This window comes from Streptomyces sp. NPDC047042 (assembly GCF_040644035.1).
In the GTDB taxonomy this organism is placed as follows: Bacteria; Actinomycetota; Actinomycetes; order Streptomycetales; family Streptomycetaceae; genus Streptomyces.
Genome location: NZ_JBEYVP010000025.1, coordinates 56,135 through 113,805, shown reverse-complemented (window position 1 = coordinate 113,805; position 57,671 = coordinate 56,135). Strand labels below are relative to the sequence as shown.

Below are 57,671 nucleotides of genomic sequence, written 5' to 3'. Positions count from 1 at the left end.
CCGACCTGGTGGGCCGGTACGTGGGCCACACGGCGCAGCTCACCAAGGACGCGTTCGAACAGGCGCTGGGCGGTGTGCTGTTCATCGACGAGGCGTACACCCTCACGCCGGAGGGCGCCACCTCCGACTTCGGCCGCGAAGCCGTCGACACCCTGCTGAAGCTGATGGAGGACCACCGGGACGAGGTCGTCGTCATCGCCGCGGGCTACACCCACGAGATGACCCGCTTCCTGGCCTCGAACCCGGGCCTGGCCTCCCGCTTCTCCAGGACCGTGGAGTTCGAGAACTACACCACCGACGAACTCCTCGACATCCTCGCCCGCACGGCCACCGGCTACGGCTACGACTGCACCCCCGAAGCCCTCACTGAACTCCGCACCTACGTGGACGCCCTACCCCGAGACCGCTCCTTCGGCAACGCCCGCACGGCCCGCCAGATCCTGGAAACGATGATGACCCGCCAGGCGGGCCGCATAGGCGCCCTCCAGGCCCCGGGCCTGGACGACCTCCGCATGCTCCTCCCGGAGGACCTGCCGAACGCCCCGGCCGCCCGGTAGTCAAGCGCCCCCATTGGGGTTTGCCGCCTCGCAGGCCGGGTGCCGCGCCCCTGGGTCAGCAGCCCGACGCGTACACGAAAAGGCACACCAGGCGCCGGGTGTCACGGCGAAGGGGCGGCGATGCCCTGCATGGTGAGCAGGCCGAGAGGAGTTCGGCCCGAGAGCCTGCCCGCTCAGCTCCTCGGGCGTCAGCGACACCAGGCGTTCCTGGAGCAGCGGGCTCGCCGAGCAGCCGACCGAGCGAGTGCGACGGCGGCCACCGCGACCGGCAGCGACGGGTGCGGGGGCTGGTAGCCCTGAGGCCGGGCCCTCGGCGCGGCCGGTCGCCACCTCGAGGTCCTGCTCGGCGTCCCCTGATCACCCGGCTCCGCGCCGGACACCGTCGCACGGACGCCGCCCGACACGCTGTCGCCGCCCAGCGCCAGGACCGACCGGCGGGCCCCGACCCGCACCGACCGGTGGCGAGCGCGGCCGAAGGCGCGATCCCGGTCAGCCCCGGTGACGACCGCGCTACGCGGTGATGTCCGCGGTGATGAGGGCCTTGACCTTCGACGGCAGGTCCTTCGAGTTGTCGGACGCCGTGATGGACGCGATGCCGGGGTGGCTCGAGGCGGCGCCCACGAGGGCGAACCGCTGGTGCGGATTGGCGGCGGCCGCGGCCTCGGTGGCGGGCTTCATGCCGCTGCCGACGGCGATGATCACCCCGCAGCGCTGCTGCACGGCGCCGTTGATGTACGGGAGCGCCGCCTTGGCGTCGATGGTGGGCGTCGGAAACCGCTGGGCGTTGACGTGGCCGGTCCCGGCCGCCTCCTGCATGCCCTGCCAGGTGCTCCGGGAGAGTTGGGCGTCGGTCGCGCCGGCGGGTGAGACGAGCAGGCAGGCTCGGAAGTTGCGCGAGACGTTGTCGGCCCGGGGGCGGGGCGTTCCGTTGTCCGTCACCAGGAACACAGTGAGCGTCACAGCGAGGGCGGCGGCGACGGCGATGGCGCCACCGGCGAGAGCCGGGTGTCTGCGGGCACCGCCGAGGAGGCTTTCGATGGTCGGTACCTGCATGGCGATCCTCGCTGCGGGTCGGTGGCGGCTGGTGGGCGGCGGGTCTGGTTGGTGAAGGAGCTGGTCGGTGACGGAGCTGGTCGGTGCGATGTCAGGACGCGGAGCGGCGGCGTCGCCGGAACACCGCGAAGCCTCCCGTGGCGACCGCGGCGGTTCCGGCCGCGATACCGCCGGCGGCCCAGGGCGTGGCCCCGCTCCGGGTGGCGGGCTTCGCCGCCGGGGGGCCGGCGGTGAGGAGCGGGTTGGTCCGGGCGGGCGGTGCCGACGCCCGCAGGGCCTTCAGCGGGTTGATGAGGCCGTAGCCGAGGCGGTCGTCGTGGCCGTGTGCGCCGGGCGCGCCCGGCGGCCGGTCCGCGGTGCCGATGAGCCGGGCGATGATCTGGCCCGCGCTCTCCGAGGGAAACGCGGCGCGCAGCAGTGCCGCGGTGGCGGAAACGTAAGGAGCGGAATAGCTGGTTCCGTCGGCGGTGAGGTAGCCGCCGCTGTTCTTCGTGGAATAGATGCCGTCGGCGGGAGCGGCCACGGAAATGTAGGAGCCTGATTCGCTGAGCGGCCAGAATGAGCCGTCCCGGGTCGTGCCGGATACGGCGACAACTCCGGGAAACCCGGCCGGATAGGTGATCTGGTTCCCGGCCCGGCCGTTGTTGCCCGCGGCGGCCACTACGACGATGTCGTGCGCGACGGCGTAGGCGACGGCGTCGCGGAGTTGCGGGTCGGCCACCTGGGTCGTCATCGAGATGTTGATGACCCCGGCCCCGTGCCGGGCGGCGTAGACGATGCCCTGGGCCAGGGCGAGGGGGTCCGAGGTGCCGTCACCGCTGATCCGGACGGGCAGGATGACCGATGCGGGGGCCAGCCCGACCATGCCGTGGGGGGCGGTGCCGGTCGCCGCGACGACTCCGGCGACCGAGGTGCCGTGCGAGTCGGCGGCGATGTCGATCCGGCCGTCGGCCGCCTGGTGGGTGATGTCCGTACCGGGCAGGACCCGGCCCGCGAGGTCGGGGTGACGGGCGCTGACGCCGCTGTCGACCACCGCCACGGTGACACCGGCTCCACGGCTGAGCCGCCAGACCTTCACGGCGTCGAAGTGCTGTGCGTCCAGCGGCCATTCGGTGCCGAGTGGCACCGGACCGGTTACCGGCGCGGCGGCGGCGCTGGTGACGGACAGGGCGAGCAGCGCCGGCGGTGTGAGCAGCGCGGACAGTGCGAGCAGCAGCGTGGGCAGGGCGGCGCGGGTCAACGCCCGTAGGACACCGGCCCGTTGAGGTCCCGTACGTACCCGTCGTGGTCCCATGCGCGCCGACCGCCCCCGTTCGATGTGCCACCCCGGTCTCCCCGCCGGGGCACACAGCTTCTCCTGTGAACGGTCCGCTGCTTCCGATGCACCGGCAAAGAGATGCTCGCCGACTGGTCAATTCCGCGCGGGAGTTGAGGAAATTCGCAGGAAATGGCAGGAAATGAATGGCTGTCTGAATTCGACTCACGGCTGATACAAGAACCCAACTAGCCCGGCATGCACGGGACTTGTGGTTCTTCTGGGGGGTAGAACGACGGTGGGTCACTTCTGGATCTCCGCCCGGCGTACACCGGGCTCCCTACGGGCGGCGGCGCTGCTCGCGGTCACCGCGCTGGTCGTCACCTGTGGCGGGCAGTCCGCCGTCGCACTGCCGGTAACGGCGGCGGCCCCCGCCACCCCCGGGCAGCAGAGCGGCACCGCGGCCGGTAAGAAGCACACCGTCCCCGCGTCGGCCACGGCGAGCAGGGCGCAGTCGAGGGCGGCGGCATCGGTGGCCGGCCACGCCAAGGGTGCGGTAGCGGCGTACAGGACTCACGCCAGGCACGGCGAGCCGGTCAGCTCGGGCAGCCGCGTCCACAAGGCGCCCGAACCGGCCGCCGCCGCACCCGCGCACAGACGCCCCCAGGGATTCAGCGCCGCCACCAGCGTCGAACAGCCCGAACTGGACACCGCCACCACGACGGTCTTCAAGAACGCCGACGGCACCTACACCGCCCAGATCCACACCCGTCCCGTCAACAAGCGCCGCTCCGACGGCAGTTGGGCACACATCGCGCCGACCACGACCACGACCACGACCGGGACCGGGACCGCGGCCCACGCCGCCTCCGACGCCTCGTACCGGACGGCGCTCACGGCCGCCGCCAATCCGACCGGCCAGGGCGCGACGTCGGCCACCACCTATGTCGAGTCCGGCGTCACGCAGAACTTCAACGGCAACGGGCAGCTCTACGTCGGCCAGTACCTCAGCCACAACTACAACTCGTACCTGCAGTTCAGCGGCTTCAAGACGCAGTTCGCGAACGACTACATCGTCAACTCGACGCTCTGGCTGGACACCGAGTACTCCGGCCAGGACACCAGTGCCACCTGTTCCGCCCAGCCGGTGAACGTCGCCGCGGTCAGCGGCTCATGGGACCCGACGAAGATCAACACCTACCCCGGCCCGGCCGCGGGCGCCCAGATCGGCAGCGCCAGTTTCGCCGCCGGCACCGACTGCGCCAACGGCCGTCAGTGGGAGGGCATCAGCCTCGACACGAAGACCGCGATGAACTGGGCCCACGGCTGGGCGCCCAACTACGGCCTCCAGCTCACCGCCCCCAACACCGCGGCCGCCGCCAAGGAGTTCTACGCCGACGACGCCTACCTCGCCGTCGAGTACACCCCGAACGGCGCCGGAGCCTCGTACTCCGAGGTCAGCTACGCCTCGCCGTGGAACAACCAGCCCGGCTGGGGCAAGGTCACCGTGCAGAACAGGGGAACCGCCACCTGGACCCCGACCAACGGCTACAAGCTCTCGTACCAGCTGTACACCGTCTCCGGGACCACCCGCACGCTGCTCACCACCCCCGCCTCGACCCCGGCCGTGATGCCGTCGACCGTCGCGCCCAACCAGCCGGTCACCGTCACCGCCGCCATCCCCGCGCTCACGGCGAACACGACGTATCTGATCTGCTGGGACATGGCGTACAACGGTGTGCTGTTCTCCACCTACGGTGTCCCGCAGACCTGTTACTCGCTGCCGGTGGTCAACAACCCCCCGATCATCGACACCTTCACCCCGGGCAACAACGGCGCGGTCTTCAGCCTCACCCCGACGCTCGGCGTCACCGCCCACGATCCCGACAACTACCCGGGTACCGCGCTCAGTTATTCCTTCGCGGTCTACGCCAACGGCTCGACCACCGCGCTGGCCACCTCGGGCGCCATCGCCACCTCCACCTGGACGGTCCCGGCCGCCAAACTGGCCTGGGGCGGCACCTACTACTGGACAGCGCTGGTCAGTGACGGCAACGCCACCTCCCTGTGGTCGGCGCCCGACTACTTCAACGTCCCGTCCGCGCCGCAGCCGCTGGTGACATCGCACCTCGGCGTCGCCCCGTACGACGCGACGGTCAAGGGCGTGGACCCGCAGATGGGCGACTACTCGACGCAGGCCACCGACGCCTCGATCGGCGGGCTCGCGGACGGCCCGGCGCTCAAACTGGTGCGCACCTACAACAGCCTCGACCCGGGTGTCTTCAAGGCGTTCGGCGCGGGCTGGTCGTCCATGCTGGACATGCGGGCGACCCCGGACTCGGACGGTTCCGGCAGCGTCGTGGTCACCCTCGCCGACGGCCGGCAGGAACGCTTCGGCGCCAACGGCGACGGCACGTACAGCCCTCCGGCGGGCGACTACGCGGTCCTGTCGGCCCCACCGGCCGGCTACGGCACCACGGGCCTGATGCTGACCGAGAAGTCGGGCATGCGGTACCTCTTCACCATCTCGGCCACCGACCCGGTCACCGGCCAGCCCTACTTCGGCCTGACCGAATTCGGCAACCGCAACGGCCACGGCCTGGACATCACCTGGAAGCCGGTCACCCTCACCCTCCCGGACGGGACGACGGTCACCCCCAAGGAACCGGTCGACGTCGGCTACTCCATCGACCAGGACAACGGGTACAACGACGGCGCCACCAACAGCCTCCCCGACCAGACCGTGCTCCTCGAACTGACCTGGGGCGTCCAGCAGGTGACCGCCTCGGACGGCACGACGAAGAAGGTCCCGCACATCGGCTCGGTCACCGACCGCACGGTCGCCGGGGTCACCCACCCGTGGGCGTACACCTACGACGCCGCCGGCCACCTCACCACCGTCTGCCCGCCGGCCACCAGCACCACCACGTCCACCTCCTGCACCGGATACACCTACACCTCGGGCACCGGCTCCGGATCGCACTTCGCCTCGATGGTCCTGGACTCCAACCCGACGGACTACTGGCGGCTCGGCGACGCCACGGGATCCACCACGGCGGCGGACAGTGTCGTCGTCAACCGGGGCACCACCAACGCCACGGCGGCCAATGTCACCTTCGGTCAGTCCGGCCCGCTGGCCGGATCGCCCGCCACCGCCGCCTCGTTCAACGGCACCTCCTCGTACCTGGCGCTGCCCGACAGCCTGGTGGCCGCCAGCAGCAACCTCGCGGTCGGCATGTGGTTCAGGACCACGCAGGCCGGCGGCACCCTCTTCTCGTACCAGAGCGCCAAACCCAGTACCGCCGTCACGGCCAACTACACACCGTCGATCTACATCGGCACGGACGGGAAGATCCACGCCGAGTTCTGGGACGGCGCCGCCGCCCCGATGGCCTCGCCGAGCGCCGTCAACGACGGCAAATGGCACTACGTGGTGCTCTCCGGCGCCCGTACCGCGCAGACGCTGTTCCTCGACGGGTCGCAGGTCGCCACCCGGACCAGCACCGGCACCCACACCATCGCCGTCAGCGGCCAGCCCTACACCACCGTCGGCGCCGGTGAACTCACCGCGTCCTGGCCGTCCACCCCGTCCACCGCCAACGCCCGGGGCTTCTTCAACGGCCAGATCCAGGACATCTCCTTCCTCCAGCACCCGCTCGGCCTCCCCGCGGTGCAGCAGGAGTACGCCTCGGGAACCCTCGCCGCCGCCGAACTCACCGGCAGCACACTGCCGTCGGGCAAGACCGCGCTCGGCGTGACCTACGACGCCCTGACCGACCGCGCCGCCACCGTCACCGACAGCGACGGCGGCACCTACCAGCTCGCCAACCCGGTCACCACCGGCAGCAACGCCTCCTACTACGGCGTCGCCCGCGGCACCCGGCCGTCCTTCGACTACCCGCTGACCGAGTCCGCCGGCCTCACCGCGGTCAATCAGTACGGCGTCGACGCCCCGCCCGGCGGCGCCTCCGACGGCATCTACAACGACGTCATGCTCGGTGAGCCCGGCATCTTCGGGCCCGGCGGGGACACGGCCGCCGGATTCAACGGCACATCCTCCTACCTCTCGCTGCCCTCCGGCGCCCTGGACGACACGACGGGGAACGCCACCGTCGCCCTGTGGTTCAACACCAAGCAGGCCGGCGGAGTGCTCTTCTCGTACCAGAACGGCCAGATCGGCACCGTACTGACCGGCAACTACACGCCGGCCCTCTACATCGGCACCGACGGTCTGCTGCGCGGCCAGTTCTGGGACGGCGCCCTGTCCCCGATGGCCTCCAAGGCCGCCGTCAACGACGGCAACTGGCACCTGGTCGAGCTGACCGCCACCGGCACCACCCAGACTCTCTGGCTCGACGGGCAGAGCCAGGCCACCCGGGCCGGCAAGTCCATCGCGGGCCAGGCGGCGACCTGGGGGGAGACGACCGTGACCGTCGGCGCCGGTTACATCTCCGGCTCCTGGCCCAAGCTCCCCACCACCAACGTCCAGGGGTACTTCAACGGCGAGATCGGCCAGGTCGGCGTCTACCGCACCGACCTCGACCAGACCAGCACCGAAGCCGCGCTCGGCCTCTACCGGGCCAGGGGATCCGCCACCGCGCTGATGCCCTCGACCACCGTCACCGTCACCGACCCCGCGCAGGGCACCGAGAAGTACACCTTCGACCCGGCCAACGGCAACCGCAGCACCGCCGTCACCGACGCACTCGGCGGCAGCACCACCTACGCCTACGACTCCCTCGGCTTCCAGGACGCGAGCACCGACCCCGACGGCCACACCGTCACCCGCCAGCACGACGCGTACGGCAACGTCCTGACCACCACCACCTGCCGCCAGGCCAACTCCTGCCAGACCTCGTACTTCAGCTACCACACCAACGCCGCCGATCCGATGGACCCGCTCAACGGCAAGGTGCTCTACGCCGCCGACGCCCGGTCCGGACCCACCGGCACCGCCAACCCGGCCTACCGCACCGCGTACACCTACACACCGTTCGGCGCCCTCGCGTCGGTGACCACGCCTCCGACGCCGGACTACCCGAGCGGACGGACCGTCAGATACACGTACTACAACAACAACCAGAAGTTCACCGACACCAACGGCGTCGTCTACACCGAGCCCTACGGCATGCTCGCCACGATCACCGACGCCAGGGGCCAGGTCAGCAGGTTCCACTACTGCGACACCACCGGCATCGGACAGGTCTGCAGCCAGACCGCCCCCTCCGGCCAGGTCACCTACTACGAGATCAACGTGTTCGGGCGCCTCACCGACCAGGCGGTCAGCTCCGACACCTACCCGGTGACCTTCACCTACTACGGGGCTCCCGTCGGCGGCGTACAGACCACGTACACCTACGACGCCCTAGACCGGGTCGCCACCAGGACCGATCCCGCCACCACCAACGCGGTCACCGGCACCACCGTCCACACCCCGCGGACCACGTACACCTACGACGCCGACAGCGACGTGATCACCAAGGCCGTCGCCGACACCACCGGCGGCGACGCCACCCGCACCACGCACTACACCTACGACGCCGGTGACCGCGTCAAGACCGTCACCGACCCGGCGAACGCGGTGACCCAGTACACGTACGACGCCTTCGGCCGGCAGGCGACCTGGACCGACCCGGCCGGAACCACCTACCGCTACGGCTACTCGGCGACCGGGCAGCTGGTCACCACCACCATGGCCGGCTGGACCGGCGATCCGACCGCGCCGTCCGCCGCGCGGGACCTGGTCCTGGAGTCCAGGGCCTACGACCCGGCGGGCCGGCTGGCCTCCGTCACCGACTCCATGGGACGGACCACCGCCTACAGCTACTTCGACGACGACCACATGCAGTCCGAGACCATCGGCTACGGCACCTCGATCGCCGTCACCGACAAGGCCTACGACTACGACGCGGCCGGCAACCGCACCTGGGAGTGCGACGTCTGGGCGGGCACCACCTGCACCCGCCAGACCAAGTACACCGTCGACGCCGCGAACCGCACCATCAGCACCGCCGTCGACCCCTCCGGTGCGAACCGGGTCACCGCCAACACCTTCGACCCGGACAACAACGTCCTGTCCCAGATCCTCACCGGGGACGGCAGGGCGCGCCAGACCGGCTACTCCTACGACGCCTCCGGCAACGTCACCTCGCGGTCCGTCCGGACCGACACCACAGGGCCGACCGGCTACTGGCCGCTGACCGACGGCGCGGTGAACGCCGCCGACTCCAGCGGCAACGGCTTCGCCGGAGTACCCGGCACCGGCGCCACCTGGGCACCGCCCGGCGGCAACTACGCCCAGTTCAACGGCACTTCGGGTGCCATCCTGACCAGCGGCACCCCTGTCGTGGACACCTCCCAGGCCTTCACCGTCTCCGCGTGGGCCTATCTGACCGCCACCAGCACCACCAAGGACTTCACGGTCGTCAGCCAGCAGGGCGACCAGAACAGCGCCTTCCAGCTCCAGTACAACCACACCACCAAGTCCTGGGCCTTCGTCCGCGCGGCCGCCGACACCGCCACCACGACCACGTACACCGCCGCCGCGACCGCCGCCGCCACGGCCGGTGTCTGGACCCATCTGGTGGGAGTCTCCGACGCCCTCGGAAATATGAGCCTCTACGTCAACGGGACCGAGGTCAGCGGAGTCTGCACCGGCTGCGGCACCCCCGTCCAGGACCTCACCCCGATGGCCAGCACCAAGGGCGTCGCGATCGGCCGCGGCAAGGCGGCGACCGCGTCCGTCAACTTCTTCGCCGGCCGGATCCGTGACGTCCAGCTCTACGCTCGTGACCTCACCGGCGACGAGATCAGCCAGCTCTACACCTCCGCGACCACCACCGGCGAATCGCCCGTCTCGCTCGGTGCCGCGGGCTGGTGGAAGCTCGACGACGGCGAGAGCCCGACCGCCGCCGACTACTCCGGCACCGGCAAGGCCGGCACCCTCAACACCTCCACCAGCTGGTCGGGCGAAAACGGCGGCTCGGCGGTCTTCGCCGGAGCCGGCCAGATCGCCACCGGCGGCCCCGCCACCGACACCACCAAGAGCTTCTCGGTGGCGGCCTGGGCGAAGATCACCAGCACGCCGGCCGGCACCTGGCAGACCGTCATGACCCAACAGGGTTCGCAGACCGGCGGATTCTCCCTCGACTACAACCCGACCGCCGGACGCTGGGCCTTCGACCGCTCCACCACCGACGTCGCCGCGCCCACCGTGGTGGGGGCCACCTCCACGGCGGCCCCCACCCTCGCCACCTGGACCCACCTCGTCGGCACCTACGACGCGGCCACCGGCAGGATGACGCTGTACGTCAACGGCGTAGCCCAGAACACCGCGACCGACACCACCCCGATCGCGAGCACCGGACCGCTGGTCATCGGCCGCGGCTACGCCGCGGGCGCCGCCGCCAACTACTTCAACGGCTCGGTCAGCAAGGCGCAGGTGTACAGCCGTACCCTGACCGCCGCCGAGGCCACCGCCCTCTACACCGCAGGCGGCACCGCCGGTTCCGCGCCGCTGACCACCACGTACACCTACGACCAGCGCGGCCTGCCGACCACGACGACCGACCCGCGCGGCAACGCCGCCGGGGCCACCGCGGGGGCGTACACCACCACCTACACCTACGACGAAGCCGGCCGCCCGACCACCACCACCTCACCGCCGATCGCCGTCGAACACGACGGCGCCGCGTCCCAGCAGGCCGTGGCCACCGTGCGCGCCGGGTACGACACCTTCGGCGACCAGGTGGAGTCCGACGACGCGACCGGCAGGATCATCACCACCACCTACGACGCGGACAGCCGCCCCCTGGCCGTCTCCCAGCCCGCGTACACCGCACCCGGCGGCTCCGCCACGGTCACCCCGACCACGACATACACGTACGACGCGCTCGGCCACGTCCTCACCGCGACCGACCCCCTGCAGCACACGGCCTCGTACACCTACGACCAACTCGGCGACCAGGTGCGGCAGACCCTGCCCGGCAGCCGCACCACCCACACTGCCTACGACACCGACGGCGAGGTGCTGAACACCACCGACCCGACCGGCGCGCAGACCCAGGCCACCTACGACCCGCTCGGCCGGCAGATCACCTCCACCCAGGTGGAACGCACCCCCACCGCCGCGGCGTACACCACCAATTACGGCTACGACGCCCTCGGTGACGTCGTCAGCGTCCAGGACCCTTCGCAGGCCGCCGCCAACACCGCCACCACCGCGAGCTACGACGCCCTCGGCGAGCCGATCACCGTCAAGGACGCGCTGGGCAACACCACTGGCTACACCTACGACGCGACCGGCCAGGTCGTGAAGACGACGGCCGCCGACGGCACCGCCACCACCCAGGGCTACGACCTCGCCGGGCGGCTCACCTCCGCCGCCCAACTCGACGCCCTGGGCGCCACCCTCAGCTCCACGTCCTACGGGTACGACGCGGCGGGCAACCAGACCTCGGCGACCGACGCCCGGCTCAACACCTCGACTGCCGTCTTCGACGCGCTCAACCGCACGGTGAGCCAGACCCAGCCGGTCGACGCCACCACCGCGATCACCACCTCGTTCGGCTACGACGCGGCGGGCGAGCAGACCCGCTACACCGACCCCGACAAGAACATCACCCTCTACACCTACAACTCGCTGGGCCTGCCCGAGAGCAGCATCGCCCCCAGCGTCACCGGCCTCACCTCGGCGGCCGACCGGACCACGACCTACGCCTACGACGCGGGCGGCAACCAGGCCCAGGTCACCCGTCCGGGAGGCGTGACGCTCACCAACACCTATGACGCCAACAACGAGTTGACGTCCCAGGCCGGCAGCGGCGCCGAGGCGGCCACCACCACCCGCACCTTCGGCTACGACGCCGACGGCCGTACCACGTCGGTGTCCGCCCCCGGCGGCACCGACACCTTCGGCTACGACGACCGCGGGCTCGTCGTCTCCATGGCGGGGCCCTCCGGCACCGCCGGATACACCTACAACAGCAACGGCCAGATCGCCTCACGCACCGACGCCACCGGTACCGCGACCTTCGGCTACGACGCCGACGAGCGGATCAGCAGCGACAGCGACCCGCTGACCGGAACCACCGCCACCACCACCTACAACTCCGTCAACCAGATCAAGGGCATCAGCTACGGCACCGGCTCCGCCGCCCGCGCCTACACCTACAACTCCGCGCACCAGCTGACGTCCGACGTCCTGACCAACCCGTCGGGGACGACCGAGGCATCGGTCGCGTACACCTACAACCCGGACGGCCAGATCGCCTCCGAGACGACCACCGGCACCGCGGGCGCCGGTACCAGCACCTACACCTACGACTTCGCCGGCCGCCTGAAGTCCGCCGCCGCCGGGTCCGCCACGACCAACTACGGCTACGACGCCAACGGCAACCGCACCAGCGCGGGTACCTCCACCGCCACCTTCAACGCCCGCAACCAGCTGACCTCGGTCTCCACCGGGTCCACCTCGACCACCTACAGCTACACAGCCCGAGGCACCACCGCGAGCGCGACAACCGCCAGTGCCACCACGACGTACACCTCCGACGCCTTCGACGACCTGACCGGCTCCAGCGCCGCCACCAGCTACACCTACGACGGTCTCGGCAGGCTCGCCACGGCGTCCTCCGGCGGCAAGAACGCCGCCTTCACCTACGACGACGCCGGCAACACCCCCGTCTCCGACGGCACTCAGAAGTTCGGCCGGGGCCCGGGCGGCGGCCTGGTCTCCTTCGCCGCGGCCGACGGTACCGGCGCCCAGCTCGCCCTCTCCAACGCGCACGGCGACATCACCGGATCCTTCACCGCGACCGGCTCGGCCCTCACCGGTTCCACCGCCTACGACGCCTACGGCCGTACGACCGCCACCAGCGGCGCCGGCACCAACCGCGCCGCCCTCGGCTACCAGGGCGGCTGGACCGACCCCGGCACCGGTCAGGTCAACGCCGCGGCCCGCTGGTACGACCCCGCCAACGGCGCCTTCACCAGCGCGGACTCCGTCAGCAACGCGCCCACCCCGGCGGTCAACGCCAACCCTTATGCCTACGCCAACGACGACCCCCTGGACAAGGCCGACCCCTCCGGCCACGACGCCTGCGCCAGCGACGACATCAAGGCCGAGGAAGAGGCCTACGAGCAGATGCAGGCCAACCTCAAGGCCTGGCAGGCGGGCGCGGCGGGCCGGCTCCTCGACTGGTCGCAGGGCCAGTGGGCGATAGGCAAGAAGAAGGCGGACGCCCAACGCCGCCAGAACGCCGCCGACGAGCGCGCCCTGAAGGAGGAACAGGACGCCTGGGAAGACCAGTTCAACAAGGACTTCAACGACGCCTTCAACTACGACTCGACGGCCCACGGACACGGTTCGCCGTCCCCTGCCGACACCTCCCCGTCCTACTCCTACTCCCCGAACACCCCCTCCTACTCCTTCGGCTCCAGCGGCGGCGGCAGTTCCTCGTACTACTACTACGGCGCGGGCGCCGTGGCCGTCGGCGGCGGCATGGCCTGGGGCTATGGCTCGGCGGGCGCGGGCCTGGCCGAGGTACTCCCCGAGGTCGGCGGAGCGATCTGGACCGAGATCGCCGGCGCGGGCGCCGAGGAGCTCCTCTTCGGCCTGGTCCTGGCCGCCTCGGTCTCCGACGACTGCGGTGCCAACGGCATCCCCACCCACGCCAAGAACCAGAACCTCGGCGGCACCAACTCCACCCCCATCCTCGGCACCACCCCGGCCGAGGACGCCGCAGCGGCGGCGGGGCATGACGCCACTAGCTCGTCGGCGGGCACGGACCCGAGCACGGCGACGTCCGGAAGCGGGGGGCTGGGCGGTGGCGGCGGTACCAAGGTCGCGGTCGGCGCCGAAGGATGTGAGCCGGATGAAATCCTCACCTCGGTAGGGTGCGAGGACCCGGACGACACGATGAGACGGGCGGTGAAGGAGACGTACGAGTGGTTGAGAAATGATCCTGGCGCCTCAAACGAATTCCTCAGCGAGTCCGAACTCAACTACCTGCGTGAGAACCCTGGGATGGGTCAGGCGAACTTCGGAAAGGCGCTGGAGCGGGCCGTCGCCGAGCATCCGGACGTCAAGCCCTATTTCATGCAGGTGGGAGGTGCTTCCATGCCGGACTTCGTAGGAACAACCAATCTCGAAATGTACGAAGTGACGACGAATACTCTTGAGCAGCTTGTGAAGCACTTCGCCAGGTCCTACGTCAATCCGATGACGTATATTACCTACCCCAGTGTTCCGTACGGATTCGGAGTGTTCTAATGGCTCAGCCATCCGGGTACAAGAAGCTGCCGGGCAGTAGCGGCGGTTTGAGGTCGGCGGCGGGTACCCTCGTCGAAGGCTTGGACCTGGCCGGATACGAGATCTTCGGTGGCAATGTCCGCGCGGTGGAGGATCCCCGGCTGCGGCCGACCTTCCGGGACATCATTCTGCGTGACTCCAAGATCCGCGATTGCGTATTCGAGAGCGCGTTGCTGGAAAGGGTCACCGTCGACGGCCTCGTCGTGGACGACGGAGATTTCTTCCGGGTGGTGGCGTGTGCGTTCCGGCGGGTCGAGCTGCGGGGGAGGATCGACAACGTTCTGATCGTCCCCCGCCTGCCGCCATATCCGGTGAACTTCCGGGAGATCTACAACCGGGCCAACGGTGAGCACTGGGTGGACCTGCTGAGCGACGATGACTGGGCACTCGACATATCCGAGGTCTCCGGAAGCCTGGACCTCAGGGCGGGAATTCCGGCTCGCTTGATCCGACGGGACCCCCGTACCCAGGTCGTCATGACATCACAACAGGCGGCGGACGGTGGGTGGCGAACGGTCCAAGGAATCGAACGAAGCGGACTCGGTACGCAGATCGAGCTCTTCTCGCAGTCGGGTTTCCGGGATTTTGTTCTCATCGCCAAAAAAGGGTTGCCATATTTCTCGGAACAGGTTGACATGATCCGGAAATTGCAGAGTATCGGTGCGGCGATGCCGGACTAGCGGGGGTCGAAAGATGGTCGTTAACGTTGAGACTTTTTGATCTCGAGAATGGACTCCGAAGACTGCGGGCGCTACGTCACAATTCGACTCGCGGGGTCGACTGGCCCGCGCTGAAATTATTGCTGGGTGTTGATCTCCCGACGGACTACAAAGAATTTGCCGATGCGTATCCGGCTCTGGAGATCGGCGGGTTCCTTCGGGTCTGGAGCCCCGCCTGCGGGCGGGAGGAAGAATTCATTGAGGGAGTTCATTATGAACTTGAAATCCTGAGGGAACTCCAGGAGGACGACGCGGCGGAGGGCTGTCTCGCCTACCCGGAGCACGGCGGGCTGCTCCCATGGGGTGGTTCGGTCGAGGGTGACGTGTTCTACTGGCGGACATCGCACGGTAATCCCGACCACTGGCCTGTGGTAGCCGGCGGCCGTGATGGTTCCTGGTGGGAGTGCGAAGCGGGCGTGCTCGGATTCCTGGTGGGAATGATCGATGGCACCGCGGACAGAGGGGAACTCGCGGCCGGAATCCTCGGGCCTGACTCTCCGGTGGTGACGCTCGGCTCGTGACCGGCTTTTCCTGGCGGATTGCGGGACTGCGGGGTAAGGCGTCCAGATTCGCGGAACCGTGAGTGGTGCGTTCGACGTCGTGTCAAGCCGTGGACATAGCCAAGTCGAGACCCGACTCATGCCTCCCCTGGGCAGCCTCCGCATTGTTCGGAGCTGCTGTCGGCTGCGTAGCCTGGTCTCTGACCGTCTGGGCGCGCGCCTACTGCGACGCGGGTTACGACGCCGGCGGACGCTTCGAACTCACCTTCCTGCTCCCTGTCGTAGTCGGCGTCGAAGCACTCGTCGGGCTCGCGGCGTGGGCCATCGGCCAACGCCTGCTGCTCCGCCCCCGGACGGCGGTTCGGGTCTCGCTGTCGACGTTGCTGGTGGTTGTAGCCACGGTGGGGCCGGCATGGTGGTTCTTCGCGAGCCGAGGGACGCTGGACGGCTATCCGGGCGACTCCGGCCTCTGCCCCGCGAACAACGTCCCTCCACAGTGGCCTGGCTGGATTCCGGCGTGATCGCGAAAACCCGCTGCCTTGCTGTCGACTCCCAGATGTTGTGGATGGTTGTCGTCCGTCGGTGTCAACGCCCATCGTGAACTCCACCGGCGGCCGCGGCTGCCTGCTCGATGGTCGCCTCGGTCAGTGAGGGCTAACCGGCCGGAGCACGATCTTGCCGTGGGTGTGGCGCCGCTCCAGCTCGCGGAACGCGTCGCGCACCTGCTCCAGCGGGTAGCTGCGGGCGATCGGTACCTCCAGCTCCCCGCGAGCGGCAAGCCGGGCCAGCTCGCCGAGGACTACCGCGCTCGCCGCCGAGCCTTCTCCGTAGGTTCGCGCACCGATCCTGGCCGCGGCCTGCCAGTCGCAGATCGTGTTGATCCGCTCGGGGCGCACGCCCAACTCCACCGCCAGGTCCACGTAGCCGTCGCCGAACGTGTCGATGAACGCGTCGATGCTCCCGCCGGAAACCTGCCGAATCCGTTCGGCCACGCCCTCCCCGTACGTGACCGGGACGATACCGCGCTCCTTCAGCCAGGCGTGGTTTCGCTCACTCGCCAACCCGATCACCGTTGCCCCGCGTCGCCGCGCGAGCTGCACGGCAAGGGATCCGACACCACCCGCCGCCCCGGACACCACGACCGTTTCGGCCGGTCGGGGGTCCACCGCGAACACGGTGGCGTACGCGGTCGTGCCGGCCACGTACAGCGAACCGGCCACGTCCCAGTCAAGCCCCGCCGGACGCGACACCAGATTCACGTCATCGACCACGACCAACTCGGCGTGGCTCGCCCGATTGTGGGTGAAGCCCAGGACCTCATCGCCCACACCGAAACCGCGTACGTGCGGTCCGACCTCCACCACGACTCCGGCAAGGTCGCTGCCCTGCCCGGAGGGGAACGTCGCCGGCCAGCGATCGTGCCGAGCGCCCTCGCGGATCATCACCTCGCCCGGTTGGATCCCGGCCGCGCGGACCTCGACCAGTACTTGCCCAGGGCCGGGCGCGGGCCGCGTCACCTCCTCCACCCGCAATACATCGATCCCGCCGTACGTATGGAGCCGCACCGCCTTCATCGCGTGATCACCGCACTTCCTCGCTCGGAAAGGGCTCGGGCGGCCACGCGCCGGCTGGCTGCACAACGACCGCGCCGCGGAATTCAATGGCCCAAGGGCGGATCGGTATTCCCAAGCACACCGCCACCGACGACATCACCCACCCCGACAAGGCGTCTGCATTACGGGGCTGACACCTGCTTCTGGCGTCCTGCTGAAGAAGACGTAGGCGGGGTGCTCGGGGTCTCAACTCGGCCGGGCCGCCGCCGTCCCGTGTCCGAGGGCGGGTCATGACTGTCTCCCGCCCGACCACGCAATCCCGTAACGGCTCACAGGGGCTCGGCGGCCAGAACCCGGGCGGGATGGCGCGGGCCGAGGAAGACGACGATGCCCTTGCCGTCGGGGGAGGGGTGGGTGGCCTGGGTCCAGCCCTGGTTGCGGTAGTAGGTGACCGCACGCGGTGACCGGCAGCGGTCGGTGGGGAAGGGGGCGAGGGTCGTCCAGGCGGTGGCGAAGCCGATGACCTCCGGGCCGATGACCTCCGCGCCGGCTTGTGTACCCGATCGGGGAAGCGCGGGTCGCCGCCCAGTAGGGCCGTCGCCGTCACCTCAGGGTCGGTGTCGCCGATCGATCCCATCGGAACCGCCGACACCTGGCGGGTGCGGGGCGGCGTCCCGCCCGACGGCGTTCGTTCAGTGGACGCCGCCTCGCACCCTCTGGCCTCCCTCGGCTCGCCGGCCGGGCCCCCTGCTCACGCCATGCCGCCTACCGCGTGCGAACCCGCTCCCGCCGCGACGCGGCGAAAGTCCTAGGTCCAATGCCTGATCCACAAGAGGCCTCTCCTGCTGCTAGCGTGCAGTTGCATACCAATCGCAATAACGTCGGAGGACGTCGGACATGGCGGTTTACACGCTCCCGGAGCTCCCGTACGACTACGCGGCGCTCGAACCGGTCATCAACCCGCAGATCGTCGAACTGCACCACGACAAGCACCACGCCGCATACGTCAAGGGCGCGAACGACACCCTGGAGCAGCTCGCGGAGGCCCGTGACAAGGAGCAGTGGGGCTCCATCAACGGCCTGGAGAAGAACCTCGCCTTTCACCTCTCCGGGCACATCCTGCACAGCATTTACTGGCACAACATGACCGGCGACGGCGGCGGCGAGCCGCTGGAGAAGGACGGGGTCGGTGAGCTCGCGGACGCGATCGCCGAGTCGTTCGGCTCGTTCGCCGGCTTCAAGGCACAGCTGACCAAGGCGTCCGCGACGACGCAGGGTTCGGGCTGGGGCGTCCTCGCCTACGAGCCGCTCTCCGGCCGGCTGATCGTCGAGCAGGTCTACGACCACCAGGGCAACGTCGGCCAGGGCTCCACCCCGATCCTGGTCTTCGACGCCTGGGAGCACGCCTTCTACCTCCAGTACAAGAACCAGAAGGTCGACTTCATCGACGCCATGTGGGCCGTCGTCAACTGGCAGGACGTGGCCCGGCGTTACGCCGCCGCCAAGGAGCGCGGCGACAGTCTGCTGCTGACTCCCTGACCGCATGAGAACGTCCTGCTCGTGATCGTCTTCTCAACCTTCACCGGGCAGGCGGCATGACGAAGGGCTCCCCCAAGGACGTGACTTGTGGGAGCCCTTCTGTTTTGGGCGATCTCAATTGCAAGTAATGTGCAAGAACATATTTACTGCAACAGGGAGCGGCTCATGACGACCCGTTGGATACGAGGCGCCGCCGTCACCGCGGCGATGGTCAGCGGGGTAGCCGCGTGCTCGGCGCCCGGAGGCGGCTCCGGCGGTGGCTCCGGCGGTGGCTCCGGCGGTGGTTCCGGGGACGGCACGTCCGCCGACTCGGTGGTGATCGGCGTGGCCTCGGAGCCCGACACGCTCAGCCCGCTGCTCGGCTACGGCAAGGACGGCAACTCCAAGCTCTTCGACGGTCTCCTCGCCCGGGACGCCGACCTGAAGCTCACCCCCGCCCTCGCGAAGGCGCTGCCCGAGGTCGGCGCCGACGGCCTGACCTACACGTACACCCTGCGCGACGGGGTCGAGTTCAGCGACGGCGAGCCGCTCACGGCCGCCGACGTGGTCTTCACCTACGAGACCGTCCTCGACGAGAAGACCAACAACACCTCCCGCAGCGAACTCGACGCCGTCAAGGAGGTGCGGGCGGACGGCGACGGCAAGGTCGTCTTCACCCTCAAGTACCCGTACGCGCCCTTCGCCGGCCGCACGATCCTGCCGATCGTCCCCGAGCACGTGGCAGGCGACCAGGACCCCAACACCGGCTCCTTCAACACCGAGCCGATCGGCACCGGTCCGTACGTCCTGTCCGCCTGGAGCAAGGGCGAGAAGCTCACCTTCAAGGCCAACCCGCACTACTGGGGCGGCGCGCCGCAGGTGAAGACGGTCACCATGGCGATCATCGAGGACGACGACGTACGCGCCACCCGGCTGCGCTCCGGCGACCTGGACGGCGCGATACTCCCGCCCAACCTCGCCGCCACCTTCAAGAACGACAGCGGCAGGAAGACGTACGACGCCAAGTCCTACGACTTCCGCACCGTCACCCTCCCCACCGAGAACAAGGTCGCCGGCGACCGGGCGATCCGACAGGCCCTGGACGCCGCAGTGGACCGTGAGGCCATGGCGGCCAAGATCCTCGACGGCGCGGGCCGCCCGGCGTACGGGCCGCTGCCGGTCGACGACCCGTGGTTCGCAAAGGGCATCGAACGCCCCCAGGACCTGGACAAGGCCAAGCAGATCCTGGACCGGGCGGGCTGGAAGGCCGGCGCCGACGGCGTCCGTGCCAAGAGCGGCCGGCGAGCCGCTTTCACCCTCCTCTACCCCTCGGGCGACAAGGTCCGCCAGGACCACGCCCTCGCCTACGCCTCCGACGCCAAGAAGGCCGGCATCGACGTGAAGGTGGAGAGCGCCACCTGGGAGGTCATCGAGCCGAGGATGAAGGACGACGCGGTCTTGGCCGGCGGCGGCAGCACCGGAGACCCCGACTTCGGCCTCTACACGCTGCTGCACTCCTCCCTCGCGGGCGACGGTTTCAACAACATGGGCCGCTACGACAACCCGGCCGTCGACCAGGCCCTCGACACCGGCCGCCGCAGCCAGGACGAGGCGACACGCAGGGCCGCGTACGACACGCTGCAGCGGGAGCTGGTGGCGAACCCCGGCTACACCTTCCTCACCCACATCGACCACCTCTACGTCCTCGCCGACCGGTGGACCGGCCTGACCACCCAACTGGAGCCGCACGAGCACGGATTCGCCAGCGGCCCCTGGTGGAACCTCGAGGACTGGCAGCCCAAGCAGTGAGCCCCCTGCCCTGGGGGCCGATGGCCCGACTGGCCGGGCGGCGGACCCTGTTCGCCGCCCCGGTCCTGCTCGTCGTCACCTTCGGCATGTTCGCGATCGCCGCCGCCTCCCCCTTCGACCCGGTACGCGCGTACGCCGGCACAGCCGCCCTCGGCGCCGACCGGGCCACCCTGGACCGGCTGCGCGTCAACCTCGGCGTGGACCAGCCCTTCGCCGAGCGCTGGTGGCACTGGCTGACCTCGGCGCTCAGCGGAGACCTCGGCCAGTCCAGCGTGATGCGCCAGCCGGTGGCCGAGGTGATCGGTGAACGCCTCGTCTGGTCCGCGCTGTTGTGCGCCGTCGCGTTCGTGGCGGCTGTGCTGACGGGCACGGCGCTCGGTGTGCTGGCCGCCCGCCGACAGGGCGGCTGGCTCGACCGTACGATCACCTCGCTCGCCTACACGCTCTCGGCCGCCCCGGTGTTCTGGACCGCCCTGCTCGTCATCTGGCTGTTCGCCCTCCGCCTGGACCTCCTCCCGGCGGGCGGCCTCACCGACACCGCCAGCGAACAGGTCACCCCCGGCCAGGTGACAAGCCACCTGGTCCTGCCCGCCGGAGTCCTCGCCGTCTCCCAACTTCCCTGGTTCACCCTGTACGTCCGCCAAGGCGTCGCCGACGCCCTGGCCGAGGACCCGGTACGGGGCGCCCGCGCCCGCGGCCTGAGCGAAACCACCGTCCTGCTCGGCCACGCCCTGCGCTCCGGCCTGCTCCCGGTCCTCACCCTGATCGGCTCCCGCGTGCCCGAACTCATCACCGGCGCCCTGCTGGTGGAGAGCGTCTTCAGCTGGCCCGGCATCGCCGCGGCCACCGTGGAGGCGGCCACCGCCGTCGACTTCCCGCTGCTGGCCGCCCTCACCGCGCTGGCCACCGTCGCCGTCCTGGCAGGCAACCTGCTCGCGGACCTGCTCTACGGCCTCTTCGACCCGAGGGTGAAGCTCAGTGAAATGTGACTCCCATGGCTGAGACCGCAGTCGCAGTCGATGCCGATGCCGATGCCGATGTCGAACCGAAGTGGCGCTCGTACGGCACCCGCCGCCGCTCCACCCGCACCGTCCGGGTGCGCACCTCCGTAACTCTGGTCGCCCTGACGGTCGTAGCGGTCCTGCTCGTCCCGCCGCTCGTCCAACTCGACCAACAGGCCGTCGACTTGGCCGCCAAGCTCCAACCACCCTCCTGGGCCCACCCGTTCGGCACCGACGACGTCGGCCGCGACCTGCTGCTGCGCTGCGTCTACGGCCTGCGCGTCTCCCTGTTCGTCGGGGTCGTGGCGGCGCTGACGGCGACAGTGATCGGTACGGCCCTCGGCGCCACGGCCGGAGCACTCGGCGGCTGGGCCGACCGGGGCATCATGCGGCTGGTCGACACCTTCTCCTCCGTCCCGCATCTGCTCCTTGGCATCTTCATCGTCGCCATGTTCCGCCCCGGCGTCTGGCCGGTGGTGGTCTCGGTCGGGCTCACCCACTGGCTGTCGACCGCCCGGATCGTCCGCGCCGAGGTGCTGTCCCTGCGCTCCCGCCCGTACATCGACGCCGCCATCTCCGGAGGCGCGTCGAGGTGGCGGGTGACCGTACGGCATCTGCTGCCCGCCGTACTGCCCCAGGCCGCGCTGGCCGCCGTACTGATGGTGCCGCACGCCATGTGGCACGAGTCGGCTCTCTCCTTCCTCGGCCTGGGCCTGCCCGCCCACATGGCGAGCCTCGGCAACCTCATCCAGAACGCCCGCGGTTCGCTGCTCGCCGGGCAGTGGTGGCCCACCCTCTTCCCCGGCCTGTTCCTCATCGTCCCGACCCTCGCCATCGCCGGCCTCGCCGGGGCCTGGCGGGAGCGGATCAACCCCCGGCGTCGATCGGAGCTGATGCTGTGAAAGCCGCTGTCCTGTCCGTACGCGGACTGTCGGTGCGCTTCCTCATGTCCGGCGGGCGCAGCGTCGCCGCCGTCACCGACGCGCACTTCGACGTGGCGGCGGGGGAGTGCCTGGCCCTGATCGGCGAGAGCGGCTGCGGCAAGTCCGTCCTCGTCTCCGCCCTCCTCGGCCTGCTCCCCGCCAACGCCCAGACCGCCGGAGAGGCCCGCCTCGGCGACCTCGACCTGCTCGCCGCCGACGAGCGCACCCTGGCCCGCACGGTTCGTGGCCGCCGTATCGGCCTCGTCCCGCAGAGCCCGGCCGCACACCTGACCCCCGTCCGCACCATCCGCTCCCAACTGGAGGAGACAGTCGCCGCGTTGACCGGCGTACGAGGCCGGGCGGCCGTCCGTACCGCCGCCGAGGCGGCAGCCGAACGGGCGGCGTTTCCCGCCGACCACCTCGACCGCCACCCCCACGAACTCTCCGGTGGCCTCGCCCAACGCGCCGCCACCGCCCTCGCCCTCGTCGGCGACGCACCCCTCCTCCTCGCCGACGAACCGACCACCGGACTCGACCGCGACCTCGTGGACCACACGGTCGACGAACTGAGACGGCATGTGGACGATGCCGCCCGGGCCCTGCTGATGATCACCCACGACCTGGCGGCAGCCGAGCGCATCGCCGACCGCGTGGCGGTCATGTACGCGGGCCGCATCGTCGAACTCACCGACGCGGACACCTTCTTCGGCATCCCCGGCCCCCGCCACCCCTACAGCCGCGGCCTCCTGCACGCCCTGCCCGACCGCGCCTTCACCCCCATCCCCGGCATGCCCCCAGAGCTCGGCGACCTCCCCGACGGCTGCGCCTTCACCGCCCGCTGCCACCTGGCCACCGCGGCCTGCACCGCCGTACCGCAGCTGACGGACACGGTCGCCTGCCACCACCCGTACCTGCCGGAGGACACCCGTGCGGAGGACATCCGTGCTTGAACTGCGCGCCATCACCGCCGGATACGACCGACACGCCCCCGTCGTCCGGGACGCCTCCCTCACCATCGAGACCGGCGAGTCCGTCGGGCTCCTCGGCCCCAGCGGCTGCGGCAAATCCACCCTCGCCCGCGTCGCGGCCCTCCTCCACCGCCCCGACGCCGGAACCCTGCTCCTCGACGGCGAACCCGTACACCGCTGGCGCCACCGAGCCCCCCGCACCCAACGCACCGCCATCGGCGTCGTCTTCCAGCAGCCCAGACTCTCCGCCGACCCCCGACTGCCACTCACCGACCTCATCGCGGAACCCCTGCGCGCGAACGGCCGCCGCGACGAAGTGCCCGACCGGGTCGCCGAACTCGCCCCCACCGTGGGCCTGACCCCCGACCTGCTGACCCGACGCCCCCACGAGGTCAGCGACGGTCAACTCCAACGCGCCTGCCTGGCCCGAGCCCTCGCCCTGCGCCCCCGCTGGCTGATCTGCGACGAGATGACCGCCATGCTCGACGCCTCCACCAGCGCCGCGCTCGTCACGGCAGTCGAGGAATACCGCACCGCGACCGGCGCCGGCCTGCTCGCCGTGAGCCACGACCAGCTACTCCTCAGCCGCTGGTGCGGACGGACGGTGCACTGGGATGCGTTGACGCGGTCTGGTTGAGGGCCACGGGGAGGGCCGGCAGGCCGGGATCAGGAGGCGCTTGTGCGGCTGCGGAACTGACTGCCGTCCGGTGTCGTTCCGGCCGCTCGTCGAGTTCCCTGGCCCACCGTGTGACATGAGTCATCGTCTCTTCGGTGAGGTGGTGGCCCGGTCCCTTCGCGTACCTCCTGACGACGATCGGACGCCGGGTGCGAGGATGGGCGCGCTATGACAGTCGGAGGGTGGTGCCGCGCGCTGCGGGCCGGTGTGTTCGCCGTCGTCTGTGTGTTGCTGGCCGCTCTCGGTCACGTCACCATGTCCGGCACTCCCGTCCGCTGGTGGATGATGGCCGCCGGTGCCATGGCAGTTGGCGGGGTGGGCTGGTTCCTGGCCGGTCGTGAGCGTGGGCCCGCGTTGATCGTCACGGTCGTCGTCGCGGCCCAGACGGTGCTCCACGAGATGTTCTCCCTGGGCCACACCGTGGTGCTCGGGACAGCGCCCGCCTCCGGTGCCACAGCGGCCGCCATGGGCGGTATGGGCGGCATGGACATGGGTTCCTCGGCCGCCATGGACATGAGCGGCATGACGCACATGTCGCACGGCTGGGGCGGCGGCACGGTACACACGCACGGTATGGCCGACATGGGTGGCAACGCCTCGTTCGGCATGCTCGCCGCCCACCTGCTGGCCGCCGTCCTGTGCGGGCTGTGGCTCGCGTACGGCGAGCGCGCCGTCTTCCGTGTCCTGCGGGCCGCGGCGGCCCGGCTGGTCGCGCCGCTGCGGATGCTGCTGGCGTTGCCTGTCGCGGCCCGTGGCCCCTCCGTCCCCAGGCACCGGGGCGACGCGCACCGCTCGTCACTGGCCCGCTTCCTTCTCTGTTACTCCGTCACTTCGCGGGGACCGCCCACAGGCGCCGCTGTCATCTGAGGCAGCCGGATCCACCGGGGGCCCACCCGCCCTTCGCCATGCCGTGTTCCCGTGCGTTCCCTTCCTGGGCCGCACGTCTCCCGGCGTGGGCCGACGAGCGCGACGGGCCCCGGGCATCGCCGTACCCATCCGCCTATCCGTACGGCCCCAACCCCTCTGCCGGAGAGCCGTGCCCCGTTATGGGACGTCGGATCCGGACGACCCGCGAAGGACACCACGTGATCACCTCTGCCCCACCCGTTCCCCGCCTTCCCCGCCACGCGGATCGCGCCACGGCGGACGCCGCCGCCACCGCCTGGGCGTCGGCCGCCCGAAACGGCGACCCCCACGCGGCCGAGCACCTCGTCCGCGCCCTCGAGAGCGTCCAGGCGGCGTGAGATGAAAGGTGGCCGTCCCAGTGGTGTGATGAGCTGTTCCGAGGATGCCGGTACCGGTGTCGCCGAGGTGAGAACCCAGACGGTCCTGGTCGTGCTGTTCGACGGCGTGCAGCCCCTTGACCTGGCGGGGCCCGTGGACGTGTTCACGGCGGCGGCGCGCTTCACCGGAAGCGAGAGCACGCCTCCTTACGTCGTTCGCACGGCATCCCTCGGCGGCGAGACCGTACGAGCCGCCGGTGGTCTTAGGCTGGTTCCCGATCTCGATCTGGCCGATGTCGAGGATCCCGAGCTCCTTCTCGTACCCGGCGGGCCGGGCGTGGGAGACGTCGACAGCCGACTCGTGGCATGGCTGCGCGAGCGTGCTCCGCGCGTGAAACGCGTGGTGTCGGTGTGCACCGGGGCGTACCTCCTGGCCGAGGCCGGACTGCTCGACGGCCGCCGGGCAACGACCCACTGGGCTTCCTGCGACTACCTCGCGAGCAGATATCCCCGGATACGGATCGATCCGGTCCCGATCTTCGTCCGGGACGGCCCGATCTCCACGTCGGCGGGAGTGACGGCCGGGATCGACCTTGCCATCGCGCTGGTCGAGGAAGACTTCGGGCGCGCGGTGGCACACGAGATCGCCCGGCTTCTGGTGCTCTACGTGCGTCGTCCCGGCAATCAGGCCCAGTTCAGCGTGCAGCTCTCGGCGCAGATCGCCCGCTCGGATCCGCTTCGTGAGGTCCAGTACTGGGCCGCTGCCAACCTGGCAGCCGACCTGTCGGTTCCCGCTTTGGCGGAGCGCGCCGGCTTGTCCCCCCGCCAGTTCGCCCGTGTGTTCGCCGAGCAGGTCGGGACGACCCCGGGCCGCTACGTGGACCTCATCCGCCTGGAGGCCGCGCAGCGCATGCTGACAGACACCGGCGACGGCGTGGTCCGTATCGCGCGCCAATGCGGATACGGGACGTCCGAGGCGATGCGTCTCGCGTTCGTGCGTGAACTCGACGTCTCGCCCACGGAGTACCGCCGTACATTCACGAAGTCACCGGCCCTCGCTCCTGCCCTTCGATAGACGACGTCGGCGTATACCGGCACAGCCATCCCGCAGGCTCGCACGTTCCCGCTTCCCGCTTCCCGCTTCCCGCTTCCCGGTCTGCGGGATGGCAGATTTATTGGTCTGCATGACATGGACGTCATGGCTGGACGCTCATAGGCTTTACGCCGTAATGCGAAATCGTGCCGCTCGCCAATCGGTATGGAGTATCGCGTCAAGGATCTCGAGTGGCGCTCGTGTCGATTCTCACTTCGTTTCTGCCACCCCTTTCCGATCGCGAAACGCGCGGCCCGCTGGGCCTCGACCGGGCCGGCCTCTGATTGTTGGAAGGTGGATATAGAGATGCCCTTGCTATTACTCGGGTCCGTGCGACCGGACGTGAAGCGGCGTGCTGTCGTGCTGCTCGTGGCCGCGCTGAGCCTGCAAGTCGCGGGCTGCGGCTCCGGTGCCGGGTCCGGATCCGATTCGGGCGGCGCGGCAGCCGCGGAAAAGGGTGCCGCACCCACCAGGACCTCGTACCCGTTGACGATCGACAACTGCGGCCAGAAGGTGACGTTCGACGGGCCGCCCAGGCGTGTGCTGATCATGAACGGCGCGTCTGTCGGAGAGGTCGAGACGTACGTCCTTCTCGGTCTTCAGAGTCACATTCTTGCGAATGCGCAACGCGTCACCATCTCCGATGATCCGAAGATGGTCGCAGAGGTCGCGAGGCTGGCGACCGGAGGCGCCGAGTGGAACAAGAATTTCGATGTTCCCGCCGAGAAGGTATTCGATCTCAAGCCTGACCTCGTGGTGTCGACATGGAGCGGGAGTTTCAACGCCAAGAGCGGGTTCGCCACGCGGGAGCAGTTGGCGGACGTCGGGATAAAGTCGTATGTCAACCCGGTCGACTGTGCCTACGGGGCGACGAACCCGTCAGCGGCGGACCAGGCCGTCTACGACCAGCAGTCGATCGAATCGACCTACGAATTCATCACACAGACCGGGGTCATTTTCGACAAACAGCAGAAGGCGTCGGACCTCGTCGCCGAGCTCAGGAAACGGATCTCGGCCGTACGGGACCGCGTCGAGGGCAAGGACCGTAAAAGGGTGCTGCTGGTGTATCCCGGTATGGCGATGATGAGCACCAGCAATCTGCCTGCCGTGTTCTCCGGCGGTGTCTACGACGACATCATCGAGTCGGCAGGCGGCGAGAACGCCTTCCCCAGTGACAAGCCGAATCCGGAGCTGACCTCGAACCTGAGCGCCGAGGCCCTGGCGTCCGCCGACGTCGACGTGCTCGTGATCGGACTGGCCGACCCGTCCGAAAAGGGCAAGGTGAAGCAACTCGCCGACCAGTTGTTCGAGCAGTACCCGCAGTGGAAGGCGTCGAAGACCAAGACCTACACGAGCATCTCCGACGGGGCTTTCATCGGCCCGACGAACGCGTACGCGGTGGAGGCGATCGCCGATGCGGCGCACCCTCAGTAGGCCCGGCGGGTCCACGCGCGGTCCCTACCTGGTGTCGGGCCGCGCGACAGGTCTCCTGTACGTGACGCTCACCGTGGTGCTCGTGGCGGCTGTCACCGCCGGGATCTCCATGGGAACGGTCACCGTGCCCGCAGGGGACGTATGGCATGTGATCCTGCGCCACCTCACGGGCGACACCGGCGGTCTGGATCCGCTGAAGAACCAGATCGTCTGGGAACTCCGTCTGCCTCGGGTTCTCGTGGCCGCGGTCGTCGGTGCGAGCTTGAGCGTCGTAGGTGTCGGTCTGCAGGCGCTGGTCCGTAATCCGCTCGCGGATCCCTACATGCTGGGGACAACTCCTGGCGCGTCTCTCGGAGCGGTCCTCGTTCTGGCGATCGGCTCCGCGGCGCTTGACGGACTGGGGGTGACCGGCGGTGCCTTCGCCGCGGCGATGCTCACCATGGCCGCGGTGTTTCTGCTCGCCCAGCGAGGCGGCCGGCTCGCCGACACACGGTTGATCCTCTCCGGTGTCGCGGTGGGGTATCTCGCGGTTGCCGCCACGAGCTTCGTGCAGTTGCAGACGAACCCGAACCAGCTCGCGGGCATCATGTTCTGGCTCATGGGCAGCCTCGCGGGCGCGGCTTGGTCCGACCTGGGCATACCGGCCGTCGCACTCGCGCTGGGTGTCGGCTGGATGTTCGCCCAGGGGCGCGCCCTCAACGCGCTGATGATCGGCGATGACGCGGCGGTCGGGCTCGGAATCGACGTACACCGGTTTCGGCGTCACCTGCTCGTGGTGACGTCGCTGATGACCGCCACCGTGGTCGTGGTCGCGGGCGGCCTCGGATTCGTCGGACTGATGATCCCTCACATCGCGCGCCTCGTCGTGGGCGCCGAACACCGGCGCGTGCTGCCGACATCCATCCTCGTGGGGGCGACCTTCCTGGTGCTCGTCGACCTCGCGAGCCGCACGGTCGCCCGGCCCAACGAGTTGCCGGCCGGCATCTTCACCGCCGGTATCGGCGTGCCCGTTCTGCTGTGGCTGCTGCAACGCAACAGGCGAGGGGAGGGATCGTGATGAGGCTGGACTTCGAAGGCGTCAGTATCGACATCGACTCGGCCCGCATCGTCTCCGACGTGTCGTTGAGCATCGCGCCGGGTGAGATGGTCGGACTCGTCGGGCCCAACGGCAGCGGGAAATCCACCCTCCTGCGCAGCGCGTACCGGGTGCTTCGACCGACCGGCGGGGCGGTACTCATCGGCGGCGACAACGTGTGGAGCATGTCCGCGCGGGAGGCGGCACGCCGTCGCGCGATCGTGACGCAGCACACCGTGCTCGGGGCCGAGTTCTCCGTCGAGGAGATCGTCGCCATGGGGCGAACCCCTCGAAAGGGGATGCTCGACCGCGACACCGACCAGGACCGCCGGACAGTTGAGCAGGCACTCGACGACGTACACATGCGCTGGGCGGCTCAGCGATCGTTCGCGACGCTCTCCGGCGGCGAACAACAGCGTGTTCTGCTCGCCCGCGCACTCGCGCAGGAGGCCGGGTTGCTGATACTCGACGAGCCGACGAACCACCTCGACGTGCGCGCACAGTTCGAAGTCCTCGACCTGCTGAGCCAGTTGGGCATGACGACCCTCACGGCCCTGCACGATCTCGACCACGCCGTCTCCTACTGCGACCGCGTCGCGGTCATGGCGGAGGGCAGGCTCGTGGCGGTGGGGGAACCGACCGAGGTACTGACGCCCGAACTCGTGCACGACGTATTCGGGGTGCGGGCGGTACTCGACACCCACCCGATCACAGGCCGACCACGCATCACGGTCGCCTCCGCCGGCCATCGCCCGACGACCACGGCGGGCGATGCGGAGCGCGCCCCCGCCTCCTGAACATCCCCCGATCTCCCCCCTGCCGACGGCGGTCAGCCGCAGCAAAGCAATCGAAGGAGCTTTTCCATGCAGGTCGCGGTCGTTCTCTACCCCGGGTTCACTTCGCTGGACGTCATCGGACCGTACGAGGTCCTGGGCCGTCTCCCGGACACCGAGGTCGTCTTCGTCGCCGAGCATCCGGGCCTCGTCCGAAACGACCTGGGCAGCCTGTCGATCAACGTCGTCGCACGTCTCGCCGACGTGCCGAACCCGGATGTCGTGATCATCGGCGGAGGCCCGGGCCAGACGGAGCAGATGTCCGACGGAACACTGCACGAATGGCTGCGAGCGGTCGACCGGACCTGTGCCTGGACGACTTCCGTCTGCACGGGAACCCTGATCCTTGCCGCCGCCGGAGTCCTCGAAGGACGTCGGGCGACGACCCACTGGGGCGCGCTGGAGCACCTCGCCGAGTTCGGTGTGACGCCGACGAACGAGCGGGTCGTCATCGACGGCCACTACGCCACCGCGGCGGGCGTCTCGGCGGGCATCGACATGGCCCTGACCCTGGCCGGCCTGATCGCGGGCGACGACACGGCGCAGGCGCTCCAACTCCTCATCGAGTACGCACCACAGCCGCCTTACGACTCGGGGTCCCCGGACTCCGCTCCGGCGGAGGTCGTCGAGAAGTTGTACGCGATGTTCCCGGCCGGCTGACCGCACGGGGCGGGCGGATGCGGGAGATGCGTCGCGGCCCACCTCCCGCCGGGCTGTGAGCCCCGCAGCCTCCCGCCCCCGACCAGCAAAAACGCCCTCCCGGAGGAGGGCCGAAGCGATGTGTGTGCAGAGCGCCCCCGGCAGGACTCGAACCTGCGGCCAAGCGCTTAGAAGGCGCTTGGTGTGTTCACCCGGGACGGTCACTGACCTGGGCGACTACCCCTTCCGCTGGCAGCTCGTCACCCGCCGTCGACACACATTCGACAGAGCCCGGATCCCGGCTCATGGTCGCCGGTAGGCCGAGGGGTCGACACCCGCTTCTGGCGTCCTGCTCAAGGACACGTAGGCGGGATGCTCAGGATCTCCCACCTGCAGGAGGGCGAAGAGATCGAGGTCATGATTCGCGAACCTGTGGAGGTACTGGAGGAACAGCTCCAACTCCTCGTCCGACAGCCGCTCATCGTGCCTCTCGTTTCGCATGAGGTCACGATACGAGCCGAGGGCCTACGACCTTGACGTGGAGCTGTCCCGCTAACGGTTGATGGGGATCTCGTAGACGATCTCGCAGTGAGCGGCGGGCACGACGATGTCCGCCGTCTCGACGGGCCGTCCCTCGTCGCTGTAGTACGTCCGCCGGATGTGCGTGACGAGCGCGGCCTTCTGGATGCCGAGTAGGGAAGCCTCTTCGGCGGTCGCCTGCCTCGGCTCCGGCTGCTCCACGGCGTGGCTGACGGTGATGCCGATCGCGGCCATGCGGTTCACGACGCCCGACCCGGCGTGCGGCCCTCCCTCGGGCAGCACGACGAGAGTGCCGGCCGTGAGGTCGTACGGCTCCCAACTTGTCGACAGCTGCACAGGCCTGCCGTCCGCCAGGAACTCGTACGTCGTCCGGACGCACAGGTCGCCCTCGGCGATGCCCAGCCGTGCCGCGATCTCCGCCGGTGGCGGCACCTTGGCGTCGGTCCGGCTCTCCCAATCCCCTTGCCTGCCGACAGCCTTCATGTCCGCGCGGAAGGGCGACCCGTTGGGCTGCTCGCGCGCCGAGGAGCGGACCACCCGCACTCGCTGCCGAGGCTCGGCGACGTACGTGCCTGATCCGGCACGTCCCTCCAGCACTCCCTGGGAGATCAGCAACTCCTGCGCCCGCCGGACCACGTTCTCGCCCACGCCGCACTCCTGGCCGATCTGGGCGCGGGAGGGCAGGCGGTCTCCCGGTTCCCATACGTGCTCCGCGATCCGCCGCCGGAGTTCGTCGGCGATGCGGAGATAGGGCGGTTGCTCAGGCATGTAGAAAATCTAGTCCACTAGCTCTAGTCTAGTTAACTAGCTTCACTGAAAGTGATTGCTGGTGACGGAGGCTGCCCTGTGCCCGCTTCGGGAGTTAGCGCGGCGGCCCTCGCCGCCCGACTGTCCGCCCTCGGGCTCCCCGTGCGCATGGAGGAGCACGACTTACACACGACGGTCGAAGTAGAGGTCCCGGAATCGCTCGACGCCGAGTTATGGCGGGAGGCCCTCGAAGTAGTGGCCGACGCCGATCGTTTCGGCCTTCTCGCCACCAGCCTCAACGACCGCACCCTCTGGGCGGTCGTACGCAAAGTGGTCCCCACGACGGGCGATGTCGGGGGACCGAGCCACCAGCGATAGGAGCTGAGCAGCGTGCTCAACCGTATCCGCCGTGCCGTCTCGCTCACCAGAGAGCGGCACTTCCCCAAGGGCAGGCATCGCCGGCCCTTAAGGTCCACCAGGCCGTCGCTGGCCTACGTATCCCCTGCGCACGCGGAGGGGCCGACGGCCGTCCGGAGGCGGGGCCCAGACCCGGCGGACCTCGTGGGATCACTCGCGGGTGAAGACAACGCGCTTGTCCGCCCGTATGTGCTGGCCTGGGAGAAGCGCGAACGGCCGCAGCGTTCGATGGTCATGGCGCCCCATCTGCCGGCCGAAGCCTGGTCAGCCCTCGCGGGAGTCCGCTGATGCCTCCTCGTCGACAGCCTCACATCACGGACGCCCCGTCCGCCCCCTACCGATCGGTCGCATGCCGGATCGGCACTCACCCCACCTGCGCGGAGTCCTCCCCGACGGCGGCGCCGGTCGACCTGCCGGTGATTTACGAGGTGTGCGACTGCCCGTGCCACGCGACGTCCAACCAGTCCACGCCTGCGGAGGTGCAGCAGTGAGGCAATGGGCACCCAGCGGCGCGCTGCTTGCTCAGCCCGTCGAGATCACCTCGACCACTGTGCAGCGCGGCGACATCATCCAAGTCGGTGGCCGTGCCTGCCGGGTGAGCAACCTCTTCCAGCTGCCCCAAGGCGCCAAGCAACTGCTCTTCGAGTCAGGCGAGTTGCTGACCATGCACACACGGACCCGGCTCCTCGCCGTGCGGATGCTGAGAAGGCGGTGACACAGACCGTGCCCTCTCGCCATCACGACATCGCCGACGACCTCAGGTGTCAGATCACGACCGGTCACATCAAGCCCGGCGAACGCCTTCCGTCGGAAGTCGGACTGGCCGGCCAGTACAAAGTCAGCACGGCGACGCTGCGGAGCGCGCTCGCGGTGCTTCAAGGGGAAGGCCTCATCGAGAAGATCCACGGCAAGGGCAACTTCGTCCGCCACCGCCTCCGCAAGATCATGTATGTCGGCGGCTGGGGGACACTGGACCCGTGGACAGCCGCTGAAACGGCTCTGCGCGTCACGGACCGCGCAACTGCGATCGAGGCGCATGGGCATCTGGCAGCCCTGTTGCGAGTTCCGAACGGTAGCCCGCTGACCGAGTTCCTCAGCATCAGCTACCAGGGAGAGTCCCCGCACAGCCTGGCCCGCATCTACGTCCCCCGCGACCTGGAGCGCACCGAGCCCTTCGGCGACGGCCTTTCATACCTGCGGACAGAAACGAGCTTCGCTGTGCTGAGCCCTCTGTCGTCGGAGATCCGGGAGACGGTCTCCGCTCGCCTCCCGACACCGGATGAGGCGTCCACCCTCCGGATTAACCCCACCTTGGCGGTTCTCGCGATCACACGCGTCGCCGCCGACACGGCCGGGCGCGTCGTCGAGGCCGCGCTTCTGGTGTTCCCAGGGGATCGCGTTGACGCGGTCTTCACCACCCACCACGTGATCGATGAGAGGCAGACGCAAGGATGACGGCACAGAACGAGCTGCGGCTCCTCCCGTGGTCGGGGCCGGAGGGTAAGCCCTGCTACCTGAGCACCGACGACAGGGGCGGCTACATGTCCCGCCTGGCGGACAACATCGAAGCGGAGCAACTCGACACGGCGACCGAACTGTTGAAGCAGGCGGCGGAAACCCTCAGCGACGAGCCAGCGGACCCGGAGGCCTTGCAACTCCTGGCGAGGGAACTGACCGGAGCCCTGCGTGACGTGCTCCGCGTAGCCGCCAGCCGCAGTCACCTCCTGGAGGGGAGCGAACCTCACCGCAATTGAGGAGGACGGTCGGCAAGGCGGGCGCTGAGGCCGCCTCCCGTGCAACCCGAGCTGGGAGAGGGGCTTGGACAGAATCCGGGCCCCTCTCTTGCTGCGTCACGCCGGTGTGCACGACGGGACGGCACGCTCGCCGACGACGCTGTTCTCCGTCTCAGCGTTTAGCGCTGGCGCGATAACAGGAGCACATGGCGAACGAGCTGCGCGGCTTGCGTTTTGAGTGATCAGCTACCGCGCGCTGTCGGTGACGTCCCTTACGCTGCGCCTCTGATCGAACAGTTCGGATGGGGAGGGGACAAGGATGGGTGGCAACGCATGGAGTCACACGGGCCCGCATCAGGCTGACCTGGCGGCCGCGTTCCGGCAGGCTCAGGCGGAGGAGCTGACGAAGGAGAACCACGGCTTTGAGGGGCGGTCCATAGAGGAGTTGTGGCGTGACCCGGAGTGGCACGAGTACATCTACACCGGTGGTACGTGCACGGTGCTGGACTTCCCTCTCATGGTTGAGGCCACCGACGTTCACAGCGGTCCGTTCATGCGGCCACTGACCGATCGGGAGGTGCGTGCGTGGGCTCCTCACGGCCGGCCCACCTTCGAAGAGTGGGACGAGGCCCTCGACTCCGGGCACCTAACCTTCCCCGATCGTGCTCAGGGCAACTGCACAATCCTCTACCGCGACGGCCGGCCCGCGCAGATCGGCTACTGGGGCGTCACCGCCGACTAGTGCGACGCCCTTCCGCGGCGTAACCCCTGAACCCATCCAGGGTCCTCGCCCTTTCTGGGCTGACCCGGGCGAAGGCTCCAACCTCCCCATCCGCGACTTGCCCAGGGACCTCGACACACGGCTGCTTCGGGCGGCATCTGCCTGCACATACGCGAAGACCCCGTTCTCAGCGAAACCGTTGATGGCGGGGTCTTCGGGCAGGGTGCCGCGGCGGGATTCGACCTGCGCACACGGCTCCGGAGGCCGAGTGGCTTTCCGGCATTCCTGCTGGTCATGGGCTCGTCCCACTTAGGAGAACTTGGCGCAGTCCACAGATGGTCCATAGCTCACCGCCAAGCGGCGCGAGCGTCGAGCCGCCCGCTTGGAAGAGCACTGGCCTCTTGCGGCGACTAGCTCAGCCGGCCACGGCGCCTCCTCCCGGCCGCAGAGGTAAGCGGGGCGGTCAGCATTAGGTAGTTTGCAAAGAGGGCTTCCTGCCGCTCCAGCAGGTGCGGGTTTTTGCTTCGGATTCCGAAGACCCGGTCGATGAGCGAATCCAATTCTTCGTGCGCACGTCGAACCTTGTGGTGCATGCGGCTAGGTCTGTAGTGGTCTTCCAGTGACCACGAAGGTTCGATTTTTCGCGCTTCGATAATTTCACGACCTGCTGCAACGATCCTCCCTTTAGAGGCGGCGTCAAGTGCAGGTAGCGGAAAATTGTTCCAGGTGATGGTACTAGAGAACGATGGATCGGACTTAAGGCGCCCGCCAACGGTCAACATCCAGGCCAGGAACATGCGCGAGGACGCAACGGCGAAGACGAGACCGCTTGGATCGACGGCGCCGTACACCTTGTTGCTAATAATCGTTCCGGCGTCGAGGTACCCAACCGGCAGGTAATCGCGATTCTCGCTAGAAACTTCGGGAATGCAGACGAAATGAGTGTCTGGTGTGATGCCGAACTGTCGAAAAAGGTGATCGTGCTGATAGCTGCGTGTCGTCGCAGCGGTGCTTGCCTGGCGTGTTTCTCGAACAGCGGCGATCCGCCGACGTAGCTCGGGGCTGCGAGCCAAGTCAGAGGGCGTGGCATTCACGAGCCAGAGACACCACCTCTTTCTCCCTCCGATTAGCTCCTTAGACCCAACGTAGGGTCGCAAGAACCGTGCGGCAATAGGATCTGCCGCAACGGTTTCGTACACTTCTGGAGTGACCACAAGATTCCCGCCATCGGTTGGCATAGACCCTTTGGCGACTTCGGGAAGATTCACGGAAATCGGGCTTGTCCGCTTGTCTACTAGGACGTTTGGACCGTCAACAAGATACGCATTGATAGCGGATACGGTTCGTTCCTCCGGTGCGGCCCGCAGAGAGGCGTAGTCGAACAAACGTGGTTTTTGCGCGAGTTGCCGGGCAAAGCCGATGATCACACAGTGTACTGCGGCGGCCCCAACCGCCTCGGACGTCCAAGCGAACGTCCGGTGGGCGAACTTGATGAGCCAACGGGCGTTGAAGATTTCGGAGAAGAGCCGATGTACTTGGTCGCCCTGCGTGATGGAGTTGGTGGTGACGAAGGCCCATACCCCGTCGTGGTGAGCAAAGTACTGGAGCGCTTTGGCGTGCCAACCGGTGACGTAGTCCATCCGGCTGAGAGTCTTGTTCCCACCCCACACGACTCGTAGCTCGGCCAATTGCTCCGGGGTACGCGTGTGATCCCCAAGGAACGGGGGGTTACCGGCTACAACGACATGTTCGCTCGGAGGGCACACGGCAGCCCAGTCAAGCCTTAGGGCGCTGACACCGCTGCGGATGGTGGCGTGCTCCTGGATAGGAAGACGGTCCGGAGCCCAGCCAAGTCGCTCGGTAAGTTTGAGGTCACATTGCCGGTCAATGAGGAACATCGCGGTCTCAGCGATGCGGGCCGGCCATTCGTCAATCTCGATGCCGTAGAAGTGGTCGAGGGTAACTCGAAGGCCGAGGTTGGCTAGCAGCATAGGATCGTCTCTGGTGATCTCTTGGAGGCGTTCCATAATGGCCAATTCAAGGTCGCGCAGTTCACGATAGGCGACAATTATGAAGTTCCCACAGCCGCAGGCAGGATCCATGTAGCGGATCTTCCCGAGCTTATCCCTGAGCTTACGAAGTCTGTCTGCCTCGTACTTTCCAAGAGTTTTGATGTGCTCGAACTCTGCGCGTAGTTCGTCGAGAAAAAGAGGATTGAGAGTCTTAAGAATGTTCTCCTCGGAAGTGTAGTGCTCACCAAGTTCGCGTCGCGTCTTTGCGTCCCGAACGGATTGGAACATGGAGCCAAAAATTGCAGGACTAATTGCCGCCCAGTCGCGTTCGCACGCTTCAAGAATAACTGTTCGGAATTCTGCGTTTATGGTAGGCAGGGTAAGTCGTTCACGGAAGATCCCACCGTTGACATATCGGAATCCCATGAACTCTGCTTGCGCCTTTTCCCTTTCTACTGGAGGAGTGTCAAGGTACGCGAAAAGGTCGGATAGGCGTGTGCCAATATCGGAGCCGTCCGGGGAGGTGTGTTGGTGAATATAGTCGCGAAACAGGTTTTGTGGCCACATTTCGGTATCATCACCGAACATTAGGAATAGGAGCCGTGCGAGGGTGACGGAGATCTCGTGATCTCGCGATTTCCGGTCGTACCCAGCCGGGTACGCCTGCTCCATGGCGGTATACATGCGTGCCATGAGCTTGGAGGCGTGCTTGGTCTCGTTATGAGCTTCCACATCGAACGCAGATCGGACTTTTGCAAGAACTGCGTTCGGGTCAAGTGCGGCGTCCAAGGGTAGGCGAATTGCCTCAAGCTTCGCGGCGAACTGGGGGTTGCGGTCGCCAGTGCGGTGCAGGTGCCGGCTCAACCGGGTTGCGGTGGACGCTCCAGTGGCCCGACGAACGGGCCAGCGCCAGACCTGTTCTGAGCCGTCATAGAAGATGACAAGCCGGTCCGTGGAGGTCCCGGCGATGAGGTGGTCGAGGGCAGCCTCCAGCTTGGAGCCCGGTTTCTGGTCGCATACCCAAACGCGCAGTCCTTTGTAAGAGGAGACGTTTGTTGCGGTGAGGACGTGCCCGTCCTCCTCGTAGGCGATCGGAGGATGGTCTGGCCGGGACCAATTCAGGTCGTGGATGAACAGCTTCTGGTAGTTGTGCTGCTCGGCGCGGGCGATTAGGGAATCAGTCATGCTTTCTGGACTCCTAGCGAGCAGACGATCTTGATCGTGTCGGCGTCTGTGGACTTAATCACGAGCCTGTCCTCGGCGTGTAGTTGCGCGATTAGGTCCGCAAGGTCTTCGAGCCCGTAGCGATTGCGTCTGGCTTGGCTGAGGCGCATCGTGGCGTGCTCGGTTAGCGGTCGCTCGTGTAGCGCGCTAAGGCCCTCTGCCGCCTGCTCACCATAGAGCGTGCCGCCGAGGCGCTGCCACGCCCATTTGCGGACCCCTCTAAGGTTTCCTGCGGCGATAGTCTCCGTTTTGAGCGGGCCTTGAACGAGGGACTTTTCCTTGGCGAAGTGGTCGTCGCGCAGGGGCGCTGTGAGGATGTTGGTATCGGCCCGAAATATGCGCAGTGCCTCCAGAGGTGTGATCAGTTGCTCGATCACCCCATGGGCGGTGTCGATGGAGGTAGCGAAGGCGTCGACGCCTGAGGCCGTCGCCACGTAGCATGTGACGCTGCCGTGGTCCTCATGAAGATAATGATTACGTGTGCTGTGCACCATGTCCTGCATGGCCAAGACTCGGGCGCAAATTTCGGGGTGTTCACGCTGGGCGTTGGACCACACCAGCCAGGCTTCGCTGACGGCGTCCGCCTCGCCTTCTGCTTCGTCGGCCTCGTCTGGAATGCGACCGTTGTAGAAGTCGTCCAGTGCTTTGATCTCTTGTTCGCCGCCGAAAAACTGTTCGTCGGAGCCGAACGCTTCGGCCGCGGCGCCTAGCCGGGTTTTGATGCGTTGCCGTAGGCGGATCTGCTGCTCGACTTTTTCGTGGGTAATCAGGTAGACGTACACCGTGTCAGACTTCTGCCCGACTCGGTCTACGCGGCCGGCACGTTGGATGATCCGAATGATCGCCCATGGCAGGTCGTAGTTGATGACGATGTGCGAGTCTTGCAGGTTCTGCCCCTCTGACAACACGTCAGTGGCGACGAGAACATCGATGGGGTCGGCGAGGGGTTTTTGGTCGGGCTGGTCTTGTCCCGGGAGTCTGTTCGATTCTGGAGAGAACCGACGGGCGAGGGAGGCCGGGTCGTCAGTGCCGCCGGAGGCAAGGCCTACGTGCTCAATGCCTGCCTCCTCGAGTGCGCTAGCGATGTACGTGGCAGTGTCGACGTACTCGGTGAAGATCAGGACCTTCTCGTTGGGATGCTGGTTACGCAGTAGGTCGACGAGAACATTGATTTTTGAGTCGCGTGTTGAGTCCCAACTGCCGAATCGGTCCAGCAGCATCGTGATGGCCTCGTTGTCACGTACCAGGTCTCTGCGCAGAGAGGACTTGAAGACAGTACTGTTGACCCACTTCGTTTTGCCGGAAAGAGACGCAATCAGTGCTTGATAGCGGGTGGCGATGGTTCCGTGCAGGTCGGCGTCGCCTTCTACGTCCTCGTCGCTGATCGCGAATTGCTTGTCGCTGAAAGACCCGAGTGGGATGGGTAGCCGATTTTCGATGGCGTACAGGAATAGCTCATTACGCGCTCGTTGCCGTTGCAGCGAGAGGATAAATGAATGCCCCGATGAGGACAGTCGCTTGAATAGACCGATTCGAACGAATCCGCTGACGTTGCCTCGTCCGGAGCGGATGTCATCGAGGTTTCGAGTGTCTACTGCGGTGTGTGCTGCTCGGGGGTTGTCGTAGTCAGCCAACCGGTATCGTGGCAGAATCAGGTCACGAATAGTGTCGAGAGTTGCGTCGTCCTCCATGAGCTTGGCTGGATCGTCATCGCTAAATGTGTGGCTTAGGGGCTTAGCAATTCGAGTGGGGAAGAAGAACTTTGCGCCGTTGGAGAAGGTTAGGTATTCACGTTCGACCTGACTGCCATCTGGTCGTGTGAATAGTTCAGTCTCAGCCGTCCGCTTAATGAAGGATCGGGTGCGGCGTACGAGGTGGTCGCTCATTAGTCGCTTCCAGTCCTCAGGTTCCTCCGAGCGACGGAACGCTGCCAGTGTGTTGATCTTGCCGTCGACCTTGGCACTCAGCCCAGGATCCACCCGAAGAGCTGCCGTCGGAACGATACCCAGATCTTCATCCTCGTCTATGTATAGGCCGATCTGATTGGCAACATCGGTGAACGCGAGGTTATACGGAGTCGCCGTCAGCAAAAGGACCTTCGATCCATTAGCACGGATGTACTGGTGGATCGCATCGTAGGCCACGGTGCTGTTATTACGCAGGTTGTGCGACTCGTCGCAAATGACGAGGTTAAAGCGTTTGAGTTCTGGTAGGATCTTGTCGACCATTGAGTAAGGAACGACTCGGCCGTTGATGTCATAGGCCGCCAAGTGCTCAATCCACATAGGCGCCAGGTTCTTAGGGCAGAGGACCAGGGTGGAATAGTCTTCGGCAGCTTGCAGCATGAGCGCGGTAGCCACCGCCGTCAAGGTTTTTCCAAGGCCGACGACATCACCCAGCATCGTGCCGCCGCGTCGGACGATGCGTCGTGAAAGGGTGCGCACGGCACTCTCCTGGTAGTCCAACAGTAGAGTGTTCATCGACTTCGGCAGGACGTATCCCATCCCATCCCGAGCGTCCTGTGCGAGGGAGTGGCAGACTTTCAGATACACCTCGAAAGGGGTGGGCTGCTGTTCATCGGCCCATGAGTCGCTAATTAGGGCGATAATCTCGTCGGTAATGGTGAGTGAGAACGGGTCGTCCCACCGCTCATCGAACCAAATGGCGAGCTTGTTGGTGGCATCGGAGTCTTGGACATCGATATTGAGTTCGAGATTGTGGTAGAGCCCTGCCCCAGTGAGGTTCGACGAACCGACGTAGCCCCAGCGGCCGGCGTGCTTCTTATTGGGGGAGTGGAAGATGTAGGTCTTGCCGTGCAAGGGTTTTTCGGTGAAGACCTTCATTGCTACGGTCCCCTGACTCAGCTGCCGTTTGAGGGTTTGCAGAGTGCGCTGGCCCTCGGAGGTCGCAAGTCCGCGCATGAGTTGGGTACGCAGGTGCCGGACGAGCTGGTCACGCCGAGCGATTGCGCGTTCTCGGTCATGAATGTCGGCACCGTACTCTGGGGGCTGGATTTGCTCCTGCAGCAGTTCCAGCAGTTGCGCCGAATCTGATGGCGCGACCATGCCGACAAGGATGCGCGCTGTGGCCCGGTCTCCGGGCGCGGGATTTGGTTTTGTATCGAGAATGTCGGCGAAGGTGGCCCAGCCGCGGAGGTCGAGATAGCCAGTGGCCACATCAACACTATGGAAGTCCCTGAGAGAATCACGCAGTGCTGGGCCGAGACGGTCGTCATTGTTAATGTTGTCAAAAATATTGGGCATAATGTTGCGTTCCTCTGCTGGGGTGCGGCGGGGGGACGGTCGAGGTTAATGAGCAGAGCGGAAAGGAATCAATCAGTCAGGTAGTGGCATTTTCACTCTCGTGGGCTTGGTACCTCCTCAGGTCTTCCACTGCATCAGTCATGGTGGGGGGTTCGCGCTCGCGTTTGAGCCCTAGAGCTTGCCGATTAGCCAACCCAGACTCAGGCTCTCGTCGCTCGAGCTAGTCAATTGCGGGAACGAGACGTCGACTGGGGATAACTGACAGAGGGCGAAGGCGTGAGCCGAGCTGCGGCTAGGCGCTGGCGTCGTCATGTCACCTGTAGTGACGCACAGCGGAGAGCCAGCTGTGAGCGCATCGCCCTCCATGATCATGAGAGCTGTGTGCCACGCGTGCTGCCATCCGAACTGATCATGGCTGCGGCCAAGGTTCGCCGTACGCGAGACCAGCGATGGCGCCCGTCGTCCGTTCCTTTGCAGGCCTTGTCGTACGCCGGTGTCCGGTCTGGGGACCAAGGCGATCCGTAGTGCCCTGCAGGTGTCGCGCGGCGGTGCAAGCCGTTCGCTCCGACCGCCTCGACTGCATGAAGCCTGCCAGTCCCCCTGTTGCTCGCACTCATGGTGAGGAGCATGTCACCCTGCGACTTAAGGATGAGGGGTGTTCGTGAAGACCATCGAAAATCGTTATCGGTGGTATATGCACCAGCATGTCGGCCAGTATGACTGTGCCGGGCGCTTGGCGTTGCGCGCTCTGACCAGCGGCTAGCTGGGCTCCGGTGGCCTACCCGGCGGGGGCATGTCGAGGAGGGTTCGCGGCGGTAGTGAATCCCCCGACTACTGCAATCCCGCTTAGAGTTGAAGGAGCGCGTACGCGGGCTCCTCTGACCAGAGCGCACTGAGCCTTTCCCGGTAAGCGCTCGTCGCGCGCTGTGATCGCGATGCTTGCGCTGCGGCCCGCGTGGTCCCAAGTCGGGGCAGGCGTAAGGCCCCTGGTAGGAACGATCTTGCGACAGATTGTTCTGACCCGAGGGGCCTCACGTGCCGACCAGTGTCACATACACCGCTGTGCTCGATGTGAAGCGGTCCACCGCCGAGCACCTGGCCGGCCTCCTGCGCGACCACCGGATCGCGGCCAGGACCCGCAAGGGACGACGCGCGCTGGGCTGCTTCAAGCAGGCGGTGCTCGTGCTGCGCTGGTTCCTCGACGGCACCCGGCTGGCCCAACTCGCCTGCGACAACGGCCTGTCGGTCTCCACCGCCTACCGCTATCTCCACGAGGGGCCGACCGTTCTGGCTGCCGGGGCACCGGACCTCACGACCGCGCTGGAGCGGGCGAAGGCGGCCGGGCTGACGCACCTGAACCTCGACGGCACCGTCATCCGCACCGACCGCGTCGCAGCCCCCGGCCCCAACGGCGCCGACCTGTGGTGGTCCGGAAAACACAAGCACCATGGTGGGAACGTGCAGGTCATCGCCACCCCGGACGGCTGGCCGATCTGGGTCTCACCGGTCCGGCCCGGCCGTGAGCACGACACCACCTGTGCCCGCCACCACGGCCTGGTCGACGCCCTCAACCGAGTCGCCGCTGAGATGAGCATGCCGATCCTGGTCGACCTCGGTTACGAGAACGTCGGCGACGGCTTCCGCCACCCCGTCAAGAAGCCCGCCGGAGGCGAACTGACGGAGGCCCAGCAGACCTACAACAAGGTCATCCGTGGCATCCACGGCGTCTGCGAGCGCGCCAACTCCCTGCTCAAGACCACCTTCAAGGCACTGCGCCGGGTCAGCCTCGACCCCAGCCGTATCACGAAGATCGCCGCCGCAGCCCTCGTCCTGCTCCATCTTGAGTACGACCGCACCATCTGAACGATCACACAACGCCATGATCCGTTACTGACAAAGACTCACTGACCACGCCTTTCGCGGGCTCTGTCTAGTTCCTCGGGGCTGCTTCTGACATGCCGTGCGGGTGCCTGAGGTAACTTGCCCCCACACCACCACTCACCCCAGCTCCCGTCCCGTCCGCCGTCGACCCACACACCGTGGAGCGGGCGTGGTTCAGGGCGTCAAGGTGGAGCGCGCGACTGTACGAACGACCTTGACGCCCTGGGCCGCGTCTGCTCGGCTCTGCCTGGGTCGACGGCGGACGGGACGGGAGCACTCCACGCACACCACAACGGATCCGCAGCCGGGAACGGCGCCCCCTCCACCCCGGTGCCGGCCGATCCCCCGCCGGAGGCACTGCAGGCCATAGGCCGCCCCATGCGGTGCAGCCATGGCGGGTTCTCCTCCTCTCACGGCCGCGTCCGCCGCTGACCGGTGGCCTGGTGCGGGATCAGCGGGCCGTACAAACGCCCACGCATCTGGCAGCGCTGGCCCGCATGCCGCCGCCACCACGATCCGGCCTCTTGCGGTGACACAAACGTCTTTGACCTGCACCGTTGGGAAGGTGGAACGCGCACGCGGGGGCGCTGTGGCGGGGGCACGAGCGTGGTTTCGTTGCGCGGTTCGCCGCAACTGGCGCCTCGTCAGGTTCGGCCGCCTGGTCTCGGTCGGTCGCCCCACACGGCGGCTTCGGTGGCCATCTGCGCTGACCGGCCGCCGGGGCGGCAACAAGCCGCCAAGCATCCAGCCGCCCCGGGGCCGCCTCTCCCGACTGCCGAAACAGCCGAAAGGAACTGTCATCATCACCCGGCAGACTCCGTGCCCGGCCACCGGGTGCAGATCGACCGGTCCGGGCGCGGTGTTCGTCGGCGACCCGGCGGGCGTCCATGGCCCAGGCACAGCGACTGCTGGCCGAGTACCTCTTCGATCACACCAGGGCCGAACGGCTTCAAGCCTGGACGGACTGCGCCAACCTCGCTGAGCAGCGTGCGTTGGAGAAGGCAGGTTTCGTCAGGGAGGGCGTGCTGTGCTCCGCGCAGTGGCGCGGCGGCAAGTGGCACGATCAGGTGATCTTCTCCATGCTCCGCGCGGAGCGGTTCGACGGCGAGCCAAGACGGTGATCGACCCGGCCCCTTCGGGGCACACCTGGCCGAACTGTCGCGCAGCCCCGTTGCACATCCGCTAGTGCTCTAGCTGCGGCAATGCCTCATCCACAAAACCGGACGGAAACCGCTCACCTGCACCCTCCCCGAACAGAGGAGCCCAGGAAGCCAGTAACATGCGGCGCCATGAGCTCCCCCACTGGGCCCGAGTCCGGCCTGCCAGTACGAATGCCGCGGCCCCGCCAGCCCGGACGGCACCGCCGACCGGAACCACTGGTGGCTCCCGAGGGCGCGCCCGCTCTCGCCCTCGCGGTGCCCGGAGTGCCCAGCACCGCCACGCGCAGCCTCGCCGAGGAGGTCGTGAGCATCGCCCGCTCCGAGCTGCCCGGCCTGGACGCGCGGATCGGGTACCTGGACGGGGACGACGCCGAGTTCCCCACGCTGCGGTCTGTGCTCGCGCACGCCGCCGAGCAGCGCACGGCCCGCTACGAGCAGGCCGTCGCCGCCAGCGTCGAGGGAGTCAAGGAGCCCGACGGCCCGGTCGCCGTCGTCGTCCCGCTGCTGGCCGGTCCGGACAGCGCGCTGCTACGCCAGATCCGCCAGTCGGTGATGGACAGCCGGGTCGCCGCCGACCTGACCGACGTCCTCGGTCCGCACCCGCTGCTCGCCGAGGCACTGCACGTCCGGCTGTCCGAGGCCGGCCTGGCCCGCGCCGATCGCGCCCGGCTGTTCACCGTGGCCACGGCCGCCGACGGCATCATCCTGGCCTCCGTGGGCGGCGAGGAGGCCGTGCAGGCGGCCGGGATCACCGGCATGTTGCTCGCCGCGCGCCTGGCCGTGCCGGTGATGGCGGCGGCCCTGGACCAGGAGGGCTCCATCGCCTCCGTTGCCGACCAGCTGCGTTCGTCCGGCTCGCAGCAACTGGCGCTCGCGCCGTACCTGATCGGCCCGGAGATCGACCCGGCGCTGCTCGCGGCGGCCGCCGGGGAGGCGGGCTGTTCCGCGGCCGAGGCGCTGGGCGCGTACCCGGCGATCGGCAAGCTCGCCCTCGCCAAGTACACGACGGCGCTGGGCATCGCCCCGCAGCAGCCGCAGGGCACCCCGGTCCGCTGACCGCACCGCATCCGCACGAATCGGGCCCGCCGTGGATTCCTGTGCGGCAGGCCCTTGACCGCGTGCTGGCCCAGCCTCTTTCTGGCCTGGTTTCCGTGGAGCCGGCCCTCGTGATTGAGGAGGCCGAGCAGCGGAGCATCCCTGAGAGCGATCGAGACTCGCGCCAAAGTGGCTCCGTAAAGCCGCGGAGCCGACCGCCCCAGCCGACGCACCTCTTCTCTGGCATCAGGTGACTGATTGCCATGAGCGCGGCACGGGCGCCGGCCGGGCTGGAGCGGGGCGGAGACTGGAGCGCAGGCCCGGCCGGGGGTCGGGCCGCGCGCGGGGAGCGGAGCGAGCCGCACTTGATGAAGGAGAGAAAATCTTATCCCGCTGGGATGAGGTGCTGTCCGTCATGGCTCCGTACATGGGGACCGTTGCCGTCCAAGGCGTCCAGGAGCCTGATGGCGAAAGCCTCGGACATGCGGTCGCTGACTTCCTCGGGTGTGAGCCACGAGACCGCTGTGGACTCGCTGGAGGTGCGTTCGATGCCGCCGGAGGGCTTGCAGCGGAAGACCAGGGCGATGATGCCGCGGGTCATGTTCTTGTAGACGCCGGTGAGTTCGTCGACCTCGATGTGGATGCCGGTCTCCTCCAGGACCTCGCGAGTGACGCCGGCCTCGGGGGTCTCGTCGAGTTCGAGGATGCCGCCGGGGAGTTCCCAGGTGCCGTTGTCGGCTCGGCGGATCGCCAGGAGGTGGCCGTCCTCGCGCACCACTACTCCGGCTACGGACACGGAGTGCAGGGGAGGGGCTGTCGCTTCCTGTGGTTGACTCATGTAGAGGAGCTTAGGAGGCAGAGAAGGACTATGGGAACTGCTGCTGGAGGGGGCGCGGCCGGCCCTCGGTACGTGCAGATCGCGGAAGAGATCGTGCAGCAGATCCGGGCGGGGATTCTGAAGCCTGGTGACATGGTGCCGAGTGAAGCGGAGCTGGTGGATCGCTACGGCGTGTCTGGCGGCACGATCCGTAAGGCCATGGTCGAGGTGCGGGCCAGTGGACTCGTCGAGACCCGGCACGGCAAGGGCTCGATCGTGAAGAACCGGCCTCCCGTGCGGCACCGCTCCTCCGATCGCTTCCGGCGCTCGCTCCGACAAGGAGGGCAGGCGGCCTACCTCGCGGAGTCCGCGCAGTCCGGCGCCACCGCAAAGGTCAGCGTCCTCTACATCGGGCCCATGGATGCTCCCGAGGATGCCGCGCAACGGCTGGGAGTCCCCGCCGGAACGCAGGTGCTGGCCCGCCGGCGTCTCTACTTCCGCAACGGCATTCCGGTCGAGACCGCCACGTCCTACCTGCCGTGGGACGTCGTGAAGGAGATCCCGGAGCTGTTCGCCGAGAACCCCGGCGGCGGTGGCATCTACGCTCGACTCGAAGATCACGGGCATGAGTTCGCCGAGTTCGCCGAGACTCTGCAAGCGCGTCCGGCCTCGAAGGCGGAAGCCACGGAGCTGGCACTCAGTCCGGGTGCGCCCGTGGTTCATCTGATCCGTGAAGCTCGTACGACCGCGGGTCTCGTGGTCGAGGTGTGCGACACGCTCATGGCCGCTGACCAGTTCGTTTTCGAGTACCGCATCCCTGCCGACGACTGACGTCCGCTCAACTCCCCGCAGCCCGTCGCGAGTTCTTCTTCGCGGCGGGTTGACTCATGTACAGGAGTGATGCACTCTTCTTCATGTCACTCATATACATGAGTGACGGAGTTCAGCATCTATAGAGGAGTGATCTGCTGTGCGTCAGATTCCCGTCGATACCTCCGCCGCGATCGTGATGGTCGCCAAGACCCCGCAGCCCAAGGTCAAGGACCGCCGCACTGGCGAGATCGCCATGGACATCGAGTCCGGCTCGAAGCTGATGACGGTCGACGTGATGTTCGCGGCGAACGAAGAGGTGGAGATCCTTTCCATCACCGTTCCGGAGCCCGGGATCAGCGGTGAGCTGGCCATGGGCACACCGGTCGCGCTCACCGGCCTGATCGCTCGGCCCTGGGAGAACGACTTCAACGGCCAGAAGCGGCACGGAATCGCGTTCCGCGCGGTCGCAGTCACCTCGCTCGCCAACGTCAACGCCGCCGCAGGATCGAAGGCGGCCTGATGATGACCGGCTTCACGGTCGCTCTGGTGCTGGTCGTCGCTACCGCGGGTCTCCTGCGGTGGCGGCGCCCCGCCTGGTACTGGCTGGCCTTCGGGGTCACCCTGGCCACGCTGCGGGTCCTGGTCCGGTACGGCTCCGTCATGGACGCGTGCGGGCTGACCGTACCGCCCGCGAGATGGCGGCTCGTCCTGGCACGGGCCACCAACCGGCCGATGCCGGAGTCCCGTTCGCCGCGAATCCTGCGGCTCCGACCAACTCGCACCGGCCTGGTCCTGCGGCTCAAGCTGCGCCCCGGCCAGGACGCCTTCGACATCGCCGCCGCCTCGGACCGGCTTCGGCACTCGTTCTCGATGTACGGCGTGACCTCGCGCGAGCTGCGGTCCGGCGTCGTAGAGGTGCGGATGACCGGCTACGACGTGCTCAAGCGGGTGCAGATGCCCGCAGCGACCGAGACCCGGCCCATGCGGGTACCGGTCGCCTTGCGACAGGACGGCTCGGTGCACTACCGCGACTACCGGGCGATACCTCATGCCCTCACCCTCGGGGCCACGGAGTCCGGCAAGTCCGTCTACCAACGCAACCTGGTCGCCGGACTCGCCCCGATGGACGTCGCCCTCGTCGGCATCGACTGCAAGCAAGGAGTTGAGCTTTTCCCGCTGGCCCGTAGGTTCTCCGCGCTGGCCGACAACCCCGACACCGCCGCCGAGCTGCTCGACGCGCTCGTGGCCCGTATGGCAGACGTCTACCAGATCATCCGTGCCCAACAGCGGATCACCGTCGATGTGCCAGACGCGGAGATCGCCTCCGACATCTGGGACCTGCCCGACGGACTGCGTCCGACCCCGGTCGTCGTCCTGGTCGACGAGGTTGCCGAACTCGCCCTGTACGCCAACAAGGAGGAGGAGAAGCGGCGGGACCGCATCATCACCGACCTGGTCCGCCTCGCCCAGCTCGGCCGTGCCGCCGGCATCTACCTGGAAATCTGCGGACAGCGCTTCGGCTCCGAACTCGGCAAGGGCATCACCATGCTCCGCGCCCAGCTCACCGGCCGTACCGCCCACCGCGTCAACGACGAGACCTCCGCCAACATGGCCTTCGGCGACATCTCCCCGGACGCCGTCCTCGCCGCTATCCAGATCCCGGCCGAGATGCGGGGGATTGCTATCGCGGGTGACTCCTCCGGCGGCTGGCACCGCATCCGTGCCCCGCACACCTCGCTCCGCCAGGCCGTGAACCTCTGCAACAGGCACGCCGACCGGACCCCGGACCTGCCCGAGCTGGCGCCGTTCCGGCCCGCTCTCGCCGGACCCGTCGCCGCTCCCGTGCCGTCGGCCAAGCCTTCTCCGGCCACCGCCTGATCTCTCGCTCGTCCCCATCGGTCGGCGTGACCGTCTTCGCGCCAAGTCCCTACCCCTGCCATGCCTGATGAAGGGAGAACTCGGCATGTGCCCGAACTGCGAGGACTTCGCCCGGACCGTGCTCCTCCTCGGTCAACTCGCCCTGTACGCCGACATGGGCGGCGCCGACCTCGACTTCGTGGAAGTGGTCAGCACGTCCCTGGCCGTCTCGTTGCCTGAGCCACCGCCCGGCACGTTCCCGTCCGGCGACGACTTCGACGGCGGCCCTATCTACCCCGGTGAGGACTCCTGATGGGCGCCCGTCACGGCCTCCGTGTCGACGCGGTGCTGATTCAGGCCGTGATCGCCGGTGCCCTGTCCTTCGCCCACCTGCACGACCTGGCCGCTGCTGCCGGACAGGACGGCTGGAAGGCGTGGGCCTACCCGGTCAGTGTCGACCTGCTCTTGGTCGCGGCCTGGCGGCGCCTGAGCAGTGAGGGCCCGTCCCGGCTGGCCTGGTGCTGGTTCCTCATCGCCCTGTTCGCCTCCCTCGGCGCCAACGTCGCCACCGCCGGGTTCCTCGACCTGGCCGACCCGCCCGCGCTGCTCCGTCTCGGCATCGCCGGGTGGCCCGCGCTCGCCTTCCTCGGCGGCACGCTCCTCGCTCACTCGTCGGCTGCTGAGCCGGAGCCTGTTCCGCCGGCACCCGTCCCGGACACGCCGAACACCAGGGACGCCGATCCTCGGCTACCGGAAGCCGTCGTGCCTGAGCCTGACGCGGTCCCGGCCCTGGCCCCGGTCCCGGCCCCGCCCTCGACGCCCGTGCCGCCGGTCCCCGCCGTCCTGGTCGACCACGCCCGCAAGGTGGCCGACGACTACCGGGCTCTCACAGGCTCCCCGATCGACACAGACACCCTGCGCTCCCGCCTCGGCGTCCCGCCCCACCTCGCCGACGCCATCGCCGCTCACCTCGCCTGACCAGGAAGGAGACACCCCGATGCCCGCCCGCGACAACTTCCACTCCGTGATGAGGATCGGCCCCGTGCAGATCGGCACCCACCGCGACCGCAACGGCCGGACTGTGCACGCTGCCGTCTGCACCGCCGACCGCTGCGGCTGGTCCTCCGACTACTCCAGCCAGACCGCCGCTCAGCTCGCCGCCCGCACCCACCGCTGCCGCGTCCGCTAGGAGACCAACGTGCAGGTCCCGCTCTGGTTCGCGCTCCTCGCCGTCGGCTACCTCGGCGTGAAGCTCATCCGTCCGCCCTGGTGGCTCATCGCCGTTCTGCTCCTCGGCGGATTCCTCCTCGCCGACAGCGTCTTGGCCCCCGTCATCGATACCGCCGTCAAGTAACCGCGAAAGGTGAACCGCCCATGTTCCGGCCCAAGTTCCCGACCATGCCCCAGCCCACCGGCCTGACCACCCCGCCCGCCGTCATCCAGCCGACCACCATCACCCCGGGCATTCCGGTCCCGCCGCCAGCACCTGTCGTCCCGGCCTCGTCGCGCCCGGTCGTCCAGCTCACCCCCGGCACCACGCTCGCGCTCGTCGGCGCCGGCACGGCTGTGGTCCTGGTCCTCGGTGCCGTCCTCGTTTCGCTGCTTCTGGCGGTCGCCATCACCGGCGCGTCCGTTGCCGTCTGCGCCGTCGTCCTGCGCTCCCTGCTCGCTTCCGACGCCAAGCGACGCTGACCGGCTCCCGGGCGGCCCTGATACCGCCAAGCATCCGCCGCCCGGGAGCCGTCCCTGTCCGATCTCGCAACCGGAAGGAACCCCCAGCATGGCCCACCGGGCCTCACCCGCGACACAGAAGGCGCCTACGCCCGTCCAACCGCTCGACCCCACCACTCTCCGAGACCTCCTCCGGGTGGCCTCGGCCTCCGACTACACCCGCTGGGAAGACCAGATCCGTCGCACCGGCGGCTGCTCCGACCCGATCCACCTGACCGGCTGGACCCTCACCAAGGACAAGACCACCGGCGAGACCCTGCACCACTACTCCACCGAGAACGAGCCGGGCGGACGCCTCCGGCTCGCCTGCGGCAACCGCCGCGCCTCCCGCTGCCCCGCCTGCGCCTGGACCTACGCCGGCGACACCTACCACCTCATCCGCGCCGGCCTCGCCGGAGACGACCGCCGAGACATCCCCGCCACCGTCCGCGATCACCCCCGAGTCTTCGCCACGCTCACGGCCCCATCCTTCGGCTCGGTCCACAACCGGCCCGATCATGGCAACGCCTGCCGTTGCGGCACCCGACACGCGTCTGACGCCCCGGAGTTGGGCACCGCCCTCGACCCGGACACCTACGACTACGCGGGCGCCGTTCTGTTCAACAACCACGCCGGGCAGCTCTGGCAGCGCTTCACCACCCGACTCCGCCGCGAACTCGCCGCCCGCGCCGGCCTGGCCCGCCGGGCACTCGCCGATCACCTGCGCGTCTCGTACGGCAAGGTGGCCGAGTTCCAGAAGCGCGGGGCCCTGCACTTCCACGCCGTCGTCCGCCTCGACGGCCCGGAGGGTGCCGAGACACCGCCGCCCGCCTGGGCCACCGTCGACCTGCTCACGGACGCGATATGTGCCGCCGCCGCGCACTCGTACACATCCGTCTCGGTCCCGGCCGCCGACGACCAACCCGCTCGAACATTCCGATGGGGCCGACAGCTTGACGTCCGCCCGGTCAAGGCCTTCGGGGACGGCTCCGACGTCACCGAACAGGCCGTTGCCTCGTACGTGGCCAAGTACGCCACCAAAGCCGCTGAGAACACCGGCACCCTGGACCGCCGTATCGGCGAACTCTCCGAACTCGACCGCCACCAGGTGCCCGACCACACCCGGCGGCTCATCACCGCGTGTCGCGACCTGGACGGCCTCTATCCGGACCGGCGCCTTTGGGTCTGGGCGCACATGCTCGGCTTCCGCGGGCACTTCTCGTCCAAGTCGCGCACCTACTCCACCACCCTCGGCGCTCTCCGCCAGGAACGCGCCGACTACCGCGCCGCACAGGAGGCTTCCGTCCTCGGCCTGGACGACCGCGAGCCGGACACCGTCCTCGTCCTGACGGACTGGCAGTACGCCGGCCACGGCCACACCCCGGGCGAAGCAGCCCTCGCCGCGACCATCGCGCGAGACCTCCAGACCAACCGCGAGACAGCCCGCGAAGCCCTGCTCGGCGAAGGGAGCACGGCATGACCACGGCCATCCGGGCGCGCACCATGCTCACCCTCGCCGAGGTCTGCGAGGAACTGAACGTCTCGCGCTCGACCTTCTACGACTGGCGTGCGAAGCGGCGTGCGCCCCGTTGCATCAAGCTCCCGAACGGCGACCTCAGGATCCGGCGGAGCGACCTCGACCACTGGCTCGACGACCGTGAGGACGCCGCCTGATGGAGACCACGTACGACGTGAAGGTCTACAAGATCCTCACGTACAAGGGCGCCCGGAAGACCACGTACACGGTGCGTTGGGTGGTCGCGGACAAGCGCTGGCGTGAACCCTTCGGCACCGTTGCGCTTGCCGAGGGCTTCCGCTCCGAACTGATCCGGGCCACGGGCAAGGGGGAGGCCTTCGTCATCGCCACCGGGCTGCCGGTGTCCCACCGCTCCAAGTCGGCTTCCATGAGCTGGTACACGTTCGCTGTCGAGTACGTGGACGCCCGTTGGCCGGAGCTCGGCGGCAACAGCCGTAAGAACACGGCCAAGACCCTGACAGCGGTCACCATCGCGCTGCTGCGGGTCCAGCCGACCCAGTTCGCCCCGGTGGCCGTGCGGACCGCTCTGCGCGAATGGGCGTTCAACGCGACCCGCCGTGCGGACGCCCCGCGAGACGTGGTGACCATCCTGCGGTGGGTGGAGCGCAACTCCCTGCCGGCCTCGGCCTGGGAGGAGGAAGAGCGGGTCGATGAGGTCCTGCGAGCCGTCGACACGCGCCTCGACGGCAAGCAGGCGGCGGCCTGGTCCAAGAAGCGCCACCGCCGGATCCTCAACGTCGTCATGAAGCACGCGGTCCGACGGCGCGTCCTGCGGACCAACCCCCTCCCCAAGGGGAAGGAGTCGACGACTGTCACCAAGACCAGCAACGCCGTGGACAAGCGGTCCTTGATGAATGCGGACCAGGCGGCGGCACTCCTCGACTGGATTCGGCGTCGGCCCCGTGGAGGAAAGCGGCTGCACGCGTGCTTCGCCACGCTGTACTACTGCGCTCTGCGGCCGGAGGAAGCCATAGCCATGCGGGTGCAGGACGTGACGCTTCCCGGCCCCGACGCCGGGGACCAATGGTGTGAGCTGCTGATCCACACGGCGACCCCGGAGGTCGGCAAGCAGTGGACCGACACCGGAGAGATCCACGAGGAACGGGATCTGAAGGGCCGTGCTGAGGGCGAGACGCGCACAGTGCCGGGGCATCCCGCCCTGACGCGCATCCTGCGGCAGCACATCGAGGACGAGCAGCTCAAGCCCGGTGATCTGCTGTTCCAGGGGGAGACGGGCGGCATCCTCGCGGGTTCGGTCATCCGCCGGGCCTGGCGCAGCGCGCGTAAGGCGGTCCTGCCCCCACACGTTTTCGAGTCGCCCACAGGGCGGCGGGTGTACGACAACCGGCACACGCGCCTCACGAAGTGGCTCAATGACGGGATCCCGCCCGCCCAGGTGGCCGACTGGGCCGGAAACAGCGTGCCGGTGCTGCTGGCCACTTACGCTCGGTGCGTCGAGGGGCAGTTGCCTGACCTGAAAAGGCGCCTGGAGGCCGCGGGGGATCTCCCCGAGCTGCCCGACGCCGGCTGAGGTTTCCCGCCGAGAACTTCGACACGTATTCGACACGGCCACCCGCGAAAACCCGGTGACAGCCGGACAGCCCCGGAACCTGCCCCTTGATCGTCGGGGGAGTGTCCGGGGCTGTGGCGTGCGAGTGAAACCCGCTCTGACCAGCAAAAAGGCCCTCCCAAGGGAGGGCTGAGACTTGCGCCCCCGGCAGGACTCGAACCTGCGGCCAAGCGCTTAGAAGGCGCCTGGCGCATCTCGTCGGCAGGTGCTTTGACCTGCCGCTTTCTTCCTCACTGACACGCTGTCAGGGGTTTTGTGGGACGTATGTGGGACGAGGGCCCCTGGGGGAGGTGGGATGCAGGGGTTCCCGACTGCGCCAGGTGGTCACCGTCTCACATCTCCTCACCTGTTCGGTGCGCCCGCGCGGAAATAGATCTACCCCTCTCCTGCGTTCTCGATCTTCGAGCCGAGGAGGGGAAGGTGTCGGGCCTGAAGCTGTTCCACACGACGAAAAGCGGGGTGACCGAGGTCACGCCGCGTCTTGCTGAGGTCGAGGCGGATGTGCAAGGTCTCGTCGAGGCGCACATGGAGACGCTGCTGGGTGTTCGGTTCCTGGCGAGCGAATACGGTACGGGGCCGGTTCACGGGGGCCGGATCGACTCGCTCGGGCTGGACGAGAACGGATCGCCGGTCATCGTCGAGTACAAGCGCGGCGTCGATGCCGGCGTCATCAACCAGGGCCTGTTCTACCTGGCGTGGTTGATGGACCACCGCGCCGAGTTCGAGCACCTGGTCCGCGACCGGCTCGGGGTGACGGTCGCGTCCCAGGTGCTGTGGAGCGGACCGCGCCTGATCTGTATCGCTGGCGACTTCACGCGCTATGACGTGCATGCCGTGCGTGAGCACCGGCGGTCGATCGACCTGGTCCGCTACCGACTCTTCGGCAGCGACCTGCTCGGGCTTGAGACCGTGGCGTCCGTGAGCGGCGGCATGCAGGTGGCAGGCCGGGCGCGCCGCCAGGCGGTTGCTCGGGCGGCGGCCGACGTCCAGGGCGCGTCGATGGTGGAGCTGGTGAGCGCGGTCGACGAGGCCCTGCTCGGGCTCGGGGACGGTGTGAACCGCGTGGAGCGCAAGCAGTACCGGGCGTATCAGCGGTTGCGGAACTTCGCCTGCCTCTGCCCGCCGCAGCGCAGCAAGCTGCTGGTCTACCTGAAGGTCGACCCGACGGTCGTCGACCTCGTTCCGGGTTTCACGCGTGACGTGTCCGGTCTCGGTCACCACGGTACGGGTGATCTGGAGGTGCAGCTGCGTACGCCGAAGGACGTGGAGCGGGCGCAGGATCTGTTCCGGGCCAGCTACGCGGTGGCATGATCGCCTGTCGGCCTCTGGCTGCTCTGTGGTCGTGGGGCGGTGCCTTTCGACGTGCGGGCAGGGTGTGGCGGTGGACTACCAATGATGCGCGGGATCGCCGGTTTGGCTAACCGGCGATCCCGCGCTATGTTGCGCGCCGACTCCATGGCCGCGCGACGCGCTGAGTGGCATGGCTACACCACATCACTCGTAGGTCTGGTGCGCCTGTGCGCCGCGTAGTGACTCTGGCGGTGGCGCGGATACAACGTGCCCACTCTTGGCTCAGATCGGCGGAGGCTCAGCGTCGGAAGGGTCTCGTGGCGTGTGTTGGGCTGGCTAGTGCGGGGTGTCCCAGTCTTCGCCGACTGCCGCGTGGGGGCGCTACTTCGTCGCGATGACGTACACGCTGCCCCACCGGCGCTTCGGGTTGGCCATGGTGGGGTCGAACGTCCAGGGTTCGACGGTGGTGAAGCTGGCCTCGGTGAAGAGCTGGACGAGCTTGTGGTGGTCGTAGGCCCACAGGTGCGGGGTGTACTTGGGGTTGTCGTCCTGGTCTCGGAATACGAGGTTGACGAGATCGAGCCGCGTGTTGATGTCACCTCGGCAGTCGCGCTTGGCGTACCAGCGGTCGATCATTTCGTCCGAGGCGGACAGCGGGCCGGGGTAATGGTTCAGGGCGAAGGCGGCGTCGGGCACGCCGGTGATGATCTGGCCACCCGGCACGAGGACCCGGTATGCCTCTCGGGCGTAGTGCTTGGCCGAGCGCGGGTAGTCGATGTGCTCCAGGAAGTGCTCGGAGAAGATCTCGTTAGCGCTGTCGTCCTGGAGGGGGATGCCTTCGCGGATGTCCCAGAGGAGGTCAGCCGGCGGGACGGCGTCGATGTTGAAGAAGCCATCGATGCGGTGGGCTCCGCCGCCGATCTGCACCTTGGCGGGCTTGTCGTCAATGCGGCCACTGGGCCAGGCGCTTCGGCTGGCGTGGTGGTAGCGGTGGAGTTCGATCTCCTTGGCGGCGGCCCGCAGGGTGCGGGCGAGGCCGTGGGTGGTGGCGGGGTCGGCGAGGACAGTGTTGATCTGCTCGCTGAGGAGGCCGACGGAGGGTATGCCGGAGGGGCTCATCACGGATCTCCTGCGTGTGAGGTTGCTCGGTGTGGGGTGGGCCGCTAATGGCGGCGGTACATCAGGCGACGCTGGGCGCGGGGGCGGTCCACTGGTTGTTGCGCATCAGGGTGTACTTGATGTCCACCAGCCGCGGGGCGATGGTTAGCGAGAGTTCCTCGGCTGGCTGAAGGTGGCCGGCATCGTCCTGCTCGGCGCGCCATACGCGGTAGTCGAGGTTGGGGTAGGCCGGGTTGATGCCGATCTCGCCCTTGGGCATCGTGCCGTTGAACGGGGCGACGATGTCCATGTGGTTCCAGTAGTTCCAGGCTTGTAGCGCCTTGTGCTGGTCGAAGTAGAAGTAGAAGTCGGGGTAGCGGCCGAAGGTGCGCAGTTCCCGGTGGATCAGGTGGCCGAGCAGGGGTCCGAGCTGGGTGGAGAGGGAGTCGAACTCCCAGCGCGTGTGGTGCCAGGCTTCGGGGACGTCGCCGGGCGCGAAGAGGCGGGCTGCCACCAGGTAGCTGATCCGTTCGACCAGGTACGCGCTGGCGTGGGTGGTATCGATGGTCGGGTCGACTCGGTGGATGAGCGCGGACAGCTGCTTCGGGCGGGGTCGAAACCGTGCGAGGTCGAACTTGCCGGCCATGGTGGGGAAGGAGGCGAACAGCATCTCCTTGTATAGCCAGTTGTTCAGCTCGCCGAGCTCAGCCAGGCGTCGGGTGTGGTGCGAGGTCGAGTGGAGCATCAGGTACTCGGCGACCGCTTCGAAGTACAGGTAGCCGAGGATTGGCAGGCGGGGGATCGCTTCGTCGAGCAGCTTGAGGAACGGATCGGCGTCGACCTTGGTGCCCTGGTAGGCGACGGCGGCAGCGGTGGCGAGGAACGCGGTCGAGTTCTTGATCCGGCTGACGACGGTCTCGCGCAGTTGGTGCCGTTCGTTCTTGCTCAGCAGGTATTCGAGGTGGCTGTAGATCTGCAGGTGGATGAGGCCCAGCCGCAGGTAGTCCACGCCGGCGAGCCCGCGGTAAGCCTGAGGCGGGGTGTCGATCTCGAAGATCAGCGGGGTGGGGACGCGGTCGGTGACGCCGAGCTTGGCCAGGAAGGCCGGCGCTTCCTTGGACAGGACGTAGGCGCCCAGGTTGTGCACGCGAAAGCCCTGGTCGGTCGCGGTGAGCGGCGCGCAGTAGATGCTTCCGACGAGGCAGCCGCCCGACGGGTAGAGCACGCCCTGCCGGCTGATCTCCTCCAGTGCGTGGGTGACGTGCAGCAGGTGCAGCTTGTCGTTGCCGCTCAGGGCCTCGAAGAGGGCGTTCTGCCGCAGCAGGTGGCCGTTCGGAGTGTCTTCAGCGAGCCGTCTGTCCCAGCCCGCGGCCCGGGTGGCAAGCGGGTCGGTGTGGTCGGCGGGGCTGGGGATGAGGTTGGAGTCGAAGAAGGCGTGGGCGTCGGCCCATAAGTGATAGGCGTCGAGGAAGTCCATGGTCAGAGTAGGCCCTTCTCAGCGAGCGCGTAGCGCACGGCCGCGGTGCCGCTGGCCCCGGCGAGGTAGGCCCGCTCGGAGACGAGGACCAGGTCGAAGGCGAGGTCGCGTAGCTGGTCGAAGGCGGGCTCGCGGACGTACCGGGCGTCCGGCCACCACTTCAGCTTCGGCAGGCGGTAGCGGTCCAGGGCATCGGCGGCCTTGACCACGTCGGTGATGCGCTCGGCCCGGGCGTGGTCGGCCTTGTCGTCTGCGGTGAACGCTTCGTACGGGATGTCGTGCAGGCGGATGGCGGTGGCCGCCTGCACGATCCGCCGGGGTGTCGCGGTGAGGCCGAAGTGGCCCCAGACGGTGTCGGCGTTCGCAGCGAGCCAGATGGCCGCGCGGGCGCCGTGTCCGCGGTCGTCCTGGTCGTGGCGCCGCTGGCAGTCGTGGATGGCGGCGGCGAGGATCGCCGTGGCGGCGTCGGCGTCGCCGAGGCCGTTCGCCTCGGCGAGGACGGCGGCGAGCGCCGCCGTCCTCATGGCGTGCCGGACTCCGTGGAGTGACGTGTGCAGGCGGGGGTCTGCCCACCACCGGGTGGGCAGACCGCCGTGCGCAAGCAGTTCCTTCGACTGCGGGCGCAAGGC

Annotated in this window: 49 protein-coding genes, 1 tRNA gene and 1 pseudogene (2 of these 51 running past the window's edge); 38 read left to right on the top strand and 13 right to left on the bottom strand. The window is 68.0% G+C overall.

From position 1 onward, the window contains the following. Nucleotides 1-557, top strand: partial view of a right-handed parallel beta-helix repeat-containing protein gene (locus ABZ855_RS28350; RefSeq protein ID WP_360811515.1) — the end only. 2,767 nt of this gene lie to the left of the window's left edge; only the last 557 of its 3,324 coding nucleotides appear in the window; its start codon lies beyond the left edge, outside the window; the stop codon is at nt 555-557. 510 nt (nt 558-1,067) lie between these two features. Here ABZ855_RS28350 and ABZ855_RS28345 read toward each other — a convergent pair. Beyond that, nucleotides 1,068-1,610: a hypothetical protein gene (locus tag ABZ855_RS28345; RefSeq protein WP_360811514.1), complete on the bottom strand. Its 543-nt coding sequence runs from the start codon at nt 1,608-1,610 to the stop codon at nt 1,068-1,070. A 91-nt stretch (nt 1,611-1,701) separates the two neighbouring features. Beyond that, nucleotides 1,702-2,850 carry a S8 family serine peptidase gene (locus ABZ855_RS28340; protein WP_360811512.1) on the bottom strand — a complete coding sequence of 383 codons (1,149 nt, stop codon included), beginning with the start codon at nt 2,848-2,850 and terminating at the stop codon, nt 1,702-1,704. 313 nt (nt 2,851-3,163) lie between these two features. Between ABZ855_RS28340 and ABZ855_RS28335 the strand changes: the two genes are divergently transcribed. The 4 genes from ABZ855_RS28335 to ABZ855_RS28320 all read left to right on the top strand — a co-directional run bounded on the left by ABZ855_RS28335 (nt 3,164) and on the right by ABZ855_RS28320 (nt 15,916). Continuing rightward, nucleotides 3,164-14,137: a LamG-like jellyroll fold domain-containing protein gene (locus ABZ855_RS28335; RefSeq protein ID WP_360811510.1), complete on the top strand. Its 10,974-nt coding sequence runs from the start codon at nt 3,164-3,166 to the stop codon at nt 14,135-14,137. Then, nucleotides 14,137-14,856 carry a hypothetical protein gene (locus ABZ855_RS28330; protein WP_360811508.1) on the top strand — a complete coding sequence of 240 codons (720 nt, stop codon included), beginning with the start codon at nt 14,137-14,139 and terminating at the stop codon, nt 14,854-14,856. The genes ABZ855_RS28335 and ABZ855_RS28330 overlap by 1 nt, the downstream gene beginning before the upstream one ends. 26 nt (nt 14,857-14,882) lie before the next feature. After that, on the top strand, nt 14,883-15,416 hold the full coding sequence (locus tag ABZ855_RS28325; RefSeq protein ID WP_360811506.1) for an SMI1/KNR4 family protein: 534 nt from the start codon (nt 14,883-14,885) through the stop codon (nt 15,414-15,416). A gap of 143 nt (nt 15,417-15,559) precedes the next feature. Then, the gene (locus ABZ855_RS28320) at nt 15,560-15,916 is read left to right on the top strand and encodes a hypothetical protein (RefSeq protein WP_360811504.1); all 357 of its coding nucleotides are present in this window, start codon (nt 15,560-15,562) and stop codon (nt 15,914-15,916) included. Nucleotides 15,917-16,039: 123 nt separating this feature from the next. Here the strand turns inward: ABZ855_RS28320 and ABZ855_RS28315 are convergent, their stop codons facing one another. Together ABZ855_RS28315 and ABZ855_RS28310 are read right to left on the bottom strand one after the other, a co-directional pair. Continuing rightward, complete coding sequence (locus tag ABZ855_RS28315; protein WP_360811502.1) at nt 16,040-16,969, bottom strand: NADP-dependent oxidoreductase; 930 nt, start codon at nt 16,967-16,969, stop codon at nt 16,040-16,042. A gap of 308 nt (nt 16,970-17,277) precedes the next feature. Then, nucleotides 17,278-17,475 (bottom strand): annotated as a pseudogene (locus ABZ855_RS28310) (GNAT family N-acetyltransferase); the annotation flags it as partial. A gap of 370 nt (nt 17,476-17,845) precedes the next feature. Between ABZ855_RS28310 and ABZ855_RS28305 the strand changes: the two are divergent. From ABZ855_RS28305 to ABZ855_RS28245, 13 genes are all read left to right on the top strand, one after another. Continuing rightward, nucleotides 17,846-18,487 carry a superoxide dismutase gene (locus ABZ855_RS28305; protein WP_360811500.1) on the top strand — a complete coding sequence of 214 codons (642 nt, stop codon included), beginning with the start codon at nt 17,846-17,848 and terminating at the stop codon, nt 18,485-18,487. 165 nt (nt 18,488-18,652) lie between these two features. Next, nucleotides 18,653-20,275: an ABC transporter substrate-binding protein gene (locus ABZ855_RS28300; protein WP_360811498.1), complete on the top strand. Its 1,623-nt coding sequence runs from the start codon at nt 18,653-18,655 to the stop codon at nt 20,273-20,275. Nucleotides 20,276-20,295: 20 nt separating this feature from the next. After that, on the top strand, nt 20,296-21,264 hold the full coding sequence (locus ABZ855_RS28295; RefSeq protein WP_360811574.1) for an ABC transporter permease: 969 nt from the start codon (nt 20,296-20,298) through the stop codon (nt 21,262-21,264). 5 nt (nt 21,265-21,269) lie between these two features. Then, entirely contained in the window at nt 21,270-22,178 is a 909-nt protein-coding gene (locus ABZ855_RS28290) for an ABC transporter permease (RefSeq protein ID WP_360811496.1), read from the top strand. A 44-nt stretch (nt 22,179-22,222) separates the two neighbouring features. Next, complete coding sequence (locus ABZ855_RS28285) at nt 22,223-23,149, top strand: ABC transporter ATP-binding protein (RefSeq protein ID WP_360811572.1); 927 nt, start codon at nt 22,223-22,225, stop codon at nt 23,147-23,149. Further along, the gene (locus ABZ855_RS28280) at nt 23,142-23,804 is read left to right on the top strand and encodes an ATP-binding cassette domain-containing protein (RefSeq protein ID WP_360811494.1); all 663 of its coding nucleotides are present in this window, start codon (nt 23,142-23,144) and stop codon (nt 23,802-23,804) included. The genes ABZ855_RS28285 and ABZ855_RS28280 overlap by 8 nt, the downstream gene beginning before the upstream one ends. Before the next feature lie 207 nt (nt 23,805-24,011). After that, complete coding sequence (locus tag ABZ855_RS28275) at nt 24,012-24,710, top strand: hypothetical protein (protein ID WP_360811492.1); 699 nt, start codon at nt 24,012-24,014, stop codon at nt 24,708-24,710. 218 nt (nt 24,711-24,928) lie between these two features. Further along, the gene (locus tag ABZ855_RS28270; RefSeq protein WP_360811490.1) at nt 24,929-25,087 is read left to right on the top strand and encodes a hypothetical protein; all 159 of its coding nucleotides are present in this window, start codon (nt 24,929-24,931) and stop codon (nt 25,085-25,087) included. Nucleotides 25,088-25,115: 28 nt separating this feature from the next. Then, nucleotides 25,116-26,141: a GlxA family transcriptional regulator gene (locus ABZ855_RS28265; protein WP_360811488.1), complete on the top strand. Its 1,026-nt coding sequence runs from the start codon at nt 25,116-25,118 to the stop codon at nt 26,139-26,141. 183 nt (nt 26,142-26,324) lie between these two features. Next, the gene (locus tag ABZ855_RS28260; RefSeq protein WP_360811486.1) at nt 26,325-27,593 is read left to right on the top strand and encodes an ABC transporter substrate-binding protein; all 1,269 of its coding nucleotides are present in this window, start codon (nt 26,325-26,327) and stop codon (nt 27,591-27,593) included. Beyond that, nucleotides 27,574-28,650 (top strand): iron ABC transporter permease, encoded by a 1,077-nt coding sequence (locus ABZ855_RS28255; RefSeq protein ID WP_360811484.1) that lies wholly within the window; start codon nt 27,574-27,576, stop codon nt 28,648-28,650. The genes ABZ855_RS28260 and ABZ855_RS28255 overlap by 20 nt, the downstream gene beginning before the upstream one ends. After that, nucleotides 28,650-29,465, top strand: a complete 816-nt coding sequence (locus ABZ855_RS28250) for an ABC transporter ATP-binding protein (RefSeq protein ID WP_360811482.1) — start codon at nt 28,650-28,652, stop codon at nt 29,463-29,465. Before ABZ855_RS28255 ends, ABZ855_RS28250 begins: the two co-directional genes overlap by 1 nt. Before the next feature lie 66 nt (nt 29,466-29,531). Further along, nucleotides 29,532-30,161, top strand: a complete 630-nt coding sequence (locus ABZ855_RS28245; RefSeq protein ID WP_360811480.1) for a DJ-1/PfpI family protein — start codon at nt 29,532-29,534, stop codon at nt 30,159-30,161. A gap of 282 nt (nt 30,162-30,443) precedes the next feature. On the opposite strand, the gene ABZ855_RS28240 is transcribed toward ABZ855_RS28245, so the two are convergent. Both ABZ855_RS28240 and ABZ855_RS28235 read right to left on the bottom strand, forming a co-directional pair. Then, nucleotides 30,444-30,641 (bottom strand): hypothetical protein, encoded by a 198-nt coding sequence (locus ABZ855_RS28240; RefSeq protein ID WP_360811478.1) that lies wholly within the window; start codon nt 30,639-30,641, stop codon nt 30,444-30,446. Between the two features lie 51 nt (nt 30,642-30,692). After that, complete coding sequence (locus ABZ855_RS28235; protein WP_360811476.1) at nt 30,693-31,448, bottom strand: GntR family transcriptional regulator; 756 nt, start codon at nt 31,446-31,448, stop codon at nt 30,693-30,695. 78 nt (nt 31,449-31,526) lie between these two features. Between ABZ855_RS28235 and ABZ855_RS28230 the strand changes: the two genes are divergently transcribed. From ABZ855_RS28230 to ABZ855_RS28210, 5 genes are all read left to right on the top strand, one after another. Next, nucleotides 31,527-31,805, top strand: coding sequence for a hypothetical protein (locus ABZ855_RS28230; RefSeq protein ID WP_360811474.1), 279 nt, complete (start codon nt 31,527-31,529; stop codon nt 31,803-31,805). A gap of 526 nt (nt 31,806-32,331) precedes the next feature. Continuing rightward, the gene (locus ABZ855_RS28225) at nt 32,332-32,559 is read left to right on the top strand and encodes a hypothetical protein (RefSeq protein WP_360811472.1); all 228 of its coding nucleotides are present in this window, start codon (nt 32,332-32,334) and stop codon (nt 32,557-32,559) included. Continuing rightward, nucleotides 32,556-33,299 (top strand): GntR family transcriptional regulator, encoded by a 744-nt coding sequence (locus tag ABZ855_RS28220; RefSeq protein WP_360811470.1) that lies wholly within the window; start codon nt 32,556-32,558, stop codon nt 33,297-33,299. The genes ABZ855_RS28225 and ABZ855_RS28220 overlap by 4 nt, the downstream gene beginning before the upstream one ends. Further along, complete coding sequence (locus tag ABZ855_RS28215; protein ID WP_360811469.1) at nt 33,296-33,598, top strand: hypothetical protein; 303 nt, start codon at nt 33,296-33,298, stop codon at nt 33,596-33,598. Before ABZ855_RS28220 ends, ABZ855_RS28215 begins: the two co-directional genes overlap by 4 nt. A gap of 298 nt (nt 33,599-33,896) precedes the next feature. Next, entirely contained in the window at nt 33,897-34,319 is a 423-nt protein-coding gene (locus tag ABZ855_RS28210) for a hypothetical protein (RefSeq protein WP_360811467.1), read from the top strand. Nucleotides 34,320-34,708: 389 nt separating this feature from the next. Here the strand turns inward: ABZ855_RS28210 and ABZ855_RS28205 are convergent, their stop codons facing one another. Beyond that, on the bottom strand, nt 34,709-37,495 hold the full coding sequence (locus ABZ855_RS28205; RefSeq protein ID WP_360811465.1) for a DNA methyltransferase: 2,787 nt from the start codon (nt 37,493-37,495) through the stop codon (nt 34,709-34,711). Beyond that, nucleotides 37,492-40,797 carry a helicase-related protein gene (locus ABZ855_RS28200; RefSeq protein ID WP_360811463.1) on the bottom strand — a complete coding sequence of 1,102 codons (3,306 nt, stop codon included), beginning with the start codon at nt 40,795-40,797 and terminating at the stop codon, nt 37,492-37,494. The genes ABZ855_RS28205 and ABZ855_RS28200 overlap by 4 nt, the downstream gene beginning before the upstream one ends. Before the next feature lie 1,035 nt (nt 40,798-41,832). On the opposite strand from ABZ855_RS28200, the gene ABZ855_RS28195 reads away from it, so the two are divergent. The 3 genes from ABZ855_RS28195 (at nt 41,833) to ABZ855_RS28185 (ending at nt 44,894) form a co-directional block, all read left to right on the top strand. Beyond that, a complete protein-coding gene (locus ABZ855_RS28195) occupies nt 41,833-42,660 on the top strand; it encodes a transposase family protein (protein ID WP_360811461.1) in 828 nt (275 codons plus the stop codon). Nucleotides 42,661-43,565: 905 nt separating this feature from the next. After that, on the top strand, nt 43,566-43,799 hold the full coding sequence (locus ABZ855_RS28190) for a GNAT family protein (RefSeq protein ID WP_360811459.1): 234 nt from the start codon (nt 43,566-43,568) through the stop codon (nt 43,797-43,799). A 168-nt stretch (nt 43,800-43,967) separates the two neighbouring features. Beyond that, on the top strand, nt 43,968-44,894 hold the full coding sequence (locus ABZ855_RS28185; protein WP_360811457.1) for a hypothetical protein: 927 nt from the start codon (nt 43,968-43,970) through the stop codon (nt 44,892-44,894). Nucleotides 44,895-45,258: 364 nt separating this feature from the next. Here ABZ855_RS28185 and ABZ855_RS28180 read toward each other — a convergent pair whose 3' ends face one another. Continuing rightward, a complete protein-coding gene (locus ABZ855_RS28180; RefSeq protein ID WP_360811455.1) occupies nt 45,259-45,711 on the bottom strand; it encodes an NUDIX domain-containing protein in 453 nt (150 codons plus the stop codon). Nucleotides 45,712-45,741: 30 nt separating this feature from the next. Between ABZ855_RS28180 and ABZ855_RS28175 the strand changes: the two genes are divergently transcribed. The 11 genes from ABZ855_RS28175 to ABZ855_RS28125 all read left to right on the top strand — a co-directional run bounded on the left by ABZ855_RS28175 (nt 45,742) and on the right by ABZ855_RS28125 (nt 53,138). Beyond that, nucleotides 45,742-46,521, top strand: a complete 780-nt coding sequence (locus tag ABZ855_RS28175) for a GntR family transcriptional regulator (protein WP_360811453.1) — start codon at nt 45,742-45,744, stop codon at nt 46,519-46,521. Nucleotides 46,522-46,660: 139 nt separating this feature from the next. Beyond that, nucleotides 46,661-47,023, top strand: coding sequence for a hypothetical protein (locus ABZ855_RS28170; RefSeq protein WP_360811451.1), 363 nt, complete (start codon nt 46,661-46,663; stop codon nt 47,021-47,023). Nucleotides 47,024-47,025: 2 nt separating this feature from the next. Beyond that, entirely contained in the window at nt 47,026-48,381 is a 1,356-nt protein-coding gene (locus ABZ855_RS28165; RefSeq protein ID WP_360811570.1) for an FtsK/SpoIIIE domain-containing protein, read from the top strand. 85 nt (nt 48,382-48,466) lie between these two features. Next, nucleotides 48,467-48,673 (top strand): hypothetical protein, encoded by a 207-nt coding sequence (locus ABZ855_RS28160; RefSeq protein ID WP_360811450.1) that lies wholly within the window; start codon nt 48,467-48,469, stop codon nt 48,671-48,673. Beyond that, complete coding sequence (locus tag ABZ855_RS28155; RefSeq protein WP_360811448.1) at nt 48,673-49,338, top strand: DUF2637 domain-containing protein; 666 nt, start codon at nt 48,673-48,675, stop codon at nt 49,336-49,338. The genes ABZ855_RS28160 and ABZ855_RS28155 overlap by 1 nt, the downstream gene beginning before the upstream one ends. A 19-nt stretch (nt 49,339-49,357) precedes the next feature. Further along, a complete protein-coding gene (locus ABZ855_RS28150) occupies nt 49,358-49,549 on the top strand; it encodes a mobile element transfer protein (RefSeq protein WP_360811446.1) in 192 nt (63 codons plus the stop codon). A 9-nt stretch (nt 49,550-49,558) separates the two neighbouring features. Further along, a complete protein-coding gene (locus ABZ855_RS28145; protein ID WP_107101053.1) occupies nt 49,559-49,714 on the top strand; it encodes a hypothetical protein in 156 nt (51 codons plus the stop codon). Between the two features lie 20 nt (nt 49,715-49,734). After that, entirely contained in the window at nt 49,735-50,052 is a 318-nt protein-coding gene (locus ABZ855_RS28140; RefSeq protein ID WP_360811444.1) for a SpdD-like protein, read from the top strand. Between the two features lie 88 nt (nt 50,053-50,140). After that, nucleotides 50,141-51,550 carry a replication initiator protein RepSA gene (gene repSA, locus ABZ855_RS28135; RefSeq protein ID WP_360811442.1) on the top strand — a complete coding sequence of 470 codons (1,410 nt, stop codon included), beginning with the start codon at nt 50,141-50,143 and terminating at the stop codon, nt 51,548-51,550. Then, nucleotides 51,547-51,744 carry a helix-turn-helix domain-containing protein gene (locus ABZ855_RS28130; RefSeq protein ID WP_360811440.1) on the top strand — a complete coding sequence of 66 codons (198 nt, stop codon included), beginning with the start codon at nt 51,547-51,549 and terminating at the stop codon, nt 51,742-51,744. The genes repSA and ABZ855_RS28130 overlap by 4 nt, the downstream gene beginning before the upstream one ends. Then, complete coding sequence (locus ABZ855_RS28125) at nt 51,744-53,138, top strand: site-specific integrase (protein ID WP_360811438.1); 1,395 nt, start codon at nt 51,744-51,746, stop codon at nt 53,136-53,138. Before ABZ855_RS28130 ends, ABZ855_RS28125 begins: the two co-directional genes overlap by 1 nt. A 178-nt stretch (nt 53,139-53,316) precedes the next feature. Here the strand turns inward: ABZ855_RS28125 and ABZ855_RS28120 are convergent. Beyond that, nucleotides 53,317-53,386 (bottom strand) — tRNA-Arg (locus tag ABZ855_RS28120). Nucleotides 53,387-53,597: 211 nt separating this feature from the next. Here ABZ855_RS28120 and ABZ855_RS28115 point away from each other — a divergent pair. After that, nucleotides 53,598-54,488 (top strand): DUF5655 domain-containing protein, encoded by an 891-nt coding sequence (locus ABZ855_RS28115; RefSeq protein ID WP_360811436.1) that lies wholly within the window; start codon nt 53,598-53,600, stop codon nt 54,486-54,488. Nucleotides 54,489-54,848: 360 nt separating this feature from the next. Here the strand turns inward: ABZ855_RS28115 and ABZ855_RS28110 are convergent, their stop codons facing one another. The 3 genes from ABZ855_RS28110 to ABZ855_RS28100 form a co-directional block, all read right to left on the bottom strand. Continuing rightward, nucleotides 54,849-55,586 carry a methyltransferase domain-containing protein gene (locus ABZ855_RS28110; RefSeq protein ID WP_360811434.1) on the bottom strand — a complete coding sequence of 246 codons (738 nt, stop codon included), beginning with the start codon at nt 55,584-55,586 and terminating at the stop codon, nt 54,849-54,851. A 61-nt stretch (nt 55,587-55,647) separates the two neighbouring features. Beyond that, nucleotides 55,648-57,042 carry a hypothetical protein gene (locus ABZ855_RS28105; RefSeq protein WP_360811432.1) on the bottom strand — a complete coding sequence of 465 codons (1,395 nt, stop codon included), beginning with the start codon at nt 57,040-57,042 and terminating at the stop codon, nt 55,648-55,650. A gap of 2 nt (nt 57,043-57,044) precedes the next feature. Next, on the bottom strand, nt 57,045-57,671 hold the 3' portion of the coding sequence (locus ABZ855_RS28100; protein ID WP_360811430.1) for a hypothetical protein. Its footprint extends 138 nt past the window's final position; only the last 627 of its 765 coding nucleotides appear in the window; its start codon lies off the right edge, out of view — the gene reads right to left on this strand; the stop codon is at nt 57,045-57,047.

Coding starts and splice junctions, on each gene's coding strand:
- ABZ855_RS28330 (WP_360811508.1), top strand. CDS start 14,137: ATGGCTCAGCCATCCGGGTACAAGAAGCTGCCGGGCAGTAGCGGCGGT.
- ABZ855_RS28205 (WP_360811465.1), bottom strand. CDS start 37,495: ATGACTGATTCCCTAATCGCCCGCGCCGAGCAGCACAACTACCAGAAG.
- ABZ855_RS28245 (WP_360811480.1), top strand. CDS start 29,532: ATGCAGGTCGCGGTCGTTCTCTACCCCGGGTTCACTTCGCTGGACGTC.
- ABZ855_RS28130 (WP_360811440.1), top strand. CDS start 51,547: ATGACCACGGCCATCCGGGCGCGCACCATGCTCACCCTCGCCGAGGTC.
- ABZ855_RS28180 (WP_360811455.1), bottom strand. CDS start 45,711: ATGAGTCAACCACAGGAAGCGACAGCCCCTCCCCTGCACTCCGTGTCC.
- ABZ855_RS28345 (WP_360811514.1), bottom strand. CDS start 1,610: ATGCAGGTACCGACCATCGAAAGCCTCCTCGGCGGTGCCCGCAGACAC.
- ABZ855_RS28215 (WP_360811469.1), top strand. CDS start 33,296: ATGACGGCACAGAACGAGCTGCGGCTCCTCCCGTGGTCGGGGCCGGAG.
- ABZ855_RS28255 (WP_360811484.1), top strand. CDS start 27,574: ATGCGGCGCACCCTCAGTAGGCCCGGCGGGTCCACGCGCGGTCCCTAC.
- ABZ855_RS28110 (WP_360811434.1), bottom strand. CDS start 55,586: ATGAGCCCCTCCGGCATACCCTCCGTCGGCCTCCTCAGCGAGCAGATC.
- ABZ855_RS28260 (WP_360811486.1), top strand. CDS start 26,325: ATGGAGTATCGCGTCAAGGATCTCGAGTGGCGCTCGTGTCGATTCTCA.
- repSA (WP_360811442.1), top strand. CDS start 50,141: ATGGCCCACCGGGCCTCACCCGCGACACAGAAGGCGCCTACGCCCGTC.
- ABZ855_RS28315 (WP_360811502.1), bottom strand. CDS start 16,969: ATGAAGGCGGTGCGGCTCCATACGTACGGCGGGATCGATGTATTGCGG.
- ABZ855_RS28275 (WP_360811492.1), top strand. CDS start 24,012: ATGACAGTCGGAGGGTGGTGCCGCGCGCTGCGGGCCGGTGTGTTCGCC.
- ABZ855_RS28240 (WP_360811478.1), bottom strand. CDS start 30,641: ATGCGAAACGAGAGGCACGATGAGCGGCTGTCGGACGAGGAGTTGGAG.
- ABZ855_RS28155 (WP_360811448.1), top strand. CDS start 48,673: ATGGGCGCCCGTCACGGCCTCCGTGTCGACGCGGTGCTGATTCAGGCC.
- ABZ855_RS28165 (WP_360811570.1), top strand. CDS start 47,026: ATGACCGGCTTCACGGTCGCTCTGGTGCTGGTCGTCGCTACCGCGGGT.
- ABZ855_RS28250 (WP_360811482.1), top strand. CDS start 28,650: ATGAGGCTGGACTTCGAAGGCGTCAGTATCGACATCGACTCGGCCCGC.
- ABZ855_RS28200 (WP_360811463.1), bottom strand. CDS start 40,797: ATGCCCAATATTTTTGACAACATTAACAATGACGACCGTCTCGGCCCA.
- ABZ855_RS28235 (WP_360811476.1), bottom strand. CDS start 31,448: ATGCCTGAGCAACCGCCCTATCTCCGCATCGCCGACGAACTCCGGCGG.
- ABZ855_RS28265 (WP_360811488.1), top strand. CDS start 25,116: ATGAGCTGTTCCGAGGATGCCGGTACCGGTGTCGCCGAGGTGAGAACC.
- ABZ855_RS28160 (WP_360811450.1), top strand. CDS start 48,467: ATGTGCCCGAACTGCGAGGACTTCGCCCGGACCGTGCTCCTCCTCGGT.
- ABZ855_RS28185 (WP_360811457.1), top strand. CDS start 43,968: ATGAGCTCCCCCACTGGGCCCGAGTCCGGCCTGCCAGTACGAATGCCG.
- ABZ855_RS28285 (WP_360811572.1), top strand. CDS start 22,223: ATGTCCGGCGGGCGCAGCGTCGCCGCCGTCACCGACGCGCACTTCGAC.
- ABZ855_RS28295 (WP_360811574.1), top strand. CDS start 20,296: ATGGCCCGACTGGCCGGGCGGCGGACCCTGTTCGCCGCCCCGGTCCTG.
- ABZ855_RS28190 (WP_360811459.1), top strand. CDS start 43,566: ATGGCCCAGGCACAGCGACTGCTGGCCGAGTACCTCTTCGATCACACC.
- ABZ855_RS28290 (WP_360811496.1), top strand. CDS start 21,270: ATGGCTGAGACCGCAGTCGCAGTCGATGCCGATGCCGATGCCGATGTC.
- ABZ855_RS28300 (WP_360811498.1), top strand. CDS start 18,653: ATGACGACCCGTTGGATACGAGGCGCCGCCGTCACCGCGGCGATGGTC.
- ABZ855_RS28150 (WP_360811446.1), top strand. CDS start 49,358: ATGCCCGCCCGCGACAACTTCCACTCCGTGATGAGGATCGGCCCCGTG.
- ABZ855_RS28140 (WP_360811444.1), top strand. CDS start 49,735: ATGTTCCGGCCCAAGTTCCCGACCATGCCCCAGCCCACCGGCCTGACC.
- ABZ855_RS28210 (WP_360811467.1), top strand. CDS start 33,897: ATGGGTGGCAACGCATGGAGTCACACGGGCCCGCATCAGGCTGACCTG.
- ABZ855_RS28175 (WP_360811453.1), top strand. CDS start 45,742: ATGGGAACTGCTGCTGGAGGGGGCGCGGCCGGCCCTCGGTACGTGCAG.
- ABZ855_RS28105 (WP_360811432.1), bottom strand. CDS start 57,042: ATGGACTTCCTCGACGCCTATCACTTATGGGCCGACGCCCACGCCTTC.
- ABZ855_RS28305 (WP_360811500.1), top strand. CDS start 17,846: ATGGCGGTTTACACGCTCCCGGAGCTCCCGTACGACTACGCGGCGCTC.
- ABZ855_RS28125 (WP_360811438.1), top strand. CDS start 51,744: ATGGAGACCACGTACGACGTGAAGGTCTACAAGATCCTCACGTACAAG.